Annotated in this window: 57 protein-coding genes and 2 riboswitches (1 of these 59 running past the window's edge); of the genes, 10 read left to right on the forward strand and 47 right to left on the reverse strand. The window is 59.5% G+C overall.

Features of this window, described 5'->3' with window-relative positions; translation table 11 throughout:
• Positions 1-107: 107 nt before the first annotated feature.
• From JNL86_01460 to JNL86_01490, 7 genes are all read right to left on the reverse strand, one after another.
• Positions 108-347, reverse strand: a complete 240-nt coding sequence (locus JNL86_01460) for a hypothetical protein (protein ID MBL8041570.1) — start codon at positions 345-347, stop codon at positions 108-110.
• Positions 348-356: 9 nt separating this feature from the next.
• Entirely contained in the window at positions 357-2534 is a 2178-nt protein-coding gene (locus JNL86_01465; GenBank protein MBL8041571.1) for a hypothetical protein, read from the reverse strand.
• Between the two features lie 180 nt (positions 2535-2714).
• Positions 2715-3095 (reverse strand): hypothetical protein, encoded by a 381-nt coding sequence (locus tag JNL86_01470; GenBank protein MBL8041572.1) that lies wholly within the window; start codon positions 3093-3095, stop codon positions 2715-2717.
• A gap of 197 nt (positions 3096-3292) precedes the next feature.
• Positions 3293-3634, reverse strand: coding sequence for a helix-turn-helix domain-containing protein (locus JNL86_01475; protein ID MBL8041573.1), 342 nt, complete (start codon positions 3632-3634; stop codon positions 3293-3295).
• Between the two features lie 14 nt (positions 3635-3648).
• A complete protein-coding gene (locus JNL86_01480; protein MBL8041574.1) occupies positions 3649-3885 on the reverse strand; it encodes a type II toxin-antitoxin system RelE/ParE family toxin in 237 nt (78 codons plus the stop codon).
• Positions 3886-4099: 214 nt separating this feature from the next.
• On the reverse strand, positions 4100-5113 hold the full coding sequence (locus JNL86_01485) for a hypothetical protein (GenBank protein ID MBL8041575.1): 1014 nt from the start codon (positions 5111-5113) through the stop codon (positions 4100-4102).
• A 2-nt stretch (positions 5114-5115) separates the two neighbouring features.
• Positions 5116-5862 (reverse strand): hypothetical protein, encoded by a 747-nt coding sequence (locus JNL86_01490; GenBank protein ID MBL8041576.1) that lies wholly within the window; start codon positions 5860-5862, stop codon positions 5116-5118.
• Positions 5863-6034: 172 nt separating this feature from the next.
• Between JNL86_01490 and JNL86_01495 the strand changes: the two genes are divergently transcribed.
• Entirely contained in the window at positions 6035-7216 is a 1182-nt protein-coding gene (locus JNL86_01495; GenBank protein MBL8041577.1) for a YncE family protein, read from the forward strand.
• 48 nt (positions 7217-7264) lie between these two features.
• On the opposite strand, the gene JNL86_01500 is transcribed toward JNL86_01495, so the two are convergent.
• The 6 genes from JNL86_01500 to JNL86_01525 form a co-directional block, all read right to left on the reverse strand.
• Positions 7265-8617, reverse strand: coding sequence for a dicarboxylate/amino acid:cation symporter (locus tag JNL86_01500; GenBank protein MBL8041578.1), 1353 nt, complete (start codon positions 8615-8617; stop codon positions 7265-7267).
• A gap of 132 nt (positions 8618-8749) precedes the next feature.
• Complete coding sequence (locus JNL86_01505) at positions 8750-8980, reverse strand: hypothetical protein (protein ID MBL8041579.1); 231 nt, start codon at positions 8978-8980, stop codon at positions 8750-8752.
• 24 nt (positions 8981-9004) lie between these two features.
• On the reverse strand, positions 9005-9988 hold the full coding sequence (locus JNL86_01510) for a transcriptional regulator (GenBank protein MBL8041580.1): 984 nt from the start codon (positions 9986-9988) through the stop codon (positions 9005-9007).
• A 25-nt stretch (positions 9989-10013) separates the two neighbouring features.
• On the reverse strand, positions 10014-10292 hold the full coding sequence (locus JNL86_01515) for a hypothetical protein (protein MBL8041581.1): 279 nt from the start codon (positions 10290-10292) through the stop codon (positions 10014-10016).
• 31 nt (positions 10293-10323) lie between these two features.
• On the reverse strand, positions 10324-10572 hold the full coding sequence (locus JNL86_01520) for a hypothetical protein (protein ID MBL8041582.1): 249 nt from the start codon (positions 10570-10572) through the stop codon (positions 10324-10326).
• The gene (locus tag JNL86_01525) at positions 10569-13430 is read right to left on the reverse strand and encodes an FAD-binding oxidoreductase (GenBank protein MBL8041583.1); all 2862 of its coding nucleotides are present in this window, start codon (positions 13428-13430) and stop codon (positions 10569-10571) included. The genes JNL86_01520 and JNL86_01525 overlap by 4 nt, the downstream gene beginning before the upstream one ends.
• A gap of 192 nt (positions 13431-13622) precedes the next feature.
• On the opposite strand from JNL86_01525, the gene JNL86_01530 reads away from it, so the two are divergent.
• Complete coding sequence (locus JNL86_01530) at positions 13623-14621, forward strand: D-glycerate dehydrogenase (protein MBL8041584.1); 999 nt, start codon at positions 13623-13625, stop codon at positions 14619-14621.
• A 29-nt stretch (positions 14622-14650) separates the two neighbouring features.
• Here JNL86_01530 and JNL86_01535 read toward each other — a convergent pair whose 3' ends face one another.
• Entirely contained in the window at positions 14651-16555 is a 1905-nt protein-coding gene (locus JNL86_01535; protein ID MBL8041585.1) for a tetratricopeptide repeat protein, read from the reverse strand.
• A gap of 177 nt (positions 16556-16732) precedes the next feature.
• Positions 16733-16951, reverse strand: a complete 219-nt coding sequence (locus JNL86_01540) for a cold shock domain-containing protein (GenBank protein ID MBL8041586.1) — start codon at positions 16949-16951, stop codon at positions 16733-16735.
• 314 nt (positions 16952-17265) lie between these two features.
• On the opposite strand from JNL86_01540, the gene JNL86_01545 reads away from it, so the two are divergent.
• The 5 genes from JNL86_01545 (at position 17266) to lpxD (ending at position 22335) form a co-directional block, all read left to right on the forward strand.
• Complete coding sequence (locus tag JNL86_01545; protein ID MBL8041587.1) at positions 17266-18351, forward strand: LptF/LptG family permease; 1086 nt, start codon at positions 17266-17268, stop codon at positions 18349-18351.
• A gap of 4 nt (positions 18352-18355) precedes the next feature.
• The gene (lptG, locus tag JNL86_01550; protein ID MBL8041588.1) at positions 18356-19447 is read left to right on the forward strand and encodes an LPS export ABC transporter permease LptG; all 1092 of its coding nucleotides are present in this window, start codon (positions 18356-18358) and stop codon (positions 19445-19447) included.
• A 125-nt stretch (positions 19448-19572) separates the two neighbouring features.
• A complete protein-coding gene (gene fabF / locus JNL86_01555) occupies positions 19573-20829 on the forward strand; it encodes a beta-ketoacyl-ACP synthase II (GenBank protein MBL8041589.1) in 1257 nt (418 codons plus the stop codon).
• A gap of 71 nt (positions 20830-20900) precedes the next feature.
• On the forward strand, positions 20901-21248 hold the full coding sequence (locus JNL86_01560) for a hypothetical protein (GenBank protein ID MBL8041590.1): 348 nt from the start codon (positions 20901-20903) through the stop codon (positions 21246-21248).
• Between the two features lie 4 nt (positions 21249-21252).
• Positions 21253-22335, forward strand: a complete 1083-nt coding sequence (lpxD, locus tag JNL86_01565) for a UDP-3-O-(3-hydroxymyristoyl)glucosamine N-acyltransferase (protein ID MBL8041591.1) — start codon at positions 21253-21255, stop codon at positions 22333-22335.
• 17 nt (positions 22336-22352) lie between these two features.
• On the opposite strand, the gene JNL86_01570 is transcribed toward lpxD, so the two are convergent.
• From JNL86_01570 to JNL86_01700, 27 genes are all read right to left on the reverse strand, one after another.
• Positions 22353-22877, reverse strand: a complete 525-nt coding sequence (locus JNL86_01570) for a hypothetical protein (GenBank protein ID MBL8041592.1) — start codon at positions 22875-22877, stop codon at positions 22353-22355.
• 297 nt (positions 22878-23174) lie between these two features.
• On the reverse strand, positions 23175-25250 hold the full coding sequence (locus JNL86_01575) for an HD domain-containing protein (GenBank protein ID MBL8041593.1): 2076 nt from the start codon (positions 25248-25250) through the stop codon (positions 23175-23177).
• Between the two features lie 146 nt (positions 25251-25396).
• A complete protein-coding gene (locus JNL86_01580) occupies positions 25397-26338 on the reverse strand; it encodes a hypothetical protein (GenBank protein MBL8041594.1) in 942 nt (313 codons plus the stop codon).
• Between the two features lie 65 nt (positions 26339-26403).
• The gene (locus tag JNL86_01585; protein ID MBL8041595.1) at positions 26404-27879 is read right to left on the reverse strand and encodes a response regulator; all 1476 of its coding nucleotides are present in this window, start codon (positions 27877-27879) and stop codon (positions 26404-26406) included.
• Positions 27880-27907: 28 nt separating this feature from the next.
• Complete coding sequence (locus JNL86_01590; GenBank protein MBL8041596.1) at positions 27908-28384, reverse strand: chemotaxis protein CheW; 477 nt, start codon at positions 28382-28384, stop codon at positions 27908-27910.
• A gap of 22 nt (positions 28385-28406) precedes the next feature.
• A complete protein-coding gene (locus tag JNL86_01595) occupies positions 28407-28982 on the reverse strand; it encodes a hypothetical protein (GenBank protein ID MBL8041597.1) in 576 nt (191 codons plus the stop codon).
• 47 nt (positions 28983-29029) lie between these two features.
• Positions 29030-32413, reverse strand: a complete 3384-nt coding sequence (locus tag JNL86_01600) for an Hpt domain-containing protein (protein MBL8041598.1) — start codon at positions 32411-32413, stop codon at positions 29030-29032.
• 47 nt (positions 32414-32460) lie between these two features.
• A complete protein-coding gene (locus JNL86_01605; GenBank protein MBL8041599.1) occupies positions 32461-34335 on the reverse strand; it encodes an MCP four helix bundle domain-containing protein in 1875 nt (624 codons plus the stop codon).
• Positions 34336-34431: 96 nt separating this feature from the next.
• Positions 34432-34869, reverse strand: a complete 438-nt coding sequence (locus tag JNL86_01610) for a purine-binding chemotaxis protein CheW (GenBank protein ID MBL8041600.1) — start codon at positions 34867-34869, stop codon at positions 34432-34434.
• Between the two features lie 111 nt (positions 34870-34980).
• Positions 34981-35343, reverse strand: coding sequence for a response regulator (locus tag JNL86_01615; protein MBL8041601.1), 363 nt, complete (start codon positions 35341-35343; stop codon positions 34981-34983).
• A 63-nt stretch (positions 35344-35406) separates the two neighbouring features.
• The gene (locus tag JNL86_01620; GenBank protein MBL8041602.1) at positions 35407-36141 is read right to left on the reverse strand and encodes a DUF3365 domain-containing protein; all 735 of its coding nucleotides are present in this window, start codon (positions 36139-36141) and stop codon (positions 35407-35409) included.
• 391 nt (positions 36142-36532) lie between these two features.
• Positions 36533-38104 carry a cobyric acid synthase gene (locus JNL86_01625; GenBank protein MBL8041603.1) on the reverse strand — a complete coding sequence of 524 codons (1572 nt, stop codon included), beginning with the start codon at positions 38102-38104 and terminating at the stop codon, positions 36533-36535.
• Positions 38105-38120: 16 nt separating this feature from the next.
• The gene (locus tag JNL86_01630) at positions 38121-38852 is read right to left on the reverse strand and encodes an adenosylcobinamide amidohydrolase (GenBank protein MBL8041604.1); all 732 of its coding nucleotides are present in this window, start codon (positions 38850-38852) and stop codon (positions 38121-38123) included.
• Positions 38849-39946 carry a threonine-phosphate decarboxylase gene (locus JNL86_01635; protein ID MBL8041605.1) on the reverse strand — a complete coding sequence of 366 codons (1098 nt, stop codon included), beginning with the start codon at positions 39944-39946 and terminating at the stop codon, positions 38849-38851. The genes JNL86_01630 and JNL86_01635 overlap by 4 nt, the downstream gene beginning before the upstream one ends.
• Positions 39943-40899 (reverse strand): cobalamin biosynthesis protein CobD, encoded by a 957-nt coding sequence (gene cobD / locus JNL86_01640; protein ID MBL8041606.1) that lies wholly within the window; start codon positions 40897-40899, stop codon positions 39943-39945. The genes JNL86_01635 and cobD overlap by 4 nt, the downstream gene beginning before the upstream one ends.
• Entirely contained in the window at positions 40896-41657 is a 762-nt protein-coding gene (gene cobS / locus JNL86_01645; protein MBL8041607.1) for an adenosylcobinamide-GDP ribazoletransferase, read from the reverse strand. The genes cobD and cobS overlap by 4 nt, the downstream gene beginning before the upstream one ends.
• Before the next feature lie 4 nt (positions 41658-41661).
• Complete coding sequence (cobT, locus tag JNL86_01650) at positions 41662-42714, reverse strand: nicotinate-nucleotide--dimethylbenzimidazole phosphoribosyltransferase (protein ID MBL8041608.1); 1053 nt, start codon at positions 42712-42714, stop codon at positions 41662-41664.
• Between the two features lie 16 nt (positions 42715-42730).
• Positions 42731-43288, reverse strand: a complete 558-nt coding sequence (gene cobU / locus JNL86_01655; protein ID MBL8041609.1) for a bifunctional adenosylcobinamide kinase/adenosylcobinamide-phosphate guanylyltransferase — start codon at positions 43286-43288, stop codon at positions 42731-42733.
• Positions 43272-43868 (reverse strand): cob(I)yrinic acid a,c-diamide adenosyltransferase, encoded by a 597-nt coding sequence (locus JNL86_01660; protein MBL8041610.1) that lies wholly within the window; start codon positions 43866-43868, stop codon positions 43272-43274. The genes cobU and JNL86_01660 overlap by 17 nt, the downstream gene beginning before the upstream one ends.
• Before the next feature lie 76 nt (positions 43869-43944).
• Positions 43945-44097 (reverse strand): cysteine-rich CWC family protein, encoded by a 153-nt coding sequence (locus tag JNL86_01665; GenBank protein MBL8041611.1) that lies wholly within the window; start codon positions 44095-44097, stop codon positions 43945-43947.
• Between the two features lie 50 nt (positions 44098-44147).
• Positions 44148-44747 carry a cob(I)yrinic acid a,c-diamide adenosyltransferase gene (gene cobO, locus JNL86_01670; protein ID MBL8041612.1) on the reverse strand — a complete coding sequence of 200 codons (600 nt, stop codon included), beginning with the start codon at positions 44745-44747 and terminating at the stop codon, positions 44148-44150.
• Position 44748: 1 nt separating this feature from the next.
• The gene (locus JNL86_01675; GenBank protein MBL8041613.1) at positions 44749-46149 is read right to left on the reverse strand and encodes a cobyrinate a,c-diamide synthase; all 1401 of its coding nucleotides are present in this window, start codon (positions 46147-46149) and stop codon (positions 44749-44751) included.
• A 22-nt stretch (positions 46150-46171) separates the two neighbouring features.
• Positions 46172-48154, reverse strand: a complete 1983-nt coding sequence (locus tag JNL86_01680; GenBank protein ID MBL8041614.1) for a TonB-dependent receptor — start codon at positions 48152-48154, stop codon at positions 46172-46174.
• A gap of 28 nt (positions 48155-48182) precedes the next feature.
• A riboswitch (cobalamin riboswitch) is annotated at positions 48183-48445 on the reverse strand.
• A 69-nt stretch (positions 48446-48514) separates the two neighbouring features.
• Positions 48515-49411, reverse strand: coding sequence for an ABC transporter ATP-binding protein (locus tag JNL86_01685; GenBank protein MBL8041615.1), 897 nt, complete (start codon positions 49409-49411; stop codon positions 48515-48517).
• Positions 49408-50568, reverse strand: a complete 1161-nt coding sequence (locus JNL86_01690; GenBank protein MBL8041616.1) for an iron ABC transporter permease — start codon at positions 50566-50568, stop codon at positions 49408-49410. Before JNL86_01690 ends, JNL86_01685 begins: the two co-directional genes overlap by 4 nt.
• A complete protein-coding gene (locus tag JNL86_01695; GenBank protein MBL8041617.1) occupies positions 50565-51563 on the reverse strand; it encodes a cobalamin-binding protein in 999 nt (332 codons plus the stop codon). The genes JNL86_01690 and JNL86_01695 overlap by 4 nt, the downstream gene beginning before the upstream one ends.
• A 104-nt stretch (positions 51564-51667) precedes the next feature.
• Positions 51668-51912: riboswitch (cobalamin riboswitch) on the reverse strand.
• Positions 51913-52021: 109 nt separating this feature from the next.
• Positions 52022-52279, reverse strand: a complete 258-nt coding sequence (locus JNL86_01700) for a SemiSWEET family sugar transporter (GenBank protein MBL8041618.1) — start codon at positions 52277-52279, stop codon at positions 52022-52024.
• Positions 52280-52440: 161 nt separating this feature from the next.
• On the opposite strand from JNL86_01700, the gene JNL86_01705 reads away from it, so the two are divergent.
• The 3 genes from JNL86_01705 to JNL86_01715 all read left to right on the forward strand — a co-directional run bounded on the left by JNL86_01705 (position 52441) and on the right by JNL86_01715 (position 54849).
• The gene (locus JNL86_01705) at positions 52441-52632 is read left to right on the forward strand and encodes a 50S ribosomal protein L28 (GenBank protein ID MBL8041619.1); all 192 of its coding nucleotides are present in this window, start codon (positions 52441-52443) and stop codon (positions 52630-52632) included.
• Between the two features lie 232 nt (positions 52633-52864).
• On the forward strand, positions 52865-53239 hold the full coding sequence (locus JNL86_01710) for a hypothetical protein (protein ID MBL8041620.1): 375 nt from the start codon (positions 52865-52867) through the stop codon (positions 53237-53239).
• A gap of 212 nt (positions 53240-53451) precedes the next feature.
• The gene (locus JNL86_01715) at positions 53452-54849 is read left to right on the forward strand and encodes a hypothetical protein (GenBank protein MBL8041621.1); all 1398 of its coding nucleotides are present in this window, start codon (positions 53452-53454) and stop codon (positions 54847-54849) included.
• A 56-nt stretch (positions 54850-54905) separates the two neighbouring features.
• Here JNL86_01715 and JNL86_01720 read toward each other — a convergent pair whose 3' ends face one another.
• The 5 genes from JNL86_01720 to JNL86_01740 form a co-directional block, all read right to left on the reverse strand.
• Positions 54906-55334: an NAD-dependent epimerase/dehydratase family protein gene (locus JNL86_01720; GenBank protein ID MBL8041622.1), complete on the reverse strand. Its 429-nt coding sequence runs from the start codon at positions 55332-55334 to the stop codon at positions 54906-54908.
• A gap of 60 nt (positions 55335-55394) precedes the next feature.
• Entirely contained in the window at positions 55395-55544 is a 150-nt protein-coding gene (locus tag JNL86_01725) for a hypothetical protein (GenBank protein ID MBL8041623.1), read from the reverse strand.
• A gap of 55 nt (positions 55545-55599) precedes the next feature.
• Positions 55600-55863 carry an NAD-dependent epimerase/dehydratase family protein gene (locus JNL86_01730; protein ID MBL8041624.1) on the reverse strand — a complete coding sequence of 88 codons (264 nt, stop codon included), beginning with the start codon at positions 55861-55863 and terminating at the stop codon, positions 55600-55602.
• Positions 55864-55865: 2 nt separating this feature from the next.
• The gene (gmd, locus tag JNL86_01735) at positions 55866-56873 is read right to left on the reverse strand and encodes a GDP-mannose 4,6-dehydratase (protein ID MBL8041625.1); all 1008 of its coding nucleotides are present in this window, start codon (positions 56871-56873) and stop codon (positions 55866-55868) included.
• A gap of 107 nt (positions 56874-56980) precedes the next feature.
• On the reverse strand, positions 56981-57671 hold the 3' portion of the coding sequence (locus JNL86_01740) for an NAD-dependent epimerase/dehydratase family protein (protein MBL8041626.1). Its footprint extends 323 nt past the window's final position; only the last 691 of its 1014 coding nucleotides appear in the window; its start codon lies beyond the right edge, outside the window; its stop codon occupies positions 56981-56983.

The raw sequence follows: 57671 nt of genomic DNA on the forward strand, positions 1-57671 counted from the left end.
CTGCGCCATGGTCACCCCCCGCTCTCGAACCAGGTTCACGGCCTCCAGCTTAAACTCTCGCGTAAACGTGCGTCGCGCCATGCCCACCTCCAGGTTCCTTCATACACCTAACTCGGTGTCTTTGAAACCGGCAGCAGGCCAGACTGCAGCACCGGCGGAAGGTGCGGGTTGTATTCATAGCGGATCCTCGGTACTTCACGAATCACACCATGTGACTCCAAGCCTGCAGGAGGGATATTTTTTCGTTTGGTTGGATACTTGTAGCTGGTGACTGAATCAGCCGCTATGGGTTTGACTTCAACGGCTTTCGCAGGCTTTTTCTTTGGCTCCGTGCTCTTCTTAGCCATGTCCGATCCTTAGGGTGCCGTTTCGTGAGCAAATATCGATAGCGGGATGCTCTCTTGAGCCATGATGACCGGCCAATAGAACGGTGTTCCCTTCCAACCCTGCTCCTCAGTTCCATTCTGCCGAATCATGATGAGCATTGGCATATCGATCGCTACACGGCGAGCAATGGCACCTTCACGTTGAGCCGTGTCGGGTGCATCAGAAAAATACGGTACTCCAAGTGCAGGCTGAAACCGGCTGATGTTCCTATCTTTGCGGACGAGAACCCATACCTTGCCACGATTATTGGGATTACTTGCCCGGCTACTCAAATACTCCAGCGCCGCTCGAGTAGCCTCCCAGTCAAACTCGTAGCCCATCTCTGTTTCCATAATGAGAGTCGGCTCAAGCCTTTGCAGGAGATCCAGCGCAAATGCCAGAGTCACCTCTACCGGGGCAGTTGGCTCTTGCCCTGCAATCGCTTGATCCAGAATGGCATCTACTTGGCGCACAATAGGTTGCACACGAGTTTTCACATCGGTCTGAAACCCTATCGGCAAGATGCGCTTGAAGGGTCTGAGCGTCGTGGTGTTCGAGATCAGAATCTTATTGGGACTGCAGGGGACGATCTGCCCGCGTGGATCACGCTGAATGAATACTACAGCCCGACTCGGGTTGGTTTGAATTGACTCTCGTAAGGCCACATCGCTCTCGTGCATGCGCCGCATTGCGGCATGAATGGTCGGCTCGGTATAAAACCTCGTGACAGTGAGATCTTCGATTGGTCTAAAGCCAAACATTCGTGAGTGCTGGAGGACGGTATCCTGCTGGTATATCTGGGGCCGACGCCCATAGAAAAAGCCGATCAAGTTGGCGAGCGTGATGCCCCGGTCGAGGATCTGCCCACCAATAAAGATATTGAGCGGCGTTCGAAGGCGAAGCTGTCCTTCACGATCAAGCAATTCCTCCACTTGCTGCTCAGAATTGACCTTCGTGACCATCAGCCACCCTTCCCTAAGAGCAGCAAAGGCCTGCTCAATGACCGCATCGAGAGGCGGGAGATAGCGATCGAGAACTCGCACCGAATTGGCTAGATCGTTGTAAGACTCGGTGAGCAATTGACGGAGCAATTCGGTCTGAGCACTGACCGCCTCCATAAGCTTTTGGTTTAAAGCAGCGACGACTCGCTCCTGCCAGGCATGAGCGGCTTTCGCGGCTTCCGTGTGAAACAGAAAACTAAACTTCCTTGGGGGCTGCCCTACCTGCTCATCTTGCAATCGACGCAGACAACCGCCGACCACGAAATTACAGATCGCTCTTCTTAAGGAACTCACCGCATCGCTAGTCAGACAATCCTCAATACGAAACCTTCGTCGGTCTTCCTGTCGAAGGATTTCCAGGTCGTCTAGCGTGAGCGGCCGAAAGACATATGACGCGACGGTGTTGTCTTCCTGACTTCTGTCGAAGTAGTACTCACTCCCAATGTATCGCTCATTGACAGGCACGAGTTCTGTGAACGCTGGACGGACAGGCCTAAACTCTACCCCATTCACGACCATGTCTTGGGGCTGAAGGTAGAGCGAATACGGCGTCGCCGTGACTTGCAAGAATGCCGACTTGGCGAGGAGCTGCCGCAGCTCCTCGATTTGTCGAGTGGTCTTGTTGATGACGATGCCTTCTTCTTTTGTGTTCTTGAATCCGATGCTCGCGTAGTCTGCTTCGTCGTCGATAATCAGCACTCGCTTCCGAGCAAGTTGGGGGTATGTTTCTCGAAAGAGTTTAGCCAGCCGGTCTAAATTATCCGTCTGTTTTTTCGCAACGAAGATGAGCTTCTGATTCAATTCCCAAGGAGTTAGCCCAGACGGAATGGTCATAATGTCATGGATTTGCAGTTTATCGTTTATGGTAAATCGAGCGAAGTCCCGTCGTACACGCTCCAAAGTCTGTCGGGCTAAGGCTTTCGTCCCTTTTGTGAGGATAACGGCAATATCGAAACTGTTATCAAAGACTAAGCCAATTACTCCGAGAAAGGTCTTGGTCTTTCCTGATTGGATTTTGCCGAGCAACATACCTGGCTGAGCGGCGCTGGTTTCTACCGAGAGGAGGCGCTCAGCAACCTGCTGAATGCAGGCTTTGTCGGCTTGACCGTAAATGACTGCGTTATCAGTGAAAGCGGGATAGAAATCGCCTGAAAGGTTTAGGGGCATAGTTCCTCTTGAATGCAGCGCCGTGAGAATCGGATTGCGGGCGCCCGGAGAATACCTTTTTCCAACCTTTTAATCACTCGCATTCTTACGGGGAAAATCAGCTGAGGCGTACCGGCCTGCCTTTGGAGACGTCCTCTTGTCCTACGTGAAGCGTATCGCCCTGGGATACGGGAATGACGCTCATCTCCTCTTCCCCATCCCTCCCCCACCATCCAACGGCGCAAACGGCACGGTGGGATTGAATTCATTGATCGGGTTCAATGGATTGTCCGGGCGATACCGATTCACCGGATTGAAGGGATTGTTGGGATTGAACTGGTTGATCGGATTGGCGGGGTTGCCGGAATCGAACCGGTTGATCGGATTAAACGGGTTTGCCGGATCGTAGGCGTTGATCGGATTGAGCGGATTGGTGGGCTGGTACTGGTTAATGGGGTTGAAGATATTGAAGCCGCGCTGGTACTTCTCGTCGAAACCCGGCTCGGCCCGGACCGTTCCGGTCATCGCCGCCAGGAGAAACCATCCGACGATGATTGCGCGTTGCACCTGAGTTTGTCGCATAGCCGCCTCCCTTGTACCTGTTTACTGCTGGCGGCAGCATACTTCCCTGCCGTGACATCCGGGGTCACGACAGGGCGTAAAAGGTGAACGTTAAAACGTCAAACGTACAGCGGCTCGAGAGCGTGGGTATATCTGGAGGTGTTGAGGTTGAGTCTGAGTCCGGGATCTCACTGGCCCATGGCTTGGGGAATGGACGCCTACGCTGCTCGCCCCTTCTTGCTCCGGCCTTCGCCTCGGATGGTGTTGGCCAGGTCGCTGGAACTCGCGCCGAGAAGCAGGAGCGAACTGACAAGAAGATCCATGGACACAGACGGATCTCCGGCTTCCATCTTCGCTACTCGCGATTGACTGGATTGAAGGCGTTCGGCGAGCTGGACTTGTGATAGGCCCTGTTTATTCCGCCGGTCCCGCAAGCTCCGGCTCAGGGCCAGCTTCATGTCGATGAGCGCCGCATCCGCATCTGACAGGTCCAGAAACTCCTGCACCGATCCGACGGCCCATCCGGCGGCTTCCAGCTTGGCTCGTTTTGTGTTCTTCATCGTGATGTTCCTCCCTACGAACCCATTACTCGGTCATACTCTCGAAGCCGGTGTCTGCAGGTCTCAATGATCGATTGAGGCGTCTGCTCAGTCTTCTTCTTAAACACATCGAGAATGATGATCGCATCAGCATCTGCTCTGTATATGATACTAAATGTGCCGCCCTCATCGGTGATCCGTAATTCATGACATCGTGTTCCAATAACCGGCAGGGGCCGTGAGTGAGGAAGTTCAAGAGCCTCAACAGGTATCCCGCCTCAAGTCGCGCGGCTTGGGAAAAAGGTGGCGTCTTGACTTCACCACGAAGCCAGATAAGTGGGTTATCTATCCTGCCCATCAGTCACGCGTCGACGATTTGTTCGGCGACATGACAATATGTCATATCTGACATATTGTCAAGCAAATGAATGTCCGCACGCACACAATGGGCTGCCATCACTACGTCACGGATCAGTTGCACTGTGGTTAAGGCTTCGATACTGACGACGCTGCGACGAGTTCGCTGGTGACGTTCCACGCCTCCTCGATCGTGGTGATCTGCTGGACGAGCAGCTCACGCATGGCGACGCGGACCTGGTCATTCGAGGTGGGCGGGAGCAAGGCCTCCGGATGTTCCTGGATGATGCTAGCCCAGGACTGCTGCCTCGCTTTCCTGTAGCCGTCTTCCTTCAATGTATAGCCGAAGAATTTTGCCATCCAATAGGAATAAAAGAGTCCGAATCGAGCTCGTTCCGATGGTTTCAAAACACCGAACAAGTTCGAGAGGCTGAGCAGAAACCGTTGGATGCCATAGAGCAACTGACTGAATCGCTCGGAACGGTTTATGACCCCCCCAAGCAGGTATGAGCGAAAGGCTGCCTGCTCCTCCCGGTCACGCACATAGTCGTCGAGGAATCCTAACCACGAGCGGAGCGCCGTGTCTTCCACCCAGTCGGTAAACTGGGCCAGGAAAATGGCAAACCTAGTGCTCGCTTCCGGGTTGACCGGCGGCGGATCCACGTTTCGAACCCCTGTGATACCCACCCGGCGAGCCAAATACTCAATAGTGACGTAGTCGTAGTACCGGATGAACTGCTGCGCGCCTTCCGACCAGAGCAGCATCAACAGCTCCTGCTGCGCGTCATGACGGATCACCTCCAACGGCAGATAGCCCGTCTCTACCGCCAGCTCCAGGAGCATGAGGTGTGCAAGCGCATAGTCCAGGGAATCGCGGATGGCAATTTCCTCACGATCGTCAACGTCGTGGCCTCCCCCATGCCATCTGAGAATGTGCTGCAGTTTCGTGTCACCAGACGGATCCTGCTCCCCGAACGTCAATGCAAGGGCTCGAAGGTCGATGGACGCAGCTTGATCGAAACGCGAGCGAATTCGCGGTGGCGGCGTCAAAAACGTCCGTGCTTGATCGCCCATCGCCCGCCAGGGTCCCTTGCGCAGGCTGGCGTATCGAGCGTTGTCTTCCAATTCGTGTTCTTGAGGCACGGCTATCTTGCTCTCAATCCCTGGCCGACATAATCCACGACGGCCGATTGCCAGGTCTTCGGTTTCACCATGGTGCTGTGGTCGAAGTTCGTGATGATCGACGGCTTCTCATCACCATCCCACTGGATCAATTCGTCGTACTCGTGCCCCACGACCTGGTCGTCGAGCCCCAAGATGAGACGGATCGGGGGCCATTGTTGACGGAGATAGGCGCTTGCGGACCAAGACTTTAACATTCGGAGCTGCGGATTCTTCGGCTTGAGTGCATCCCCAATAGGTCCGCCGGACCAGCCGAACCACGAGGCCAAGGAACTGCCGTTCAGCGGACTGCCGAACAGTGTGATGCTGTGGATACAGCCATGCATGGTCTTCGGTTGTTCGGCCCAGGCGCAGAGCAATTGACGAATACCGAGCGTGCCGAGCGAATGCCCGAAGAGGGCGAGCTTCTCATAGGGTTGATTGTAGGGACGCTGGCCGGTCGCGGCCTTGTTCCACTCGGTGATGATCAGTTTCGAGATATCGAGGTAGGTCTGGACGGCCGTCGTATCGTACCCCAGGAAGAGGAAATCCCAGTCGGCGAAATCCTCGTCCTTGTCGGCTTCCTTTTCGAAGAGATCAGGGAGAGTGCCCCACGTGGTGAGATAATTCCCCTTGAAGCCATGGATGAACAGGGCCAGTTTCCTATTGGCTTGATCGGTGCGCCTGAGGAGAGCCCAGGCTTCGTCATTGCGAGGAAGGAGTGTTCGCATGGCTGAACATACAGGCTCGAATGATGCGCAAGAATAGAGCAAGCAGAACGCGCTGTCAAAAGGAACCATGCGCGAAATGGTTCCATTCCTGCTGCGGTCCCTTGCGTATGTCTCATTACAGGAGTACCCTTTTTGCTACTCATCCGCCCTATTCTCGCCAAGGAGGCCGACTATGAGATGCGTTCGACTCCTCACCTGCCTTTCTCTGCTGTTTCTTTCCTGGACCTCGGTGGCCTCAGCTGAACTGCTGGCGCTGCTCAACTACGAAAGCAAGCCGAACCAGCCGGTGCGTCGCGAAGGAATCGCGATTATGGACATCGATCCCGAGTCTACCGACTTCGGCAAAATTTTGATGGAGGTGCCGCTGCCGCCCGATCTCGTCGCGCACCACATCTTCTTCAATCGCGACCGGACCAAGGCCTACATCACGGCGCTGAACAAAAGCGTGTTGCATGCCGTGGATCTGACGCGCTTTCCGTATCGCCTGCGTCCCATCGAGGTGCCGGAGTGCCAGGTGTTGGAGGACCTCGTGGTGTCGGAAGACAACCGGACCTGGTTCCTCACCTGCATGGGCTCGAGCACGGTCATCATGGGTGACGCGGTCACGGATAAGCCGACCAAGGTGGTGCGGACGAACGAAGGCGCCCCGGTCTCCGTGCGGTATCCGCACGGCATCGCGATTCACAACGGGATCAACCGCGTGTTGATCACCAGCACGGTCAAGCCCGACATGTCCGAGGCGGGTGATTCCGTTACGGTGATCGAGGCCACCACGGGCGCGGTGCTTTCGACGCATCGTGTGTCGTCCAAAGAGGCGCCGTCGAAATCTGCGCCGGTCGAGGTGATGTTTTCGCCGAACGTGACCCCGCCGGTGGTTCACATCACGAACATGATGGAAGGCACGCTCTGGGCCGGCGTGTGGGACCCGACGACCATGTCGTTCTCGTTTCACGAGATCGACGACTTCGGGCCGCGACAGCAGGGCGTGCCGTTGGAAATGCTGTACAACGCCAAGGGCGACCGCCTGTTTGTCACCACGGCGAAGCCGGGCTTCGTGAATGTGTATGACAACAGCGATCCGCGCCACCCGAAATTTCTGCAGGCCATTCCTGCCGCCAACGGCGCGCACCATTCCCTGCTCTCGCCGGATGAGCATTACCTGTTTGTGCAGAACAGCCTGCTCAACCTGGAGGGCATGAGCGACGGGTCCGTCACGGTGATCGACCTGCGCAAGGGCGGCACGGTGGTAGGCAGTATCGACACGCTGAAATCGCAAGGGTTCAATCCCAACTGTATCATGCTGCTGCCGAACCATTTTCGCGGAGAGTCGTTACGCGCGGATGTACGGCCGTGAGAGTGTGAAGAGAACGAAGGCTCGGAGAATGCTGAGCCAGATGCAGGGCTAGGAGAGCGGAGATTCGGAACGCCGGACTCGCTCCGGCTGGTACCGTGCCGGGGCTGGTTGGGCAGCAGGCGTTGCGTGCCCCGCATCCAGCAGAATCGCCACGAGCATGTCGCTCATGACGTTCACGCCGGAGCGCGCGCGGGCGATGATCCAATCCACCGTCATGATGAGCGGAATGGCCGCGGCGATGACTGTATCCGGCAGTCCGGCTGCCGACAGCACAAGGGGCAACACGATCAATCCGGCCTCGGGAATACCCGCCACGCCGGCCCCCGCAATGATCGAGGCCGCCACGATCAGGAACTGGCTCGTCAACGACAGGTCATATCCCAACGCCTGAGCGAGAAACAACGCGGCCATCGCCTCGTAGAGTGTGATGCCGTCGTTGTTGAGATTCGTGCCGACACAGGCTGCCAGGCGCGCCGATTGCGCGGAGACGTTCATACGGTGCAGGCACTGCAGCGTCACCGGCACGGTCGCCAGGCTACTGTTGCACGACATGGCCGTCATGATCGCATCGGCCCCCTCTCCGACATAGACCTTCGGCGACTTCTTCCCCACGAACCAGGCCACCAGCGGGTAATAGATGAGGGAGTGGATGGTCAGTCCGGCAAGCATAGCCACGAGAAAGATCCAGAGCACGGAAAAGACGCCCACGCCCGACTTGCCGACCACCTGCGCCACCACGCCGAACACCGCCAGCGGCACCAGATGAATGATCCAGCCGAGGATGCGCACGAGCCATTCATAGATCCATTCGACAGCACGCACGATGGCATGATCATCCGCGCCGGTTCTGGCGGCCCTCACATGCAGACGGCGCAAGCCTGTACCCAACACCAGCGCCAATAGCACGACGCCGATGATGTTGTTCGTGGAGAACGGCGACAGGATCGTGCGGGGGATATACGCGGCCAGATCTTCAATCGGCGTTTGCGAGGTCGCCACCTTGGCCGGCCCCTTGGACCCGGGCACGAGCTGTAGCAACTGATCGACATGCCCTTGCCAGGACAGGCCCGGCTGCCAGGTGTTCATGATCACCAGGCCGATCGTCATCGCCACCGTGACATTGACCAGGCAGATGACCAGCAGCCTGGTGCCCTGACTCAGCGGCAGACTGGTGCGAATGAGCGCATCGAGAATCGCAAAGAAGATCAGCGGAATGGCCAGCGTCTTGAGCAGCTGCACGACAACCATGCCGAGCTTGCCCAACTGCGCGTTCGTGATCCCGCCCAGGTAAGGCTCCTGGCCGAAGATCACCCCGAGCAGACCGCCGAATATCACGGCGATGAGCACCTGAGTGTACAGGGGCATCGGCAGGCGGTTGGCTGTGGCATTGGTCGTGGTCATAAATAGCCGAATTGTGGAGAATACCCCGTTTCACGGTCGGAATGCACCATGTAGAGCGTGAACGGTGAGACAGGAACGTGAAGAGGTCGGAAAACGCCGGAGAGGTGAATGACTATACAACTGACAGTTCGCTCAGTAACATATCAGCAGAGCCCGTCGTATAGCGCGTGCAGCCACCGGCCGTTTGGTGCGGCGGCGACTCAACAGAGAGTCGATCGCGTCACTCCGCCGTTTCAGCATGAGCTGCTCCTCGACCGCCTGCACCATCAAATCGGCGATCACACGGCTCTTGTTTCTACCGGCAAATGCCCTGTCGAATTTCTTCTTCACGTCCTCCGGGACGCTGAAATTCACCCTTGCCACCGTGGCCTCCTCATTCGAATGCAGCTATGCCCTGCTGATACGTATGGCTTCGTCAACTACGGCCTGACGCAGGCTCTCCGGCTTGAGGACCTTCACGCCGCTGCCGAAACTGAGCACCCAGCCGACCAACTCACGGGTATCGGCAACGGAGAGGGTCATACGCAGACCGCCGCCTCGCACCCGTTTCGTTCCCTGCGTGGCATGCCACACGCGATCCTTCACCCAGGCCGCCGTGGCCTTGGTGAATTCCAGTTCCACCTCGATACGCGGCCCACGCATGACGGTGAGCGCGTCCTGCACGAAGGCATCGAGATCGAAATGGAGCGGCATCTGATAGGGATGGTCCGTCGGCGTGACGGACTTGATTCGCTCCACGGCGAACAGGCGCGGCTCGCGCCGCAGGTGACAATAGGCAATGAGATAGAGACCACCCGAGGCGTACCAGAGCCGATAGGGATCCACCTCACGCCTGGTGGTACGGCCGCGCGACACCGAGTCGTACCGGATCTGCACCGTGGTGGCATTGGCGATGGCGCGGGTGAGCCGGTCGATGGTTTCGCGATGTTGGCGATAATGTTTGTGCGGGCCGAGTCCGACGCTGAACGTGCCGTCGAGCTGTTGCACCAGCGCCACGCCTTGCGGCGGCAGCGCGGCCGCGGCTTTGCCCAGGGCGGATTGGAGCGAGGTATGAAGTTCGGTGCCTTCCAGCGGAGAAATGAGGCGTCGACTGAACGTGAGCGCCATCAATTCTGATGGCGAAAAGCGCAGAGCCGGCACGTTGCGGAATCCTTCCAACAATCGCCAGCAGGTCTGCCCATTGATCCGCTCGGTCACCAGCGGATAGCCGGCTTCTTCCAACGCGGCGAGGTCGCGCCGGAGCGTGCGAGGATGGCGGGTGGAACCGGGCGCCAGCGACTCCGCCAGTTGCTCCAGCGTGAGGCCCTGCCGCGATGCCTCCAACTGCTTCAACACCACCAAAAGACGCACGGCCTGATCATTACGCGCCATCGCTGCCCTCACTCAGGCTGACGAATCAGGTGGGGATATCTGTCGTGCCGTCGTAGGAGGCTCGGGACTGATGGGCGATTTTCAACGTGTCGCCGTCTTTCACCAGCGAGTCCAGCGAGCCGACTTTGCGATTCACGGTCACGAGCAATTCGCCGCGCACCACGAACGGAGCCAGCGCGTCCATCAACTCCGCATTGCCTTCAATCAACATCTTGATGGCCGTCGGGCCCTCGACTTCCACATCCAATTCCGGCTCGGTCACCCGCTGCAGTAGCGTCGGCCCTAGAATTAACACCTTCACCATGGTCGATGACTCCTCCTCTTCACGTCACGTGTTACGTTTCGCGTCCTGCCCGCGCGTGGCAATGCAGGCAATCCTGCCGCTTGGGATGCTGCGCCGGCAAGGGGCGCACGCCTTGGGGTGCATGACAGGTCACACACTGACTTTCCACCGTGATCGCCTGGTGCACGCTGTTGGCCGGCACCTTCGGATTGCGGTCACGCGGCGACGGCAACGAGGCCACGCCCCCGACGACGAGCAGCGCCAGCACCACAAAAATCAAATCCACTTTGCGAAAGGTCATTGGCCGGCTCCTGGTCGTCTTGCTGTCTGTTGCGCTCCTGCTTGCTGATGCGCGCCCGCTTCATAGGCCTCGTTCAACACTTGCGCCACATGTTTCACCGCCGCGCGCCCGCGCAGACCGTTGTTGAGCTGAATCATACAGGCCGGGCAACTGGTGGCCACGGTGTCCGCGCCGCTCTGCTCGATGTTCCGGCGCTTCCGCTCGAATACCTTCTGCGACGTGTCGTAGTCCTTCACGAGGTACGTGCCCGCCCCACCGGCGCAGCGGTCCGCATCCGTCATCTCGACATACTCCGATCCCGGCACCTGCTTGAGCAATTGGCGCGGCTCCTTCGTGACGCCCGCCGCCCGCAGGTGGCAGGAGGAATGGTACGTCACCCGATGGCCTGCGCCTTCCGCCGTCCCCATGGGAGGATGTTCCTCCGAGCGCGCCACAAACTCCGTGATGTGTACCACCTTCTTCGCCAGCGCGTCGGCCGCCTGCCGCTCCGGCCCGCCCTCGAAGAACTTCTTGTATTCCTTGAGCATCAACGTGCAGGAAGCGCAGCCTGTGACGACCTGATCGTAGCCAGCCAGCGATTGCAGATTGAATCGCGCATTCTCCTTCACCAGGTCTACATGGCCGTAGGTTTCGATCGGCGTACCAGAACAACGCTGCGGCGGAAGCTCAGGATTCACTTTATGTTTTCTCAAGACGCCGATTACCGCATCCCCCACTCCGTCGTCAAAATAGTTCGCCGCGCAACCATGGAAGTAAGCGACGCGCGGACTAGCTGCGGTCGGGTTCGGTTGCGTAAGCTCGGGGTACCGATCGCGCAGATGCCGGGGAGCCAACTTGGGCAGTACCATGTCGGCCGGCAATTTGGCCGTGGGTGCGATGCGCTTCAACACGGGCGCTGCCAGCCGTTCGAGCAACGCGCGTGGGCCGGGACGATCCCACAGGCGTTGCGTTTTCGCCAGGAGTTTAAGTATCGATTCAAATATCGGCAGCTTGGCCTGGAGCGCAAACAGCCATCGGCTTCCTTGATTCGGTTGTTCCGCGCGCCGCTGGAGGATGAGTTCCGAGACATCGACGCCGGCCGGACAAATCGTGCGGCAGGACTTACAGTTCAGACAGGCCTCCACCACCCGCTTCGAATTCAGATAGGAGTAATCCTTGGCCGTGACGATTTCGTACCAGCCGCGCGAGCTCATATCTTCAGACTGAAACACATCGTAGACCGGGCAGACGGAATTGCACTTGGCACAGGTCGCGCAGGACTTGGACAACCGTTGGTAGTCGATATGGTCGGTGAACGGCGCGTCGCTGATCTTAATGCCGGGGTTCATCACATTCGCGGGATCGATGGTGCGTTTCACCTCCACGAAGAGTTGATAGAGGTCCTCGCCGAACATCTTGCGGACGTATTCGGCGCGCACCCGCCCGTCGCCATGCTCGCCGCAGATCGACCCGTCGAAGCGGGACAAGACGGCTTGATGGATCTCATGGTAGGCCTGCACCATCTTGTCGAAGTCCTGCCGGTCGTTCACGTCGAGCAGCGGCGTGATATGCGCATTGCCGTTGCCGATATGGCCGAAGATCGCTACCGGCACATGCTGGCCCTCAAAGAATGTTTCGAGGTAGCGAATCAGTTCGCTGATGCGTTCGGCGCGCACCACCACGTCATCGACGAAGTTGATCGGCTTCTTGCGGGGATCGAACCGGTAGAGCGTGGGATACAGCGCCTTCCTGGCTTTCCAGAGTTGGTCCCGCTGTTCCTTATCGTACGCGATCGTGAGGTCGCCGCAGAGCTGATATCGGCGGCAGATCGCGTTCATGCGGTCGGCGCGTTCGCGCAAGTCAGCCTCGCCGTCGCTGCTGTCGAGCTCGGCCAGCAACGTCGCGGCGGCATCGGCGGGAATGCCATGCGCGGCCCGGCCGATGAGGTTCAACGTGTTGGCGTCCATCACCTCGAGCGCACTCGGGCGAAGCCCCAGCAGATGCGGCACCGCCTCCCCGACTTCCTCCAGCCGCCGGAAATGAATCAACGCGGTAAGGGTGCCTTGCGGCTTGGGCACGAGCCGGAGCCGCGCCTCGCTGACGACGCCCAACGTGCCTTCGCTGCCGACGAACAGCTTGGGAAGGTCGAACAGGCCCTGCTTCAGCCCGTCGGCCAACCCGAACACATTGTACCCGCAACTGTTTTTGCTGATGGTCGGCTTCTTACTGTCGATCAAGGCGCGCTGCCGCTGCACGAGGTCGAGGATCGGCTTCAACGTGGGATGGGCCGTCAACAGATGCGCGAGCGCCGGATCGTCCAATCCCATCGGCGCGGCAGAAAGCCAGGATCCCGACGGCAGACAGACTCGCAAGGCCTGCACGTTGTCTTTCACCGAACCGTAGATCAGCGTGTGCGGGCCAGAGGAATTGTTGGCGACCATGCCGCCGAGTTTGCACATGTCTCCGCTGGAAGGGTCCGGACCGAACAACAGATTGCGCCGCCCGAGTTGCTTGTTCAGCTCCGCCAGGACAATGCCCGGCTGCACCCGAGCCCACCGCTCCTCCTCGTTCAATTCGAGGATGCGATTCATCTTGGACACGTCGAGAATGATGCCTGACCCGACTGCCGAACCGGTGAGATTGGTCCCGGCGGCGCGCGGCGTGAGGGGGATGCCCTTCGCCACGGCAAACCGGACGACGGCGTCGATATCCGCCTCGTGCTCCGCCAAGACCACGGCCTTCGGCGTCATGCGATAAATGCTCGCATCGACGGCATAGGCCGTGAGCGTCGGCACGTCGTCCTGGACCTTCGCAGATCCGAGGAGGTGCCGAAGATCGCTGGCGACAGCGGATGAGGTGTTGGGGAGAATGAGGGTCATGCTTGTGTGTTCGCTGGCGCATTCTAGCAGGATACGGAAAAAGTCCGCCAGCAGCGTTCTCGACATCCGTGAATCGTGAAACGTGTCTCGTCAGGATCCGCAACCTCCTCGTCGGTCGGGTGGTGGGAGCACAAGCCGGTTGTTGCCTGTCGCGCGATCCGCTAAGATGCTCGTCAGTTCGGCGAGGCCTCCATGGCAGCTCCACTTCTGTATATTTCCCGGTTGCTTCCAGACCCGGTGATGGCGGCTGCACGTCAGCAGTTCCGGTTACTCAACGAACCTCGCGATACGGCGCCCGCCGATGCCACCCTGGGCGCGGGGATTCGCGAAGCCGACGCCGCCATCTGCACCCTCACCGACCGCATCGATGCCTCCATGCTGGCTGCCGCATCCCGGCTTACGATCCTCGCGAACTACGCGGTCGGCTACAACAACATCGACCTCGCCGCCGCATCGGCGCGCGGGATCGTGGTGACCAATACCCCGGACGTCTTGACGGACGCCACGGCGGATCTGACCTGGGCGTTGTTGTTGGCGGTGGCGCGGCGAGTGGCGGAAGGAGACGCCTACGTACGTTCCGGGGATTGGTCCGGGTGGGCGCCGACGCAGATGCTGGGAACGGATGTGTCGGGGAAAACGTTGGGTATCGTCGGCATGGGACGCATCGGACAAGCCGTTGCGCAGCGGGCAATCGGTTTCAATATGCGGATTCGTTACACCTCCCGCGCCGGCGCGCCCCTCGAACGGTTGCCGTCCCAGTGGGAATCACGGCCGCTCCCCGATTTGTTGAAGGAAGCCGATTTCGTGAGTCTGCATGTGCCGCTAACCACCGTCACGCATCACCTGATCGGCGCGCGCCAGCTGGCCCTCATGAAACCGACGGCGTTCCTGATCAACACGTCACGCGGGCCGGTGGTCGAAGAAGCCGCGCTGGTCGACGCCCTCTTGCAACGTCGCCTGGCTGGTGCAGGGCTGGATGTGTTTGAACAGGAGCCCTTGTTTCACCCCAGCCTGCGGGAACTGCGGCAGGTCGTGCTGCTGCCCCACCTGGGTTCAGCCACGCTGGCGACGAGGGTCCGGATGGGTATGATCTGTCTGGAAAATATTGCGGCGGCCTGTGCAGGCAAACCGGCCCCGAATCAAGTCAACCAGATTGCACAACGAGACGGCAGGTCGGGGCTCACCGCCTGATCCTCAAGACTCTACACGGGTGCGACGGGTCAATGCCCGGCTAACGGAAGGGAACTCGACGGTGCGGACGCAGGCACGCCCGAATGGGCATTCCCGTTCACCAGTTGGAGGCGCAAGGCTTCGACGCGGCGGGGTACGTCGTGGAAGGACGGAATGGATTGATACATGCTGAGCGCCCGATCGCGAGCGCCGGTCGTTTCGTACAGCAACCCGAGTTCGTACCGGACGAGCTGCCCATTGCCGCCACGGCAGCGGGAGTCAGCCATCAATCGTTCCAACAATTGAATGGCCTGATCCGGATGGCCCTGTTCCTTACAACAGAGCGCCATCATCATGCAGGAATCGACGAAGAAGCCTGAATCCTTCATCGACAACAAAAACTCCTCCTTCGCTTCATCCCATAACCCCATATCCTTATAGGCCATGCCGAGGGCGTAGCGGGTTTCCACATCCACGGTCTCCACGGGCGGAGCAACGGGCTGCGCCACCGTAGGCTGGGGCTCAGGCGCGGCGTGAAGCACAGGGGCCGGGGCCTCAACGGGAGGTTCGACAGGCGACAGGACGACTGGTTCGACGACAGGGGGTGGCGCGGATGCGACCTCAACGGGAGCAGCCGAGGCATCCACCAGTCTGAACGCACTCTCCACCACCGGCTCTTCGGCCATGACCACGGGAGACGGTTCGGGCTCCGGCGTGAGCGGTTGGACCGCCGCCACGACCGAGGCGATAGGTTCCGGTTCCAGGGTCGATCCGGCATTGGGGTCGAACGCCGGTGCAAGTTTTCGCGCAATGGGGCTGCCGGGCGCCAAGGCCTGCACCTTCTCAAACAACTCGGCCGGCAAGGTCGGCATGCCCGGCTCCGGATGCTCCAACAGAATTTCGACTGCCCGGCCGAAATGCTGCGCGGCCGTCGCGGGATCGCCCTTTTCCTGATAGAGCTCGCCCAGCAGTTCCAACATGGGAACGGACGAGGGCTCCACCTTGAGATAGTCGGAGATGAGCGACTCCGCCATGACATAGTCCTGCGCACGGAGAGCACCTCCGGCTAGGAATCGATATTCCCCAAGCGCGACCACCAGGTTCCCCTGCAGGAGATGCATGCGCGCCAGGAGCTGGCAGATTTCCGGATTGCCCGGCTCGCGGCTCAGGAGTTGGGTCAACATGGCTTCGGCGCCCGCGTACTGGCCCTCTTCGATGCGGCGTGTGGCTTCGGCCATGAGATCGCCGGCGTCTCCCGACTTGGCCGAAGCGGCAACCGGTTTGGCCGCCCGCGTGGACGCGACCGACGGACCACCGCCCGTCTCCATCATGGTCGTGATTTCTTTGGCCTCGGCGTTCTCCGGATCCAACCGCAGCACCACCGTGTACATGGCCTTGGCCTGATCGTACTGTTGCGCGGCGGACCGTTCCCGTCCGAGCTGGAGATACATCCGCACCGCTTCGTCGACCAGCCCCTCCTCTACGCACAACTCCGCGACGCGAAGCTGCGCATCCATGTTCGAGGGATCCTGCGCGACGATCTTGCGATAGATCTCCAACGCCTCTGTATTGCGACCGTCTTTGGAATAGTGCTTCCCCAGCGTCAGATAATCCTGGACGGCGCTGCTGAGCAGGCCACGTTCGGCGTTCAGATCGCCGAGATGCCGATAGATCTCGATCCGGGTGGGATCGACCTTGAGAATTTTCTTATAGGCGGCGATGGCCTTGAGGACCGACCCTTCGGAACGGAAGGCGCCGGCCGCCTGGAGAAATGCAGAGACGGCATCGGGTGTGGCGTTGCGTTTGAGTTGAAGGTCACCGATGGAGTTGAAGATGGTCCCGTCGGCAGGCGTGTCCGTGGTCAGCTTTCGCCACTCGGCAATGGCCGCCTCATACTGCCCTTTGGACGCGAAGAGCTGCGCGTTTTGAAGCACTGTACGGCGGTCGACAGCCAAGAAGACTCCTCACCCGACGTTGAGAGTCCACGCTAACAGTCAACTAATTCTTTGTCAAACAAATGGACAAAAGAGAAACACCGCGAACGCGGCGTCTGGAGCGGATATGCGATGGGGGAAACCTGCGGCCCCTCGATACCGTGGAGGGGCCGCTGGACTACGTAGAGGCCCAGCCGCTTAGGGAGCCGGCGCGAGGTCCTTCAACACGTTCGCCGCCTGGGGACCTTTGGCACCCTGAACGATGTCAAACTCGACGTTCTCACCCTCTTTCAGAGTTTTGAATCCCTCGCCCTGCAACGCAGAGTAGTGCACGAAGACATCGTCTCCGCCATCGAGTCGGATAAATCCGAACCCCTTGCGATCATTGAACCACTTCACTGTGCCCTTCGTCTTCATACAGTCCTCCTTTTCTCAACACACGAACATTATGAGCGCACCAGCGTCTGCTGACCTGCTTGGCATGAGATGACTATGATGACGATAAAAAGGAGAAGGAACAGCGGCACGCGCGGCGGCTCTTGCGGGGGCGTTGAGACAATGTTCAACCCGAACCATCATAACCTGCTGAAAAGTGCGCAGCGATGTACCATGGGGTGAAATGCTTGTCAAGCGGATCTTTTGGCCCGGGCCTATCTACTCTGTTTACAACCCAGGCAGACTCTTCTATAGTGCAGCAACCAATCTTCCGATGTAGGACCCCGACCGCCCCCGTGCTGCACACCATCCTCGATCGTTACATTTTTCGCGAGCTGCTCTCCCCGTTTTGCATCAGCTTGGGCGCACTCTGCTTCGTGATGCTGACGAAGGAGTTGCTCCGCCTGGTAGAACTGCTGGTCACGAAGGGGATCGGCTTTCTGTCCGTCCTGAAGGTCTTCGCACACTTGCTCCCCTCATTCCTGGTGCTGACGCTGCCCATTGCCGGCATCATCGCGTCGATTACCGCCTTTGGCCGCCTCTCGCTCGATAAAGAGCTGGTGGCGATGCGCGCCGCCGGATTCAGCCTGTTGCGGTTGTCTCAGGCGGTGTTTCTGTTTGCGGCACTGGTCTGCGGCTTGACGCTCATCATGGCGCAATACGGTCAGCCCTGGAGCAATGTCAATCTCAAGAAGGTGGCGCTCAACCTGTTGCGTGATGAACTCGTGCTGGAACTCGATCGCGGCGTCTTCAATGAAGCCATCCCCAAGATGGTGATCTACGTACCCGACGCGCAGGAGGGACGGGACAACCGCGGGATCTTCGTGGCCGACGAACGCAATCCTGCCGACCCGCGCATCATCGTGGCACAGCAGTACCAAGTCATGACTGACCCGGCCACCAGCCAGGTGGCGCTGCGACTGATGAACGGCGTGATCCATAGCCGCCCCCAAAACGCCGAGGAGTATCAGAAAATTTCGTTTGCGGCCTACGACTTGAAGCTGAGCATCGCCGCAAGCCTGTACGGAGCCGAAGAGCGCACACCGATGGAGGTCATCCGCGCGAAGTTGGAAAGTTCCAACTGGACCGACACCAACGCCCTCCGGCGTATGATGGAATACTACAAGGACCTGGCATTTCCCGCCGCTTCACTGGTGTTTTGCATTCTGGGCGTGCCGGTCGGGATCGTCTCCAAACGCTCCGGCAGCATCGGCGGATTCGCGGTCGGCGTGCTCGTGGTCATCGCCTATTACGTCCTCAACGTCGCCTGTGAATTTCTCGTCACCACGCTCTGGATCTCTCCGTTCGCCGGCGCCTGGTTGCCCAACGTCGTCTTCACCATCGTCACGATTTTCTGGTTCTATCGGGTGAGCCGGCAGTAACACGATGACTATTCTCTTTCGCTACATGCTGCGCGAGTATGTGAAGATTTTCGGCATGTGCTTTTCCGGGCTCATGACGATCTACCTGGTCATCGACTTTTTCGAGAAGGTCCGCCGGTTCCTGCGGTATGACGCGCACGCGCTGGATGTGCTGGCCTACTTCGTGTTGAAAATGCCGGCCATCTCCTATCAGATCGCTCCGCTGGCGGTGCTGATGGCGACCCTGTTGACCATCGGCCTGCTCTCGCGCAGCCATGAAATCACGGCCATGCGCAGTTGCGGCATCAGTCTCTATTGGATTACCTCCCCGTTCATCTTCCTGGGGACCGTGCTGGCCATGGTGCTGTTCCTGTTCAGTTCCACAGTGATTCCGTTGGCCTTGGCGAAAGCCGAGCAGATCAAGACGACGCAGATCGAGAAACGCACCACTCCGGTCTCACTCAAGGCGGCGCAGCCCTGGGTGAGCCTCGGCGGCCAGACCTTGATGAACATCGATACCATCGACCCGGGCGGGGCGGTGCTGCGCAACATCCGGCTATATCGTCTGAGCCCGACGTTCCAACTCCAAGAAATCGCCGAAGCCAAACGCGCGGTCTATTCCCCACAAGGCTGGGCCCTGCACGAAGGCTTCTCCCGCGCCTTCCGCGAGGACGGCACCGTCTCGGTCACCAGTTTTCAGACGCAGCCGCTGGCACTTCCACACATTCCGGACGACTTCACCACCTGGGCGGAGTTGGACCCGGACACGATGACGCTTCGAGAGATTCGCGCGTACGTCGATCGGCTGCAATTGGGGGGAACGCTCCTGCCGCGCCTGCTGACGGATTACTATGGGCGCATCGCTTTTCCCTGCGTGACGCTTATCATGGTGATCATCGGCATCGCGTTGAGCCTTCGCCGCACCGGCGTTCGCGGCAGCGGCATGGCTATGGGTATCGGCCAGGCGATGGCCGTAGGCTTTTTCTACTGGTCCACCCACTCCGTGGCGATTGCGTTAGGTCGCGGAGGCGCACTTTCGCCGATGCTGGCCGGATGGATGGCGAATATGGTGTTTCTGACGTTCGGCCTGTATCTGCTGTTAAAGGTCCGCTACTGACAGGACACTGAAATTGTCGTCCAACAGAGATCTCGAATGCGTGCCTCCGGCATTGACTGTGACGCCACCGTGCGGTAAGTAGACAGGCCGCACACACCATTCTCACGGGGCAGCGAAAGGGTTGTATGTCGACGAGGGTTGTCATCACAGGGCTGGGGGTCGTCTCCCCCATCGGCATCGGTGTGCCGCAGTTCTGGAAAGCGGCGCTGGAAGGCCGGTCCGGGATTTCCGCCATTCCCTCCTTCGATCCTTTTCCACTGGAAGGCTACCGGTCGCGTATCGCGGGGCGCATCGTCGGCTTCTCCCCTGAGCAATACCTCCCTGCCGGCCAGGGCGATCGTGTGGATCGCTATGCCCAATTTGCGCTCGTGGCGGCCAAGGAAGCGCTTGCCGATGCCGACTTCAAAATGGAACGTGAAGACCCGCACCGGGTCGGCGTGATCGTCGGCGCGGGTATGGGCGGGATGGTGATGGGCGAGCGCGAGATCACGCAACTCTATGAACAGAAACGTCCCCACCGGGTACATCCGAATTTCATTCCGGTCATCACGCTCAATTCCGCCTCCGGCATCGTGGCGATGGCCTATGGGGCGAAGGGCCCGAACCTGACGATTTCCACCGCCTGTTCTTCGAGCGCCCATGCCCTGGGGCAAGCCATGCATGCCATTCGTGCCGGCACGGCAGACGCCGTGATCGTGGTCGGCGCTGATGCCAGCATCACTCCCCTGGTCTTCGCCGGATTTTGCTCGCTTCGGGCGCTCTCGACGAAGTATAACGATGCCCCGGAGAAAGCCTCCCGTCCCTTCGACCTTGGACGGGACGGGTTCGTGATGGGAGAAGGCGCCGGCGCACTCATCCTCGAGTCGTCGGCCCATGCCAAGAAGCGCAAGGCTCGGATCTATGCGGAAGTGGCCGGGTATGCCGCCACGAGCGAGGCGCATCATATGGTCATCCCCCGTGAAGACGGCGAGGAAGTCGCCACGACCATGCGGCTCGCACTCAAGGATGCGGGCGTCACGCCGGCGCAGGTGGATTACATCAACGCCCACGCCACGTCGACATCGGTCGGCGATGCGGTGGAGGTCAAGGCGATTCGCCTGGTGTTTAAGTCGCGGGCGGACAAACTTGCCATAAACGCCACCAAGTCGCTGGTGGGTCATACGTTGGGCGCCGCCGGATCACTCGCCGGTGTGGTGTCGGCCCTCACGCTCACGAGCGGACAGATCCACCCGACGCTCAATCTGGATGATCCCGACCCGGCTTGCGCTCTGGCGGGCCTGTCGAAGGATTCGCAAACCCGCAAGGCCAAGGTGGCCCTCATCAACGCATTTGGATTCGGCAGCAACAATGCTGCGGTCGTCTTACAAGCTGTCTCCTCCTGATCCCTGTCCGGAACGGCAGCGATCGTGGAGTGACTCACAAGACAAGGAACGAAGGAACAAGGAACCAGGGCATGGCCAACACCACAGACGTTTCCGACAAAATCATTCAAGCGCTGGCGGAGTATCTGAAGCGGGATGCGGCGTCCATCAAGCCGACGCACCACCTGCGGGAAGATCTTGGATTGGATTCGATGGCAGTCATTGAAATGTTGTACCGGATCGAAGAGGTCTTCAACCTGCAGATTCCCGACCAGGATTTGGTGGGCCTGACCACGGTCGGCCATGTCATCGGCTACGTACAAGGGCGCGTCGCACCGGCCCCGGCCAAGACCGCTGCAAAGACTCCGGCAAAGACATCAACCAAGACCGCGACCAAAAAGCCCGCCGCGAAACGCTCGACCAAGAGTAAAAAGGCCTAACAGGATGAGCACGGCACCCAGGCCCACCCCGCTGACACTCCGGGAACTTCACGAGTATGTGGGAGGCGAACTGGTCGGCTCGCCGGAGGCCACCGTCATCGGCGTGGCCAGTCTGGATCAGGCTGGACCAGGCGATCTGGCGTTTGTCACCTCAGAGCGCCATCTGAAATCTCCCCAGACGGCTACCATCGGCGCATTATTAGTTGGACGGCGGATCGCCGACTGCCCTTCGCCACAAATCGTGGTGGACAACCCGGCCTATGCCTTCGCGCGAGCCGCGCAACAGTTTTTTGCGCGACCGGCCCGGATGCGAGGGATCGCAGAAGGCATCACACGCGGTGACGGCGTGACAATCGGAGCCGACGTCTCGATTTGGCCCGGCGTGACCTTGGGCGATCGCGTGACCATCGGCGCGCGAGTGACACTGTATCCCGGCGTCTTCATCGGGGACGACAGCGTCATTGGGGACGACAGCCTCCTCTACCCCAATGTGGTCGTGCGGGAAGGATGCCGTCTGGGAGCCCGCGTCATCGTGCACAGTGGAACGGTGATCGGCAGTGACGGCTTCGGGTATGTCCAATACCAGGGCCGCCACCAGAAGATTCCTCAACTCGGCGGGGTCCTCATCGAAGACGACGTGGAACTGGGTGCCAACGTTGCCGTCGATCGCGCCACGTTCGGCGATACCATCATCAAACGGGGCAGCAAGATCGACAACCTCGTGCAGATCGCCCATAACGTCGTTGTCGGTGAACACAACATCCTGGTGGCGCAGGTCGGCATTGCCGGCAGCACCACGCTGGGACGCTACGTGATGGTGGGGGGGCAGGCAGGTTTAGCCGATCATTTGCAGATCGGCGATCAGGTGATGATCGCGGCGAAATCCGGCGTCACCCGAAGCTTGGAACCGAACCAGATCGTCTCCGGCGCACCGGTGATGCCGCACACGACCTTTCTCAAAGCACAGGCGGTCATTCCTCAGTTGCCGGAACTACGCCAACGGGTTCGCGAACTCGAGGAACGACTCGCGACACTGGAACAAGCCACCAAATCTTCCGCCAAATCCCGGAAGTCTCGCCGTACGTAGCGAACTCACCCCTATCGTCAGGGTTTCAGTAGCGACTTCCAGAAGAACAGCTTGGCCCAGAAGAATCCGGCCCACGGCAGGAAGCACGCCGGAATTGGATGGACTGCGCCGTACAACACCGCGATGGTCGATCCCGCTAACAACAAGGCCAAACCCACCATATAGGCGCCAGGAGCCCATGGGGATCCGGTGGGCGACTCCTGACTTTTTCCGCTTTCCCGTTTCGGTTTGCCGCTCTTCGAGAGCGCAGGCTGCCGCATGCGTTCGGCAAAAACCTCCGGACGATTGGCCAGGATCCAGCGATGGTACGTGGTCTGCACCCACCCCAACACTCCCCCAAGCAGCAATAACCCGGAACTTTCCAGAAACGTCGTCCAGCTATAGGTATCGGTAGCGATGAGTTGATAGCCCAAGCCGCCGACTCCGCCAAGCATGGAGATCAGGCCGAGAATGCCGGCCGGAAACAACATGTAAGCTTTGATATAGGCCGTCGCCCGCGCGTCGTGCCCTTCCTGCTGTTTGACTGAGACAAGTTTTGGCATGGCCGTGATGGTCGTACAATCGTCGTCCCAACCGCAAGAGGAAATGCACCGATCAGGAACAATTTCTCTGGCGCAGATCGGGCGGAATTTACTCGCGATGCCTTGTGCGTTGAGTCCATTGTGGGACCTGTCCACAAGAACTGTGGACGGGCTGTGCGCAACCGTGTGGATAGGCGCTCCACCGCAAGGCCAGCGTATGAGAAATCACAAACTGCTCAAGGATTGGGCGACTGAGGCATTCGAGGGCGGACACAACAGAGGGGGAGAGAGACTGTGAAAAACGAGACTCGCGATTGATTAGCCCATCGGAAGAATGTCGAAAATAGCCGCGCGCTCGACCCGGCCAACATCCACCCACTGCTGGGCCAACGGAATCAGCGTCGCCAGTCGCTCTTCCACGGCTGCCAACCGCTCACGAATCGCAGCCGGCTTGTGTTGCGCCGTGACTCGCAGGAAGGTTCGTAGCCCTTGAAGAAACAGGTTGATATTGGCCGCGCACACCTGTTCCGCCGAGCCGGACAAGTCATCGATATCCTCAAAAATCGGCTCCAGCGCCTGAGGGCGCAACGGACGTTCCTCGCCGGCACGCGTAATCCGTCGGAGCGTATCGATTACTTTGGGCACGCGTGCCTGCATGTGCTCAAGAAACCGCTCGTCCAAGGTATCCAACTCCTCCAGCATCCGTCCGATGGCCCGCGCATCGACCGGCTTCGCTCCGCCGGCGGCTTCTGCCTCCGCGCGATCAATCACCGTCTCGAGGACGTCCCGCACCGGCTCGCGCGAACGTCCACGGGCCAGATGTAACTGCCTCAATGCATCCAGGATCGAAGGCGCAGCTGGCTGTCGGGTCGCCACAGGCTCTGTCTCGGCGTGTTCGCTTGACGCCGGTGCCACTGGAGACATGGCCGGGTTGCGTGCCGCGTCATCCGCCGGTTCCTGTCCAGCTGAATCAGCAGGCGGTTCCCCCTTCTCCGTAACCGGTTCCAGCTCTCGCACGGTCTTACTAATTTCCAACAAACCTTCTCGAAGTGACGCGACATGATGTGCAGCCACGGCCCGCTCATGTCTGGCGGCCGCCTGCAGTAACGGAAACAGTCTGGTTGCCATCTCTTCTACACCGGTTAACCCGACGGTCGCGGCGGAACGCGCAAGATTACCGACGCTTTGCCACAGAATCGTCGCCAATTGTGACCGGCGTGCTTGTTCACTGGTCGTATCCAGCCGCTCCAAGGCCGTCTGAATCTGATTGAGCCACTCCCTGGCTTCCAACACGAACAGGCCAAGGATCTCGCGTCGTACCGGGATCGTGGCGTCGACCGGTTCAGACTCTGATGAAACCCTGGGCGAGACCGGTCTGATCGCAGGTTGATCCACGGCGGCCTGAATCACTCCGGCAATGGCATCGAGGCTTTCCAGCAAGGCGGCAAATTGATCTGAGACAGTCGTGGACGTGGCAAGGACCTTCGCCGCCGCATGAACAGGTTCGAAGCTGACGCGCTCCAAAGCCGGTGGTTCGACGGTATCCACCACCGACACGTGGGGCAGCAGACTCAAATCGATCAGGCGCGGCGGTTCTGACGTCGAGGCGTTCTCCGCATCCATGACGCGCAACACCGGGCGTGAGGGATATCGGGCGGTGATGCGTACCACCACCCCTTCTTCTCCGCTGCTGAGACGCACCCTGGTTCCGAGCGGATAGACCGACAATTGTTCGACCAACGCCTTCATGATTTCCCGGGGAAATGCGGTACGCTCTGTCGTGAGCAACTCACGAACGGCTTCATGCGGCAACAATCGACGACGATAGGGACGCGGGCTGACCAACGCATCGAAGATGTCGACCAAACCAATAATTTGCGCCAACTCGTTGATCTCACGCCCTTTCAGGCGATGAGGATACCCCTGTCCCCTCCCCCGCTCATGAGCCTGCAAGACAACATCCGCCAGCCACGCATGGTCTGCACCGAGTCGAGTGATGACGTCGGCTCCCATGCGCGGATGCTGTTCAATGAGGCGGCGCTCCTCAGCCGACAGCCGGCCGGTTTTGGTGAGCAGCTCTTGCGGAACCGCAAAAATGCCAATGTCGTGCAGCAGGCCTGCCAAGGCGAGCCGTCGCAACTCGGTTCCGAAATAACCAAGACCGATGCCGACCTTCGTGGCCAAGATGCCGACATTGATGAGATTGGTGACCAGTGGAGAGCCTGGGGGGCTCGACAAGGCCTCAACAACTAACTGATCGCTGGTGTGAAGTGAATCGACGAGACTAGAAGCCAGTTGGGTGACCTCGGAAAGGTCGAGGTCTTCCTGCCGTTGCACAGCGGCGGCCACCTTGGCAAGCGCTGCCTCTGCTTGCCGATACTGATGCTGGTCCATGGTCTTCGTTCCTCACCCGAATACACGTGTCCCCAGAACCTGCCCTGTCTGCCGCTTCGTTTCCTCCGACCACAGCCGCAGCACGCTCATCCGGCGATGACTAGCACGTGGGGAGACGACGACCTTCGGACCTGTGTTGAATCTGCTTAGGCAGCCGGAACGAGACGACTCATCACATCCAACTCTTTCTGCCCGTTCGCGACCCACTCGTCGACCATGCTTGCCATGGCGAGAATACGCCGTTCCACCGCTTGCAGACGAGACTCGCCGACGCTGACACGACGCTGGACGAGCAGAGAAAGGAAATTCTGAAGGCCTGAGAGGAACGTCACAAGTACCGTCGCGTTCGTCTGCTTGGCCACACCGTGAAGATGCTCGAGGCTCTGCAGAGAGGGAGCAAGGAGAGTCTCCGTCCCTGAGTCTCCAAATCCTTCGACTCTCAGCCGATTCATGTGCTGGGCAATGGCGGGTAGCTCCTGACGAAGTACCTCCAAGCACTGAGTATCCGCACTGTGGAGTTCGCGAAGGATGTGCTGAAATGCGGCGGACTGAATCTGGCCCGACCCCTGGCGCGCCTCCTGTTCAAACCGCTGAAGCACCAACGGAATGAGGCTACGTGAGACACCGGCCTCTGTGGCCTGCTGGTCCTGCAAGGCACGCAACGCATTCAAGAGGGTCAGGAAATCGATGGCCGGTTCGGGATCTGGCGCGGCTTCCCGCGCGGGCTCGATCTCGAGCACGATGCCGGTCGCGCCTTTCACGGAGGCGACCATCAACCGGAACTGCTCACGTACCGTACTGAAATCTTGCGCGGTGACCGTCGTCCGATCTTTAATGGTGTCGATAAAGGGAAGCAGCGCGAAGGTGGTCCGTTCCACATCGGGAAGATTAATCGTGGCCGCAGAGCCGCCCAAACTTGTGATGCCTCGTACGATCACATCGACCAATTGTGCGTATCGCTCCAGGTCCGGCTGGCCTTCAAGTTCGGTCAGCGCTGAATGGATCTGAACGAGCCACTCCTGCGCCTCCTGCCCAAAGAGCTCGATCAGTTCCTTTTGGAAATCGTCTTGGGTTTGTTCTGAGTCCATAGACACGGCGCTACCCTGCCCCTCGCCCCATCCACTCGCCTCTGGATACGGCGAGTGACGGTTTCCTATCGTTTCCCGGCGCCGAGTTGAGACGCGAGACCGGCAATCTCGCCCAGTTTTCTCGCCAGGTCTTCAAACCGACGGGTCGATTGATCGGCCAGCTGTTCGGCCTCGGCCGCGCGTTGCGCCAGTTCCTGCGACCGCTCCTGTTCGGCAGCCAGCGCATGTTCCATTTCTTGGACCCGCGCGGCGCCCTCTTCCAACTGTTTGACTTGTCCCAACAGCGCGGCGCCGGCTTCGCGCTCCGCCGACAGCGCGCGCTCCAGTTCCGTCATCTGAGTGCGTGCCTGTTCTCCCGCTTCTTCCAGCACCGGCACCATCGCTGCTACTTTCTCCAACTGCGCACGCTCACCGCGGTGCGTTTCGCACTCGTCGCGCACAGTCGACAGTGTCCGCTCCAATTCGCGCACACGATCTTCCACGTGTTCCAGATTGGTAATCTGCTGGACCAATTGGTTGGCGGCTTCCCGTTCTGCCTCCAGATGCGCTTCCAACTCCACGATTCTCGCGGCATGATGCGCCGCATCGGACAATTGCTGCGACAGATGCTCCACACGATGGCGTTCCTCAGCCAATGCGGATTCCACTTCTCCGACACGATGCGCCTGCCGCACCGCCACGTCCAGCTGTTGAGTCAACGCGGTCTGTTGTGTACGTTCATCGGCTACAGTCTGTTCAAGCCGTTGAATGCGAGACATCAGGGCGTCATTGTGTTCCTGTTGTTCGTTCAGCGCCGCTTGCACCTGTCGCATCTGCTCCTGCGTCAACCGCCGTTCCTCCACAAGCTGCCGTTCGAGCTCGGCGATTCGGGCATCCCGCTGAGCCAGCAGTGCCTGATGCTGTTCCTCGGCCTGGGAGGACAGAGGCGACTCAGGAGCGTGCTGTACGGGCGCTTCGTCAACAGACAGCTCGTGGCTGAGATGCGCCATTACGGGTTCCGGCACGTTCATCGTGACCGGCTCGAATGGCCGGACCTCTTCCACACTCTGAGGTTGGATCGGAGCCACGGCTTGTGTGACAGAAGGATCAGGAGCGACGACCACGGCCTGAATCTCCGGCGACTCCGGTACCACCTGCACCTGAGGTGGCTCGGGAGCCGGCGCAGGCCTATGCGGCCGCTTCATCAAAAGGTCCAACACGCGATCTTTGAGAGACGTACCCTGAAACGGTTTCTTCAACACCCCATCAGCCTTGCACGTCTCGGCTTGTCGTGACACTTCGTCGTTCACGATGCCACTGATCAGCAGGACCGGCAGATCAGCCAAATTGGCTTGCCCACGGACATAGGCACAGACTTCGTATCCACTCTTATCAGGCATGATCACGTCGGACACCACGAGGTCCGGACGATCCTTCGCCAATAACGCCAGGGCTTCCGACCCATTGGCCGCCAGGGTGACTCCCATTCCGGCCTCGGTCAACAGACGCTCGGCTACCTTGCGAACCGCAATGCTGTCGTCGGCGATCAGAATCTTTGGCATGTCATTCCTCTACGCGATGTCAGGGTCATCAAGCGTGACGACTCGATGAAACCCCGAGGGTTGCCAGGTTGATGATAGGAAGCTGCTCACCACCGGCGACACATGATCCGGCCATGTCCGGATCGTCGCCGTGCTGATACTGTAACGACGAGCGCGGCACCATCTGCAGGGAGGGCACCTCGGCATCAATGCAGATGGCCAGCGGTCCATCCACGTGCTTCACGACCAGACACAGAGATTCGCGTTCGTGCATGGTGCGTTGGAACTTTGCCGCAAGATCAAATACCGGCAGACATCTGTCCTCGTGTCTGACCAAAGAGGTCACGAACCGCGTCTCACTCGGAACCGGGATCGCGCCTGGCCAGGGCATCACCCCGCCGATCTCCTCGGTTCTGGCGGCCAACCGTTGCCCCGCAACGGAAAACACCACCAGACGGAGCATTCGGTTTTCTGCCGTGCTTCTTGCCGCTGTCTGGCCCTGTTTGCGAGATTGACTGCGAAGCATGTTCGATCCTCGAGTCCGACGATTACCCCAGGTGACCAACCGGCGCCGACGGAACAGCCTCAAGCGTGGCGGCGACAGGCAATTCTGGCCTGGTTTCGCATTCTTCAGGCCTATGTTCAGACAGCCGCAACGCAAACACATCGAGCGCGTTACTCCGAAGCGGGAGACCCAGCACCCAAAACGGATTAGCGATCAGCGCGACAGTTTCTTTATCGGCAAATAATCCCAATAATCGATCCCGCTCTGCACCGCGAAACTGGGGAGGCAATGGTTGAATCATGGTGCGTTCCACGTCGAGTAGCCCCAAGACCTTGTCTACGGGGAAGAATCGGAGGTGGTGGTCATGACCATACAGGACCAACCTCGTCTCTGAGCTCGGAGCTTGCGGCTGAAGCTTCAAGCGGCCGACGAGATCGGTGTGCTCATAGGTCACATGGGCCCAGGTTACGCGCCCATCCAGCCCTGCAGCTGCGGGCGTCACAATGCCGCGAACCCACTGGGCGGGAAATGCGATGGAAGAACGACCGATCAGCGTGACCAGAAATCTGACCGCGTGTCCGCTGACCAACGTGACTGCCTGACTTCCCCGGAGTCCCATCTGCGACCTTTATTCTGCCAGCAACGACATGAATCGCCAAAACGTTCCTATTTTTCGACCCCTGCCTCACGGCTCGTCCACTTGCGAACTTCTTGGATCAGGGCCCGCTCCTCCACCGGTTTGGCAATATAGCCTGAGGCGCCGACACTGACGGCCATCTGGCGATGCTTCTCCCCTGCGCGCGTGGTCATGACCAAAATCGGCGTGCTGTGCGTCTGGGGTCTTGCACGAAGCGCCTGGATCACTTCATACCCATTTAACTTTGGCATTTCTAGGTCGGTAATGATGAGCTGATAGGGCTGGACCATGGCTTTGCGGCAGCCTTCTTCGCCGTCGACCGCCGTTTCCACCGTATATCCGGCAGACTCCAGCATCCGACCAACAAACTTTCTAATGCTGAGCGAGTCATCGATCAACAACAGCGGCAATTGGGTCGCGCCATGCTGTGCTGACTCTAACGCAGCAGGTGGCTCCTGAATCGATGGCACCCCGTGCATATGGGATTGCGCCAGAACATCATGGTACTCGCGCGTCGTCAGGCGGCTCACATCTAAGACGAGTATGACGCGGCCTTCCGGATCAATCGTGGCACCGCCGAACACCGACCGTTCGTACGGCTTCAGGCCGCCCAGTGATTTAATGACGATTTCCTGCCGCCCCAGCAATTCATCCACTGCGCAGCCGAGCACTCCGGTGGAGGTCCGCACGATCACAACGGGGGACACTCCATCGATGATGCTTGCCTCCCGGCGAATGAGGCTGGCCAGCGGATACACCTCGATCGCTTCGTCACCGATTTGTAGCACCGAACGATCGCCCATCTGTTGCACGCTTGAGCTGACGGACATCGTGACTTCGCGCACACTCGGCAGAGGAATCGCGTACCGTTCACTGCCGACGCGCACCAGCAACGCCGTGGCAATGAGCAAGGTGAGCGGCAGATGCATCGTAAATTTCGTACCCTGCCCGTACACGGACTCCACTTCGATGTGGCCGTTCATCGTCTCAATGACACGCTTCACCACGTCCATGCCCACGCCGCGCCCCGCCTGACCTCCGACGGCATCAGCGGTAGTGAACCCCGGCAGGAAGATGAACTTGATCAGTTCGCTTTCAGGCAACGTGTCGGCGACGTCCTGCCTCACCAGCCCCAGCTTCACCGCCTTGGCCTTAATTTTGACGAGATCGAGACCGGCGCCATCGTCTTCGACTTCGATGAGCACCGAGTTCCCCCGATGAGCGGCGTGCAGATAGATGGTGCCGGCGGCCGGTTTCCCCTGTGCGACACGAGCGGCCGCGGGTTCGATTCCGTGGTACACCGCATTTCGGACCAAATGAACCAACGGATCGACCAATCGCTCGACCACACCGGTATCGATTTCCGTATGTTCACCGGACGTGATGAGGGTCACCTCTTTCCCCGTAGCCCTAGCCATTTCCCGAGCGGCACGCCGGAACCGGGTAAACGGGGTTCCGATCGGCACCATGCGAGCACGAGCAATCTCATCGCGCATGCTCAGGGTCAATTGCTGCAAGGACCCCATGTCGTCTTGCGCGCGATGGATCGACCCCGACAGTTGCGCCATCGATTCGGAGATATCGGCAGTCACTTCACTGATGCGGCGGGCCAAAATGTTGAAATCGTCGTACCGGTCGAACTCCAGGCTGCCGAAATCGTTGACGCCCGGCACATCAACAGGCATCGGACCTTCAGGAGGCACCGGAGACGGCTGGAACGAAAACGTATGTTTGTCCTCGAATGTCCGCACCGCATCGGTCAAACGGTTCTTATTGGCCAACACCTGCATCGCCAACTGATCCAGCGTGCGCAAGCGTTGTTCGAGGCGACCTCGATCAATGACCAATTCGCCGACCAGATTCAGCAGACGTTCCAAGCGGTCGCGGTTGACGCGAATGACCTCCCGCTCTTCGCCTGTCTTCCCCTCACTCGATTTCACCGACTCAACGCCGCTACTCTCGGGAGTCCCGGCCTGGGCCACCGCCTCAGCGACTGCCTGTGCGGACTCCGGCATGGGAGATTCCGTTGCCCCCCCCCCACACAACTGCTTCAGTTCCTGCAGCGCCGTAACAAACCGTTGTCTGGTGCGAGTGAGCAGGGACAGATCCCGCCGCATGAGACTACGAATCACATCGATCGCACGGAGCAACACATCTGTATGGCCAGGACGAAATTCAAGGCGTTCCTCGCGAACAGCCCCCATAAAGTCTTCGATGTGATGAGTCAGGTCGCCGATGGATTGGAATCCGACCGTATAGGCGGACCCTTTCAACGTGTGTGCCGTGCGGAACAACTGGTGGATGGTATCGGGATTGGCCGCATCCTTGTCCATTCGCAGTAAATCGGTTTCGAGACTTTCCAGGTACTCCTGAGCCTCCGGAGCGAAGTATGAAATGACGTCCGCATCAAGGGACGGCACCAAGTAGGCTTCGGTCAGTTCCTCATCCTGGTCGCCCATGAGAGCCGGCACAGGCAACGGCAGCGCAACAGCCTCTTGCGCCACGGACATCGTTGAGGAAACCCTGTCCTGAATCGCTGCTGCGCTCCCTACCTCTTCGGCACGGGGCTCGCCCTCTTGCAACTCGCGAAGCATCGCCAGGATGCACGGTACATCCTGCCGCAATTTCGACAACTGTTGTGCGTCTCTCGCTATCAACGTCCGCATAACATCTACGGCATGCCGAATCGTCGCGATCCAATTCGGCGCCATGCTGGTGGTCCCCTCGCGGACCGCCGTCATGCAGGTTTCGATGGGATAGGCGATATCGCCCACCACCTCACATCCGACGGTATAGGCTGATCCTTTCAACGTGTGTGCGACTCGATACAATTGATGAATCGTGTCGGCATCCGCCATATCTCTCTCCAAACGCCGGAGAAGAGTCTGGATAGTGTGGAGATATTCTTCCGCTTCGGGGGAAAAATACGACAAGACCTCGCCGTCGATGACCGGAATGAGATAATCGTCAGAAGGCGCAGCTGAGGACTCGGCCGGCTCAGGCACCAGCGAATCAGCGACGGCCGGCAGGAACTCGGCACAGCGACGAACGAACCCTTCAACGACAGACGCGTCCTCGCCTCCCCCACGCCCGATCGCCGCAACTTGCGTTCGAAAGGAGACGACAATCTCGCGCAGGACTTCAAGAGCAAGAGGCCATTTCGCCGGGGAAATCTCCCCGACGCGTTCCAGGGTCTCCTCGAGCAACGCACCCAATTGGCCGAGGCCGGGGAACCCGTAAAGCAGCGCCGCGCCTTTTAACTTGTGCCCGACCGTATGCAGATCGGCAACGTCGGCAGGGCCCGGAGTTCCGTGGTCCTCCGGGTGTAATGCCTGCCAAAACCGCGCCATATCATCGCCGGCTTCTGCAACGAAGATGTCCAGCAGTTGGTCGCGATCGAAATCAGCGCTCATCGTTCCACTTCACATCCGAGCGGCGACACCGCTCTTCTAGAGTTCCGCTAGGCCAACTTGAACTGCGCGACCGAGGTATTGAGCCCTTCGGCCAGTTTAGCCATATCCTCAATCGTCAAGCGCGTAGAGTCCGTTTGCTTCTGCGTCGCCACGGCGCCGCCGGTGAATTCCTTAATGGCGCGACCGACCTTTTCCGTCGAATTCGTTTGCTCGGACGCCGCACTGGCGATGTTCTGCGCCAACTCAGAGGACCGTTTCGCGATGTCTGAAATTTCAGCGAACACGTCACCGGTGCGAAGAGCGGAGGCCGATCCGGCTTCCACCGCCTGCGTTTCATGCTCCATCGCCACCACCGCATCCTGCGTTTCTGTCTGAATCACCTTCACCAGGTCGGCGATTTCTCGCGTGGCTTGGGTGGAACTTTCGGCCAATTTTCGAACCTGGTCGGCGACGACCGCGAACCGCGCGCCGGCCTCACCTGCACCTGCCGCTTCGATGGCGGCGTTCAGCGCGAGCAGGTTGGTTTGATTCGCAATATCTCGAATCGTCGACACAATCTGAGAAATTTCGAGGGAGCGGTCACCAAGACCCTTGACCTGTTTGGACATCCTTTGCACCGCCGAGCGAATACTTTGCATATCGCGCACGGTTTCCTGCACCGCGACGTTTCCGCGTTCGGTTGCGGATAACACCTGCTTTGCAGACTCGGAAGACGCGCCGGCCGTGCTGGCAACCTGACGCATACCGGCGGCCAACTGTTCGACCGCGCCCAGCGTTCGCACGGACTCTTCGGCCTGAACCCGGGCGGTTCCGGACATGTGTCCGGCCGAATCCCGCAGCGTCCCGGCCGACTTGTTCACGCGATCAGCCGCTTCACGGACCTGCTTCAACAACTGTCCGAACCTGGCGATCATGAGGTTGAAGCCGTCGGCCAGGTTTCCGAACATGTCGGCGGTCACCTCGCCTCGACGGGTCAAGTCTCCTTTACCAACCTCGGATACGAGCACCAGGAATTGCATCAGGCGCTTCTGCATGAGGTCGCGTTCTTCCTCTGTCGACACCAAGGCGGTAATACGGTCGAGCATGGAGTTGAACGCGGTAGCCATCTGCCCCAACTCATCGTGCGACTCAATTTTCGCGCGCGCCTGGAGATTTCCCCCGGCAGCCTGGGTCGCCACGTTGGCGATGTGTGTGATGTTGCGGGCCAAGAAGGTCGCCAGGAGATATCCGACGAACAACCCGAGGGCCACGGCCACCACACCACCGACGACGAGAATGAAGGTACCGTTCGTCGCGAGTGCCTGCGCATCCTCGTTCAGGTCCTTGGCAATCGCCTCAATGGTATTTACCTGCTCGTTGTGGCGCTTCACGACGCTTTCGAACGATGGCGTCAGGTTGACGGTCAGCGCCAGGACACCGAGGGCTCGCATCTGCTCGGCTTGGGAAGCAGAGAGCGTGTTGCGATCGAAGCTGTCCGCCATGGCACTCAACGCGCCGTCGGCATCTTGAAAGTATTTTTTCAGCGCCGGCTCGAACAGGGTCAGGTCTGCCTGTTCATCCCGCCCCGTGCGCGACACTCGGAGATTGGTGCTCTTGTAATGGGTGACGGCTTTCTCGATCTCGGCTTTCAATGCCGGGAGCTTGGCCACGTCCTGCGCGAAGTCCGCCTGTTTCGTCGCCGAAGCCACGTCCAACAGAATTTGATGATGTTTGGTCAGCGCGGTTCCCATCTGGGCGAAATCGGCCAGAGGCACCGTATAGTCCGCATACACGGTTTGAGAATGCGTACTGAGCTGGCGCAGGGTGAACACACCGACACTGGCCATGATCATGATAATGAGACTGACCAGGCCGAAGCCGAGGAACAGCTTCGATCGTGTCTTCATGTCCTGAAATCGATTCGTGACGCCTTGGCCGATCATGGTGCGCTCCTCCTTGTTACTGCTGTTCCAGCGGTTCGCCGGCCGGTTGATGTGCTCCCTCCCCGCGCGGCGGTCGAACCTGTATGGCTTCGTCGTTTAGATTCCCGGCAATGCCGCACTGCCTCCATCCACCTGCGCAAACACTTGCGGAACCTCCAAGACTCCCCCGAGACGCTGATCCACACGAAGTACCGCCGACACACAGGGACGCGCACCGGCAGGCCCGGCCTGCATGGCAGGCAAGAATTGCTCTCGCGCGACGGTGTGAATTTCTGGAACGTGGTCGACGAGGACACCGATCTGCTTCGCGCCATGACGGACCACCACCGCGATCGACAGTGCCGTCTGGGCCGACGGGAGGCCAAGACTTCCGCGCAAATCCACCAGGGTGATGACGGTGCCCCGCAGGTTGGTCACACCCGTCAGGTAGCTGGGCATACTCGGCACAGCCGTGACGGTCTCCACCTCGAAGACTTCACTGACATGACGAAGATCGATCGCGAAGAGTTCGCCGCCCAGCGTCAACAGACACATCCTCAGAGGACCGTCGCTCGACCCGGCGGACGATCTCGATGCACCGGTGGATACGGCAACCGGAGATGATGCGGCAGGTTGGGATGGAATGGTCGGAACGTCGCTCATGAGTTAGTTCAAAGCCCGTTTCACCGCGGCCACCAGATCTTCCGCCTTGAACGGCTTCACCACATACCCGTTGGCGCCCTGCTGTTGCCCCCAAAACTTGTCGCTCTCCTGCCCTTTGGAAGTGCACAGGACGATCGGAATCCCCTTGAAGCGGTCGTCACTCTTCAAATCACGGCACGCTTGAAATCCATTCCGACCTGGCATAACGACGTCCAACACAATCAGATCCGGTTTATCCAACGCCAATTTGTCTTCCAGTTTGTCCGCATTGGGATAGGACACCACCGTATGGTTGGCGGACTTGAGATACCCTTCGATCAATTGCAACTCAGCGTAGGAATCATCGACGACGACGATCTTGCTCATGCGTACTCCCCTTCGGACGGCTAAATGTGCGCAGCAATCATTGACCCGACTCAGCATCGGGGTCTATTTCATGGGAATGACGATACTGATGGCGCCGGCAAGATCCCCTTCATGCCATCCTTCTTTCTTGGCACCAGTGACATCGCGATCCCCTTTGGGATTGCCATGACAGCTGAGACAGGTGGTCGCGGCATATTCCGGATCCATCATGCGGAGCACCGGACGACCGTCGAGCATGGTGGCCTTGCTGTAGGGCTGCCCTTTGGGATGGCGCGTATCGGCAAACAGTCTCAACACTTCGGATTCAAATTCATCGGGACGATTGCCTGGAAAACGATAGTCCATACTCGTCAACTTCACGCGAATTCCGGTCTTGCGATAAAAGCGCTCACCGGATTTCCTCGCGAAAACGGCGGGGATCATGCCCTTAAATCCAACCCCCTGCTTATTGATCACCGGTTGCGCTTCATCGATCACTTCCTTCTCGGATTCCACCATGGCAAGGAATAAGGGCGCCTGCGGCACCGTCGCGGGGCGACTCAAGTCGATCTTGGTCGCCTTGCGGAACCGTTCGATCACCTGGTTGGCGACAAAGTCGCCCGTGAATCCTTTGTCGCCCTTGCCTGCGTCATTGATGATCGCCTGATTTTCGGACAGAACCCCGCGCCCGACCTGCACCAATTTGATGAGGAGTTCAGCTGTTTCCACTTCGGTATTGGCCGATACAGGCACGGCCACCCCGATACTTGTCGCCATCAATGCAGCCACCAGGATTCTGCTGATGTAATGGTTCGCCATGCCCCCTCCTTCTCCCTGCCTCTCGGTCACCCACAAGCCCGCACGCTGCTAAGTCCGCTGATCTGTTGTCAAAGATAGCGCAAAATTATGGGTTGACAATTTTTGCGCCCACGGGAAGCTGCGTCAGCCCCTAAGACCCCGGGCTGGCTTGTGCACAATTGGTGCCAAGCAAAACACCTACTTAGCGTTCGGGAGGCAGACTGGGGCGAATGTATGAAGTCGGCGATTTTGCGGATGATTCGGTGTGGACGACGACCAAGACACGATACGGTCCACCGAAGGACCTCGGATTGCGTGTTGTTCAAGATGTCGAGGGAAGCGCCAAAGTTTGGTCGCTTTGAAGGAAGAGCGTCAAAATGACCGTCAGGGCGCCCCAGCCCCTGCGTTCACCCTAACGACGTGTTCGAGAATGGAGAAGGCCCCAGATTGGACTGAGATCGAGATGTTGCTCGAGATGATCGGCCCAGCGATCCAATGCATGCCGTCTGGTGTGATTCACCTGCTGGGAGCGCGCAAGCTCAATTGGCTCAAGTCCCTTTCGACATCGTACCCGATTCAACCAGGCTCGTCGGAACTGCGGCTGATCGAACAGGCCGTGAATGTACGTGCCCCAGACCAATCCATCTTCCCGCACCGCTCCATCGGAACAGCGAACATCGGATGTACCCATAGAAGCGTGATCGTGAGACGACTCCATCCTGCCGTTCAGTTGGAAACAGGGCTGATGGGGACCGGGATCCGTGCGTCCCATGTGGACGAAGTAGCCACGAACCACCACCGGTCCCGCCTCTTCAAGGTGCAGCGCTGATGCCTCAACCTGTTCCGTGATTTTGTCGGACATCATGACGGTTGTCGTCTGCAACAACCCCAGACCATCAGCCTCACCGCCGGTCTCTACTGCGTCAGGGTCGGCAATCCAACGCCCTAACATTTGATAGCCTCCGCAGATCCCCACCAACTCCCGACCGCTGCGAACATGGTGCTGCACCACAGCTTCGAATCGCTGTTCACGCAGGTAGGCCAAGTCTGCCAACGTGCTCTTTGAACCGGGAATGATCACCGCATCCGCTCCGGCTGCCTCTCCAGGCGTCGCGACATACCGCAGCGCCACGTCGGCCTCTTGTGCCAGCATGTTGAAATCCGTGAAATTGCTCATGTGGGGCAGAAGCAGGACCGCAATATTGACGCGGTCCTCCGCAAACACGACCTGCCGGCGAACCTCGACATCCAAACTGTCTTCCTGGTCCAGTGCAAGTTCGCGGAGAAACGGCAGTACGCCCAGCACCGGAACCCCCGTCCGCTCGCGAAGAAACCGAACACCGTCCGCAAACAGCGTCCGGTCGCCGCGAAACTTGTTGATCACGAGCCCGCACACCCTGGCACGTTCCTCCCGTGTAATGAGATCGAGCGTGCCGATCAGTTGGGCAAACACACCGCCGCGATCGATGTCACCGACTAACACCACCCGGGCGTCTGCTAATTCCACGGTCGCCCAGTTGACCAGGTCGCGGTCGCGCAAGTTCACCTCGGCCGCGCTGCCGGCGCCCTCGATGACAATCACTTCATACTGTGCGGCGAGCCGTTCGTAGCTCTCCTGCACCGCTTGAAACAACGCCGAATTCCGGCCACGCGAAAAATAGGACTGCGCGTCCAACGTAGAATAGACACGCCCCTGCACCACCACCTGTGCCCTCGCATCGGATTCCGGCTTGAGCAAGATGGGGTTCATGTCCACGTGGGGAGCAATGCCGCAGGCTTCAGCCTGCAGGGCTTGCGCACGCCCGATCTCGCCGCCTTCCGGAGTCACGAACGAGTTCAGCGACATATTCTGCGCCTTGAACGGAGCCACGTTCAGACCCGCCCGATGCAGCGATCGACAGAGGCCCGCCGCGACCAGACTCTTTCCGACGTCGGAACCGGTCCCTAGAACGGCGATGGCTGTGGCGCGAGCGAGGAGAGACATACCACTCCACTTGGATTTACCTTCGGTGATTCGCGGCCCATTGCGCGGCGCGCGCGAGCCCGGCCGTCACACACTCTCCCACCACGAGGCCGATCATGGAACCGAGGTCCGTATGTGTGCCCGCATAGGGGTGCCATGGCCCATGCCCCCGCAAGGCGCAGGCGGCCACCACCGCATCCGTCCCCGTCCCCGTGGCGCCGGGCAAACCGGTCCAGCTCGGTACCGCATGATCCCGCAATACGCCGGTCTTACTCTCCGTGGCAACCTGTACTGCACCGACCAAGGCAGGGACCGCGAGGCAGGCATTGGTGACCACGATCAGATTGATCGTTCCTGTCTTGCCATGGCTCGCATGCCCTTCGTTCTGTCTGGGAATTTCGCCGGCCCGTACGGCATTGGTGACCCCGACGGTCGCAAAACATTCCACCCAGAGCCCATCCCGTTCCTCACGACAGGTGACGACCTGCGTCATGGGAACCGCCGTCATCAGACCGACGCAATCCGACTCAATCCCGAGCGACTCTGCGAGACGTCTCAGGTAGCGGGAAGGATTGTCCCACGTTCCCACTGCACCATTCGACATTGGATTGGAAGGCACCTGGTGATTGAGAATGTACCGGGTGGTTCGAAGCCCCCCTCCTCGTGGAGCAGAGGACAGGACGCGCATGCGAGCCCCCAGATCGACGATCAACGTCTCGCGAGCCACGCGTGATCGCGTCGAGAAGCGAGTCGAATCAGGCCTGCTCATCTCGTCACTCGCACGATGGAAGCCAAGGCCTTCAGCAGCCGATCATTCTCGTCTCTTGTTCGCACCGCCACCCGCAGCGAGCGATCGTTCAAGCCCGGCACCTGTGAACAGTCACGGAGCAGCAGGCCTTGCCGTCGCAGCGCCGACACCACCCGCGCGGCCTTGTACCCGACCGGCAGTTCCATCAGGATAAAATTGGCCTTCGTGGGAAACACCTGGACACCTGAGAGCCGTTCGAGTCCCCGCTGCAACCGTATCCGTTCTCGATCCATGAACTGCAGGCTTCGCCGACGATGCCGGTCGTCCTGCAATGCCGCCACGGCAGCACGCTGCGCCAACATGTTCACCGACCACGGAGGCTGGTGGGCGCTTAGCCGCTTCGTCACTGCGGGTGGCGCGACCACATACCCCACACGAAGCCCTGGAAGCCCGTAGAACTTTGTAAAACTCCGCAGCACGATCGTCTTGGGAGGAAGGACAGTTCCCAGAATCGATACCGATTCGCAATAGTCCGCAAACGTTTCATCAACGACGCACCAGAGTCCGAGCCGCGCCGTCTCACGAGCGAGCCTCCGCACGGTTCCTGCCTCCCACGCGACGCCGGTCGGGCTATTGGGATTGCACAGCAACACCGCATCGAGCGACCGCCCAACAGTGCTCGCCCGTCTCATGGTCTCCAACACCAACTCCGGCTGTGGTTGATACAGATCATGCCGCGCCGCCACGATCAGGCTGATCTGTCCACCGGATCGTGCCATCGCCGTCGCGTATTCGGAAAACGTCGGACCCACCACCAACAGATGTTGTATCTGCAGTGCTGCCGGAAGGAGATGGATCAATTCCGTCGATCCATTCCCGATAAGAAAGGCATCGGGGGAACGACACCAATAGGCGGCCAGTGCCTGCCGCAAGTCCCAGCACAACGGATCCGGATAGTGCCGGAGCAGTGTCGTCGCACCTTTGAGCACCCGAGACACTGCGGGAGCGGGGCCCAGCGGATTGATGCTGGCACTGAAATCGAGGAGTCGATCGGGCGCTCGCTTCAAGTCACGAGCCGCGCCGTACACATCTCCGCCGTGCCTCGCGCGCGTCATGCGACCCATAAGGACAGCAAGGCGAAGAAGAGGCCCAGCGCATAGGTGACCAGCATGATGCGCGAAGCGTGACGGATATGTTCGGGAGCGACCTCGGCCGGACCATCACCGAGCAACTCGCCATCGTGCGGAACGCCGTCGTAATAGTTTCGCCCTCCGAGCTGTACGCCCAACGCGCCGGCCATGGCGGCCTCCGGCTGTCCGCTGTTCGGACTGGGATGCTTGTCGCCGTCCCGATGCAGGATATACCAACTGTCGTGAATGCGATGCCACTGGCCGGTAGACAAGCCGGCAGACAGCGCGATGAATCCACCGGACAGTCGGGCCGGCACCCAGTTGACCACATCGTCAAGGCGAGCGGAGGCCCAGCCGAAATGTGCATATCGTTCGTCGCGATGCCCGATCATGGAGTCGAGCGTATTCACCGCCTTATACGCCAGCGCCAGCGGCGCGCCACCGAGCGACAGGTAGACCAGCGGGGCAATGATTCCGTCGGAACTGCTTTCGGCAATTGTTTCGACGGTCGCGCGTGCGATCTCTCCTTCCGACAACGTCTCACTGTCGCGGCCCACAATCATCGACACCGCCTTCCGCGCACCGGCCAAATCACCGGCCGCCAAGGCGCCGGTCACCGCCTGAACATGGTCATAGAGATCACGTCCGGCCAGCGTGGTATACGCCAGACCGATGCCGACTGCCTGCCCAAGGATCGGATTCACCGTTGCAGCCTGGGCGATCACCCAAGTCGCGGCGCCGTAGACTGCCGCAGGAAGGCCGAGCGCCAGACCGGCGCCGGCGATGTGTAGTGCCTGTTCACTGCGGCAGATGTTGCGGATACGACCATCGACCCAACCAATGACCGCGCCCATCCCTTTCACGGGATGAGGCAACCATCGCGGATCTCCCGCCGCCACATCAAGCAGCACCGCCAACAGCAAGTCGACGCCGGTCATCGAGACAGCACCAGCAGAGGAACCAGCAACAGAAACAAAATCTCGATCAGCTCATTGGTGGCACCGAGCAGATCACCGGTCACGCCGCCGAACCATGCGCGACATCCCTGCCGCACCCACAGGATCAAGAGGGCACCCAGTCCCATCGTGGCCAGGGCCGGCCATGCGCCCAAGGCTGCGGTGAGGACCACGGCCACCACCAGAGTCGAGACCAGCACATGCCGCCACGAGAGATTCGTGAGGAATGCCGCCGCCAACCCTCCGTCGCGCCGCGCGTAGGGAGAGGCGCAGGCGACGCACACCATCGCCAAACGACCCACCGCCGGCATACAGAGCAGCACGGGAACACGCCACGCTTGCGGTACCGCCAACAGTCCGGCATAGCGCAACAGGAGGGACAGAAAGAGGCCTGTCGCGCCGAGCGCCCCGACGCTCGGGTCGCGCATGATGCGCAGCCGGTCCTCTACCGTCCTGCCGCCGGCCAATCCATCGATGGTGTCCGCCAGTCCGTCTTGATGGAGTCCGCGCGTCAGCAGCACCAACAGTACGATCACCAGTACGCTCGCCACCTCGACTGTCATCCACCCGCGCAACGCCTGGTCAACAAGCGCGAGAAGCCCGCCGATCATCACCCCGACCGTCGAATACCAGGCCATCGACGCAGCCAATTCATCGGCCGTCGGATCATGATGACGACGGCTGAGCGGGATCGCCGTCAGGAAATGCCAGGCAAACACAAACGGTCTGGTCACAGCCATGGCCTCAGTCACGTTGCGAGACACCGGCTTCATCGAAGGTTGCCATCTCAGTCAGAATCTTGATCGATGCCTGCACCAACCCCATGCCGAGACAGGCCCCCGTCCCTTCACCAAGCCGCAAGTCGAGATCCAGGAGCGCCTTGAGACCCAGATGATCCAGGATCGCCTGGTGTCCTCGTTCGACCGATCGATGCGAGGCGATCAGGTAGTCGCAGCAGAGTGGCTGTATCCCCACGGCGATCAACGCGGCTGCGCCGGCAATGAACCCATCCAACACCACCGGCACTCGTGCCCTTGCCGCACCCAGGATCAGTCCGGCCAAGCCGGCGATCTCCAACCCGCCCACTTTCGCCAGGACGTCGACCGCATCGGCGCGGTCTGGACGATGTCGATCCATGGCCTCCTGAATCACCTGAATCTTATGGGCGCGACCGGCTTCGTCGATGCCGGTGCCGCGTCCGGTCACGTCGGCCACGGACCGACCTGTCATCACGGCCGTGATCGCCGCACTGGGAGTCGTATTGCCGATGCCCATCTCACCGGTACCGATGAGCCCGATGCCTTCTCGAGCGGCCTCAGTCGCCAGATCAAGACCGACCTGCATCGCTTGCACGGCGTCGGTCCGGCTCATGGCCGGTTCTCGCCGGAGATTTCCCGTCCCCTGTCGGACTTTTTTTTGAATGAGCCCCTGTACCGAGCCGAAGTCATACGCGACGCCGATATCCACCACCCGAACTTCGAGGTCGGTATGTCGCGCCAGCACATTCACGCCTGCACCGCCGCGGAGAAAATTCAGTACCATCTGAGGCGTGACCTCACTCGGGTACGCGCTCACCCCTTCCGTCGCTACTCCGTGATCGGCCGCAAACGTAACCACGACACCACGCGGCACGTTCGGTTTTAGCTCTCCCGTGATGGCAGCGTACCGTACGGCCGTTTCTTCCAGCCTCCCCAGGCTGCCGAGAGGTTTGGTCAACCCGTCCAGACGGATTTGAGCCTTCGCAGCACTCTCGCGATCCACCGGCTGAATCTGTCGCACCGCCTCATCGAGCATCATACCTTCACTCCCCTGTTCACTTCAGTCTAAGCGGTTGCCCGGCCATGACGAAATACACTTCGTCGGCTGCAGCGGCGAACTGCTGATTGACGCGACCCGCGATGTCGCGAAACGCGCGCGCGTCCCGGCTCGTGGGCACCAACCCGAACCCCAGTTCGTTGCTCACCAACACGACCCGCGCCGAAGTCCGGCGAATCGCCTGCAGCAGTTCCTCCACACGGCCAGTCATGTCCTGGCCGACCATGCGACGGCCACACAGATTGCTCAACCAGAGGGTCAGACAATCCACGACGATCGTGCGGTATCGCGAGCCATCCGATCGAAACCACTCGGCCAGCGCACGAGGAACCTCCGCCGTGCACCAGTCGGCCGAACGGGTCGCACGGTGCCGCTCGATACGCGCGGTCATTTCGCCGTCAAGTGCCTGCCCGGTCGCCACAAACGCCCGTGGTCCCCCGCGGCCGGCCTTCTCCAACGCCACCTGGCTTTTCCCAGAAGCCGCCCCTCCCAGCACGAGAATGAGACGGGAACGTGAACGTCGGCGCTGCGCCATCGACTTACTTGGCAGCGGCATCGGACTCACGCTGCCACAAAAATTCCGGTTCACCTTGGGTTTTGGCTACCCATCGCGCCATGACGAACAAGGCATCACTCAACCGGTTCAGATACTTATTGAGCTCGGCGGACACGTCCTCTTCGCGGCTCAGCTTAATACACTCTCGCTCGGCTCGCCGACAGATGGTTCGGGCCTGATGGAGCGTCGCCGAGACCATGCCCCCGCCCGGCAGAATAAACTCCTTCAGCGGAGCCAATTCCTCCTGACAACGATCGATCATCTGCTCGAGCCTGGTCACATCGTCGGCCGTGACGGTCGGCATGTTCGGAAAGGTCTGCCCTGGCGCAGTGGCGAGCAGACTCCCGACATCGAACAATTTATTCTGAACCCAGCGCAGGTCAGCCTCGAGTTGCGCCGCAGCGGCAGACGTGCCCCCGCCCTCGGCATTCATGGCTCGGACCAAGCCCACGGACGCATTCAGCTCATCGACCGTGCCGTAGGCCTCGACTCGCTGGCAATCCTTCCACACCTGCTGCCCGCCGGCCAGCCGTGTTTGGCCTGCGTCGCCCGTTCTTGTATAGACCTTGGTGATCCGCATGCCCGTATCCTTTCCCATGGGTCGCCCACAGTTCCAGGTTCACTCTCGTGGGACCTACGCATAGACGCGCGCTGTCTCAGGACATGGGCCGCATGGGCTCAGGTCCCAGCTTCCCGTCTGCCACCAGTTGAAGGCACACAGGGCAGAGACAGTCCTGATACCGCGCCGCAATCCAATCCATTTGCGCTTCAGTGATCCCGATCTTCCCGCACCAACATTGATACCCCACACACGCAAAGGGCTGCCGGCAGTGCTCACAGGTCTTGCTGACCGGCCCTCTCAAAACTCCACCCCCGCCTGTGCCTTGATCCCCTTCCGAAAGGGATGCTTCACCTGTTTCATTTCCGTGACCAGATCCGCCGCCTCGATCAGCCCCGGAGGCGCTCCTCGGCCGGTGATCACCACGTGCTGCATGGGAGGACGAGCCTGTACGCGCGGCAGCACCTGATCGAGATCCACATACCCATGCTGAAGAACAATGTTGAATTCGTCGAGAATCACCATCGCATAGGACGCGTCCGTCAGCAACTCACAGGCCTTCGCCCAGGCCTCCTGCGCACATCTCGTATCGCGCTCACGATCCTGTGTTTCCCAGGTGTACCCCTCGCCCATCCGCAGAAACGTCACGCGGTCGCCGAATGACCGGAGCATCCGCTCTTCGGCCGTGTCGATGGCACCCTTGATGAACTGCACGACCGCCACTTTCATCCCGTGGCCGAGCACACGCAGCGCCATGCCGAGCGCGGCCGTGGTCTTACCCTTCCCCGCCCCGGTATGGACGATCAACAAGCCCTTCTCCTCCTGCGCCGCTTCAATACGGCGATCCACCGACGCCTTCAGGCGCTGCATTCTGGCTGTATGGTCGTCTGGCTGCGTCATCTCATTCCGTTCGGCATGAGGTCATATCCCGGCGCGCCTGACGTGCTGCCGCAAGCAGGTGGCCGACGACCTCTGGACAACTGGCGAAGTGCTGATGACTATACAACGCCAGGGTGTTTCGCCTCACCACCCCGTCTGATCCAACCGGCTTGCCGTCGGCATCCGCGAGCGCACAGGCATAGTGCAGGTCGCCGGTGGGCTCAAGCCGCGAATAGTGGAACTCATGCCCTCGCAGCTCCGTGCCCTCCAGGCCGAGCAGACAAGAATGAGTCACCCGCACGGTTCGATACCCCAACGTCATCCCGTCGTTCCGCATCACCGCCTCGGCAGGCACGACGCCGACCATATCGTGTCGGCGCCCTGCCCCGTCACGGATTGCCTCCGTCAGATACATCAATCCACCACACTCCGCATAGATTGCCCCACCCTGCGTGCTGAATGTCCGCACGGCGGATCGCATGGCGACATTGGCCGCTAAGCTCTCCGCATACAGCTCGGGATACCCGCCACCGAGGTACAACAGATCCACATCGGGTACGACGGCATCACGCAAGGGCGAAAACCGGATGATCTCGGCCCCTGCCGCTTTCAACAACTCCAGGTTATCCTGATAGTAAAAACAGAACGCCGGATCATAGGCCACCCCGACCCGCACCGTCGGCTGTTGACTCGTCGAGGTACCCGGCACTGGCTCATCCGACAGAATAAGATCCTCAGCCGATCCTGCCAACGAGGCAACCCGGTCCAGATCAATCGTCCTTGCCGCGGACTCTGCCAACCGAGCAGAGATCCCGCGCTCCCCCTCTTCGATCGCCGTCCGAAGCCCAAGATGCCGGTCGGCGATCGTCACGGTTGAGTCCGGCTCCAGATACCCAACCACCTCCAAATCCGTGGCCGACGTGACCGCGTCCCGCAGCAACCGATAATGGCCTTCACTCTTCACCCGATTGAAGAGGACTCCGGCGACGCGCACCGCCGGATCGATTCTCGCATACCCCGCGGCCATCGCCGCAGCCGAACGGGCCATGGCGCTGCCGTCGATCACCAACAACACCGGAGCCTTCAGCTGTTTCGCCAATTCGGCGGTGCTGCCGCTGTCCTGCGTCGACGAACTTCCGTCGAAGAGCCCCATCATCCCTTCGATGATCGACAGGTCCGCATCAGCCGACGCCCGCGCGAATATCCCGCGATTCACAGCTTCGCCCAGCATCCACCCGTCCAGATTGCGTGAAGGCCGGCCGGTCGCCATTTGGTGGTGACCCGGATCGATGAAATCCGGGCCGGCCTTGAATGGCTGCACGATACGCCCCTTCCCCTTGAGCGCCGAGAGCAGCGCCAGGGTGACGGTGGTTTTGCCGACCCCGCTATGGGTGCCGGCGATGACGAGTCGAGGACGACGCATCGGTCACACGGTCAGCCTTGAATCACGACTTGCCCCCGAGCGTGACGCGGACGCCGCCGAAGATCGACCGGATCGGCACCCCTGCGCTGGCAATTTCTTCGTACTTCTCATTGAACAGATTCTCGGCTCGCAGGTACGCCTGGAGCTGTTTCGTCACATCGTAGGTCACCGCCAGCGACCAGACGTCAAAGGCCCGCATCGCCTGCTGTTCGCCGGTGGTGTTGAACCGCGATCCGACGTACCGCCCGATGACGGTAATCCACAAGGGATCGATGGGTTGATAACTCACCGAGGCGCTCCACTGGTCGGTCGGCCAACGAGGCAATCTGGTGTGCGCCTCGATATCGCGTGTGAGCGTATTCGTATACTGCGCTTGCACGACCACGCCGCGCAGGAATGGCCGCTCGCCTGCATAGGTGTAGGTCAGTCCCGCTTCCCATCCCTTGGTCGACGCCGACCCGACCTGCTGCGAACAGAACCCGAAGGTACTGAACGGCGCACAAAATCCCGGATCGAACGTCGTGACAATGAGATTGCGATAATGATTCCAGAACAAGCCGCCCGACAGCTTCAACTGTTTCGAGAGGAAATACTGGTCGATGCCCGCATCCATACTTTGATTCTTTTCCGGTCCTAAATTCGGGTTGCCGAAATTCGGAAAGTACAGTTCGTTCATGCTGGGCGCTCGGAAACCGGTGGCATAGCCGACGCGCAGCTTGGTATCGGTTTCCTTCTGGTAATACCCCCCGGTGAGCCGATAGGTGGTGGCATCGCCGAAGACGTTGTAACTGTCGTGTCGCACGCCGGCCGTCGCAAACACTCGATCCCACAAGTTGAATTGCGCCTGCGCAAAACCGGCATGGGAACTGAGTACCTTATTCGTCAGTCCGGTGTCATTCTCGCCCTGCTGTTCTCGAAATTGATAGCCCAGACTCACCAACAGCAATTTCGTGAGCTGAACATTGTGCTGCCACTCCACACGGTTGGACAGCACCCGCGTTTCATTCGGGGAGCCGAACGGCGTGCTGAAGGACCCGTCGATGAGATTGCGCTGCAGGGTCCCCGGAAGAAACAGCGAGGCTTCCTGCGCTCGCGAGAGCGTCAGCTTCTGCGACCACCACCCGGTCATAGGTTGCTCGTAACTGCCGCTGAACACATACTGCTGACTGCGCAGCTTTGAACCATACACATCGGCCGGAAACGTCGCCGAGACGTTGTCGAGTTGCGTATCGGCATTCATCCACCGCATCGTGAAATCGAGCCGTCCGTCGTGCGGCAGGTCGACGCCGATTCGTCCAGACCCCTGCCAATTGCGATAGGAATCTCGCTCGGTGGCGCCCCGGCGATAATTGACGGCGGAGAAAGACGACGTGTCCCAGCGAGAGAGGGACAGACTGTAATCAACGATGCCCTGCTTGCCCGACACCGTGCCGCCTTCGCGCAGAGACGCAAACGACCCGTATTCCATGAATCCGGTGGCGCTCAGTGGGCCCTGGCCTCGCTTCGTGACGATATTGATGACGCCCCCCATCGCATCAGATCCCCACAACATGCTTTGCGCGCCGCGCAGAATCTCGACGCGCTCGATATTGTCGGTGGTCAGGTTGGCGAAGTCGTAGCTTCCCAAGGTCGCGCTGTTGACGATCGCGCCGTCGATCAACACCAGCGTCTGGCTGGAGCTGCCGCCGCGAATTCTCGCACTCACTTCGGTCCCCGGGCCGCCGCTCGAAAACACGGCGAGCCCCTGTGCCAGTCGGAGCGCGTCGACGACACTCCTGATGTTTTGTTTTTTCATATCCTGCGCGGTGATGACCTCGACCGCACTGGTCACCTGGCTCACCGGCACCGGAGTTTTCGTGGCCGAAACCACGACTTCTTCGGTCTCGACGATGGGAATCGGATCGGGCTGGTGCTCAGCAGGAATTTCTTCCGCGCGCACCAGTAGGGCACTCACCAGACACAACAGCACACAACAGACAGACCATCTCCAGGCAATACCGAACATCCTGACATCCCCTTTCGCTCGAAGGGCTCAGTCGTACTCTCCGTCAGTTGGGTCTCCTGACTTGCGGCTCATCGTGTCTCTGCGCCTTCCCGGCTGAGCATGAAACGTGACACGTCGTGGGTGAAACGGTCGGAGGACACCTCCTGCGCTTCACGAGAGACGATTCACGAACCACGCCACTCGCCAGTGGCTCACTGCAGAGTTACTCCCCGCTTACAGTGGCGGCACCGTGATGGATTTGCACCATCTTCCCCGACGCTAACGGCGTCTTCCTGATACTCCGCTCTCCAATGGATCACTCGCCCCATCACTGGACACGAGGGGGCCGGGCGCGAACCCCTCTCGCAACACCTGACTACCTCATCGACCAACCGGCACACGCGAGCTCGGCAGCGTAATTCTCGGAAGCCCCGACTGCGGGTGCGCGTCGATCAAGACTTCGCAGCCATACACCTCCCGCAACACCTCCACCGACATGACCTCGGCAGGCGCGCCGACCCTTCGCACCTGACCCGCCCGGAGCATCGCCACACGATCACAATACTGACTGGCAAGGTTCAGATCGTGCGACACGATCACGACTGTCAGCCCACGCTCGTCACAGAGTCGACGCAGGGTCGAACAGATTTCCAGCTGGTGCGGCACATCCAGAAATGCCGTGGGCTCATCGAGCAGCAACACTCTCGGAGATTGCGTCAACGCCCGCGCGATCATCGTCCGCTGGCGTTCGCCCCCGGACACATCCGTCACGGCGCGGGCGGCGAGATGCGCGATGTCCATGGTACGCATCGACTCGGCGGCTGCCTGACAATCTTCCCGGCCCTCCCAGCCGAATCCCAGAGTCCATCCCGAACGCCGCCGATGTGGAAAGCGTCCCATCAGGACGGTTTCCGCGACCGTGAAGGGAAACATCTGCGGATTGTCCTGCGGGACGACCGCGACGGTGTCCGCGATCTGCTCCTGCGAGAGGGTGGTCAACGGCCGGCCGAACAGTGTGATCGCCCCGTCCTGCGGCACAGCCAGTTTTGCCAACAGTTTGAGCAGCGAGGTTTTTCCAGATCCGTTGGGGCCGACGATGCCGAGGATCTCTCCTTGCTCGACCTCCAGCGTGACATCCCGAAGAACCCATCGTCCGTCACTTGGCCGCGATTGTCCGTACGCAAAGTGCACCTCGCGGACGGCATAGGCACACTCAGGCTCCGTGCCCTGACCCATGGCTCCTCCCGCTGTCGAAGCCGACGCCTCCATCCACGTCATGCCAATCGATCCTTTCGCCACACCAGGAGGTAGACGAAAAATGGGCCGCCGGCTAACGCGGTAATCACCCCGACCGGTACCTCAGACGGCACGAACACCGTGCGCGCCACGGTGTCTGCCGCCATTAAAAAAGTTCCGCCGGCCAATGCCGAGGCCGGCAATAACAGGCGATGGTCGGCCCCGACCACGAGGCGGACGGCGTGGGGCACGATCATACCGATGAACCCGATCATGCCGCTGAAGGACACTACGGCCCCGGTCATGAGCGCTGACAGTAGAAAGATGAATCGTTTGACGCGTTCGGTGTCGATGCCGAGCGATCGTGCCGGCTCTTCACCCAAAGCGAGAATATTGAGTACCCGGACCTGCTTGAAGAGCAGCACCAGCCCAATCAGCAAATACGCGGCTAACGCCACCAGCACCGAGTAGGCCGGCGCAGTGAGCGAGCCCATCAGCCAGGCCATCATGCCGAAAGACCGATTCGGTTCCATGATGGAGGTGATGAACATGATGAGCGCGGAGAAGATGGCATTAAGGATGACCCCGGTGAGCAGCACCGAGTGAGTCGGAAGACGGTCATGCGTCACCGCCATTCGATACATCACTGCGAGAGCCACCAGCCCGCCGACAAACCCGCAGACCGGCAGCAAGGACAAGGCCAGCACTGTGGTCCCGATGCCGAACAACACGGCCACGGCCACTCCCAATGCGGCCCCGCTGGACACTCCCAGGACATACGGATCGGCGAGCGGATTGCGGAGCAAGGCCTGCAACGCGACGCCAACCGAGGCGAGACAACTCCCGACCAAAAAGCCGAGCACCACCCGTGGCAACCTGACCTGGAATAGAATGACGCCCGCCGTATCGACCATCTGATCGTCAACCGGTCGACTGAAAACCAGGGACGAGACGAGGCTGATGATGTGCCCCATCCCGATGTACTGCGTCCCCAATTGCAGGCACAGCATGGCGGACAGGCCTGCGATGATCGCCAGCACCGTCATCACGCTCCACCAGCGGGACGGCGTCAGGATTGCTCCTTGAAACAGGCGCTCATCTGCGACCGTCGGCGGACCGGATGGCAAAGGACCACTGGATAGCGCTTGCACGGTTACGGTGGGGGCAGGAGGCGTAGGGTGGCCGGCCGATGGCATCATGGCTGTCCGGGCGTGACTTCAGACGGAAAGGCTTCGGGGTGGATCACACGGACAAGCGATTCCAGCCCATCCATGACGCGCGGACCAGGCCGGTTGAGGGCATCGGCAGACACTTCACGAAGACGATTCTGCCGAACCGCCGTCACGGTGGTCCACCGTCTCCAGGCCTCCTGCTCGCTTCGCGGAACCGTTTCGACCGACCCTCTGGGAAACAGAAGAATTTCGGGATCTTCCTTCAACACCGTTTCCATGGTGAGGCGAGGATAGGGCGCAGTCGCCTCGGACGCGATATTCACCCCACCGGCGAGCCCGATCATCTGATGGATGTAACTTCCCGGCCCGACCGTGATGAGCGGTTCGCTGTTGATGACATACAACACCCGGACGCGCGCGAGCCGCTCCGTCCGAGCGGTGAGTTCCGCCATCCGGTTTCGCATGGCCAGCGTCATGGCATGCGCAGCCACGGAGCGATCGAAGATGCGCCCCAAGGTATGAAGGTGCGAAAAAATGCTTTCCAGCGATGTCGCGTCCAGGAGCAGCACCGGAATTTTCAATTCTTCCAGCTTGGCCAGGACATTGGCCCGGTGAAACTCGCGGGGCGCCACGATCAACTCGGGACGAAGCGCGATCAGTGATTCGAGATTGGGATTAGCGTAACCGACTTTCGATTTAGCCTTGGCCCCCGCCGGGAAATCGCAAAATTCGGTCACCCCGACGATCTGCTCATCCAGCCCCAGGGCGAACAACATTTCGGTGATGCTCGGCGCCAGCGAGACAACGCGTGCGGGCGCCTTAGCCACATAGAGTTTTCTCCCCGCATCGTCGATAAACGTGCGCGGCGTAATGTTGGCCATGAACGGCATACCCGTGAGGATGCCTTGTTGACGACGTTTCATCTCGGACTCATCCTCCGGTACCTGCGCGAAGGCAGGTAGAACACAAGCCAACACCGCATAACACAGGACTCCACATAGGACGAGAAGACATCGAGGCATGGGGAGGTATTGAGCGGCGCGCAAATAAAAAATCCCCAGGGCCAACGTGGAACCCTGAGGATTACCCGCACCATCATCCTCGCCTATTCCCCAGCCCACGAGGGAATAAAGGGTCTTCCTCGGGCAGGTCTTCTGGCTTATGGTTCATCCTACTCCCCGCGCCTTCCCAGCAGGCCCGTGATTCGCCTCTCGTGAATCGTCTCTCGCGTCATGAACCAAACGCGTCACGCTTCACGAACAATGATTCACGGCCACGCGAGTGGCATCGGCGGGTTTCGTCCCCATTTACAGCGGCGGGACCGCGAGGGTTTCACACCCTCTTCCCTTGACCCAAGGTGTCTTGAAACGAGGCAAACTCTAGGAGAGGATGGCCGATCTTGTCAAGGGGATCGATGAGCGGACGCTAATGCGCAGGCCTTCAAGACAGACCTCCGGCATGAGAATCCCGGGGAAACAGGCTAAGAACGGTAACGAAGTTTGAGGACCAGAATGGCGAGCGTCAAGACGAGTGTGATGAGGTTCGCGAGGATGATGGGAAGGGCACCGAGAAGCAGTCCATACACTAACCAGAGAAACACACCGATCGTGAAGGTCAACAACATCCCCAATGACACATCCTGTGCGGAGCGGGTGCGCCAGGTTTGTTGGAGTTGCGGAATAAAGGCAATCGTGGTGAGAGTCCCTGCAAGCAAGCCGACGAGCGTGACCATATCCATAGGTGAAGTCTCCGCGAAGGTGACGGGCCTGACACAGGAAGGAGGGTATCCACAGAGGAGAATTCACCCCGACAGCTTGTCTTAGCCCGTGGCGCTATGGTAGCATTCCGCTCCATTCACGCACTAGTCGTTGAAAGACGCCGCAACAAAGGAGTAGGGCCGTGGCATATGCCTGTGATCTCTGTGGGAAGAAGCACCAAACCGGTAATAACGTCAGCCACGCGAACAACAGAACGAAACGCGTCTTCAATCCCAACTTGCAGCGTGTGAAAGCGCTTGTCAACGGCTCCGCCTTACGCATTCGCGTGTGCACGCGTTGCCTGCGGTCCGGGCTGGTCAAGAAAGCCGTCTAACCACCTCATCCCGCTCCCCTCTTTTTTTCCGGATCTGGATTTCACACTCGTTCTCCGTCCGTTCGTCCCGGGTGAAGTTGGCCGTCCTTGCACGCCAACACTCAACCCGGCCCAAGGCCCCGCCATCGGCTTCCCAAACATCACGCCATAGGAGACGCCTCCACTGGATCGGTGTACAATCCGAATGCGTTCACGACAACACCGGAAAGCGTAGCTTCGAACCGGAAGCATCATGAGACGAATCAGCCGGGTATTGGGACTCCTGGCCGTAGCCCTCGGCATCGCTGCCTGCAGCCACCTCCAGAGCAAGGAAGCGGCCTACCTTGACTCCGCGAAAGGCCAGGCCACGCAAGCGAACGTCCGGCAGGAACTTGGCGCACCCAAGGCGGTTCGAAAAGGCGAAGCCGGCGAAGGCATCTGGGTCTACGAGTTTCGCGAGCAACAGTCCGGCAACCTCTACACGCCGCCCGGCACCTGGTGCGAGGAATACCTCCTCACCTTCGACAACAACGCCGTGCTACAGACATGGAAACACGTCTCCCACTTCCACAGCGGTGGACTCATGCCGAAGGAGTGTATTCCGGGGATCGACGCACCCAAACAGTAACCCGCCCTTTTGTCTCTCCACGTTCCCCCCTGTCAGCGAAGCGTAGGCTCCGACTGAATGGTCTAAGCCGCAACCTGTACAAGAATGTGCCAACCCAGCGAACACGCCGTAAGGAAACTGCCGCGTTTTTAAACATTTTCCGGTTTCTAGTGCCCTCATCGCATGGTATGACGCTTGCTGAGTATCCAGCCAAGATACTTGGAGGTCTCATCGTGAAAAGACACATTGCCACCATCCTCGCGCTGAGTTTTGTGACGGGCCTCTGGATCTCCTTCGACTCCGTCTCACCTGCGGAAGCCCAAACCTGGCTTTCTCGAAAGAAACGGCAAGTGCAAACACAAGCAGTTACCACTCCCACGACTCAGGCGACGACCACTCGTGACTACTCCGTACTCAAGATCGTACCTCCACCCGCAGCGGGTCTGTACATCGGCCAGTACGAATGGGTCCAGAACGATATCGCATCGTTTGAATCGGCGAGCGGACGGAAAACTGCACTCTGGTCAAAATATCGAGGCACTTGGGCTAACGGGTACGATGCAGCTGGCCAACCTCATTTCGATGTGCAAGCCGCAAATCTTGCTTGGCAAGAAGGGAAAGTGATTGTGGTTCAGGCCTACAACACCCACCCGGCCCCCGGGGAATCGGAAGCGCCGGCAGGCTTCACCGTTGATAAGCTTCTCAGCGGCGTCTACGATGCAGAACTCAAACGATTTGCCGGAGAGCTTCGCCAGTATGGCAAACCAACCTTTTTTATCTCGGGGCGAGAACCCAATGGGATCGGAGCCGATTATTTTGGCGGCTTCGGCCCGGCAGGAGATAAATCATTACAATGGGCTATTGAAAACAAGCGTGGTTTTGCGGAGTTTAATCCGGGCTCCCTCCCCTACAGTTCCCTGTACAGCGACATCGGTACGCCACAAATCTGCGATGGAGTAGAACGCCTAAAAGCCGCGCAACGCTACTATTATGATTTCTTTGTACGCCGAGAGGGGCTGAAGTTTCTGACGTTTGATTCAATGGGTTGGGCTGTGCATCAAGCGAACCAGATTGATTATGACGTCGCGGATCTTCCGGCCACCGTCGACAAGACCTACGCGAAGCAACTGCTTCAAAGCTGCCACTCATTTGCCAACTTTTATCCGGGAGACCAGTACGTCGACTGGGTCAGTCTTGATTTTTATATGATCGATTATTATGCGAAGGACTGGCCGGGGCTCACTCAGGACTATGTGGTTCCCGTTGAGAATCACTTTGCAGCGCTCGATGCCGTTCTGCAAGAGGTGAAAACGGTGGCACCTACGAAACCCGTGTTTTTCATGGAATTGGGATTCCCCGACGGTACTCAACAAAATTCGAGCTGGGCGGCGCAGAAAATCGCTGCAGCCCTGCCCCGGATTGTCTCAAACTATCCACAGATACATGGCTTTGCGATGTGGTCAGCACATCCATCATGGATGGTCCCTGGGGTCTTCCCTTACGACTGCTTGATCCGTCCCGGAACCCAGCAGGCCACGGCGCTCAAAAATGCCGTTACGACAAATGGCTCGTCGTTTCTTTCCTGCGTGTACCTCTCCGATGGGCAACTACACCCGAACTGTGTGAACTAACCGTGCCCAAGGAGCAGCGCCTCACAGTCTCAAGAGATCGGAAATCCAAGCATGGATCAGAACACGACCTCGCGAACCGTCTTTCGATTAGCTTGAAACCAGGAGACGGTTTGCCGAATCCCGTCGGCAAAGGCCACTCTCGCCTCGAATCCGAATAGGTGTTTGGCTCGACTCACCTCGAGGCACCGACGTGGCTGCCCATTCGGCTTTGACGTATCCCACACATTCCTGCCGATAAAGCCGACCACCTCAGCGATCAGACTCGAGAGGGCATGAATCGTGATCTCCTGCCCCGTGCCCACAGTGACCGGCTCACCCGCGTTGTAGTGTTCGGCCGCAAGTACAATCGCGCGTGCCGCATCATCGGCATGGAGGAACTCGCGCGATGGTGAACCATCTCCCCACAACACCACACACTCGTCGCCTCGTTCTTTTGCCTCCACGCATTTCCTAGTCAATGCGGGAATAACATGCGACGTCTCCATGTCAAAATTGTTCCCAGGGCCATAGAGGTTCACTGGGAACAGGACGACCGCGTTGAAGCCCTACTGCTGCCGATGCGCCTGGGATTGGACCAGCATCATCTTCTTTTCGAGGCCGTAGGGGGCGTTGGTCTCTTCGGGATATCCGGCCCAAAGATCCTCTTCACGAAACGGCACCGGCGTATGCTTGGGATACGAGCAAATCGTACCCATCCCCACACATTTCTCTAGGCGCGCTGACGACCGACCTCAATGAGCTGAGTCCCCATCATGAGATTGTCGTAAAAAATTGGCCGGCGTGAGTTTGATTCGCTCCGATTCCACCCACTCGAGCCGCGAGATGCAACACCAAATCAAGTGCCGTGTCTTGATACAGACTCCTAACGGCTCCCATGTCAACAAGATCGTAGTCACGACTTCGAGGGGCAACAATGGTCCGACAACCCTGCTGCTGAAGCTGAGCGACGACGACTGAACCCAGGAAACCTGTTCCACCAGCCACGAGGACTCGCTTGCTCGTCCAATACGACATGACTATCGTGCCCCTCTCGTGCCCTCGAGAATGCCACGCTCCGCTCGAAGATCAGCTTCGACCATCATCACAATCAGTTCCTCAAATGACACTTTGGGCTCCCATCCCAGTACCCGTTTTGCTTTTGACGCATCACCGATCAGCAAATCGACTTCGGTAGGCCGATAGTAGCGTGGGTCAATCTTCACAAACTGTTTCCAATCCAGATCGAGATACCCGAAGGTACGCTCGAGAAATTCGCGCACCGTGTGCGTTTCACCCGTGGCAATGACATAGTCATCAGGTTGATCTGCCTGCAGCATCATCCACATTGCGTTGACATAATCACCGGCAAATCCCCAATCTCGCTTGGCATCCAGATTGCCGAGAAATAGCTCTTGCTGAACACCCAATTTGATACGGGCGGCAGCACGTGTGATCTTCCGTGTGACGAACGTCTCGCCACGCCGCGGCGATTCATGGTTGAACAGAATGCCGCTGCACGCGAACAGGTTGTACGCCTCACGATAGTTCACCGTGATCCAATGGGCATACACTTTGGCCGCCCCATACGGACTGCGTGGGTAAAACGGCGTACTTTCTCGCTGGGGAATCTCCTGCACCATGCCAAACATTTCGCTGGATGACGCCTGATAAAATTTTGGCTGGATACCCGACTCCCGAATTGCTTCCAAGAGTCGAACCGTTCCCAATGCCGTGACCTCGGCCGTGTATTCGGGCACATCGAAGCTCACACGTACATGACTCTGTGCACCTAAATTGTAAATTTCATCCGGCTGAATCATGCGCAGAATTTTATTCAATGAGCTTGCGTCGTTTAGATCTCCGTAGACCAGTCGCAACCTCGGTTCAGCGACGTGCGGATCCTGATAGATCGCGTCGATTCGGGCGGTATTGAAGGAACTCGAGCGCCGGACAATGCCATGCACTTCATATCCCTTCGACAACAACAGCTCTGCGAGATACGATCCATCCTGTCCACTGATGCCGGTAATCAATGCCTTTTTCACGGTGTTGCCTCACTCCGTTGTTACAACCTGACTACTTCGACCGACTCGGCTGCCGGCGCCGCCACAGACGGCACGACTGTCGGCTCTGCCCGTAACCACACGCATCTTTATCTTTGTCCCGCGCTTTGAAGAATCTGTCGTTCACACCACGCGTAGGTCTGCTCGAGTCCTTCTTGAATGCTCGTTCTCGGTGCCCAATCGAGGAGGGTGCGCGCCCTACTCCAATCTGCCGCCCTATCGACATCGCCTTCGGGCTTGCTCGTATCGAAGCGAATATCGATCTGCTTCCCTGAAATCGCACAGACCCGCTCGGCAATTTCCTTGATCGACGTACTGTAGTCAGGACCGATCTGAATGACGCCCTGATTCATGCCTTTCGTGGCCACGGCCACTAGGGCATCCACAATGTCGCTCACGAAGACGAACGCCCGACGCTGTTTGCCGGACCCCCATACCACGAATTCTTCGTCAGGATACCGAATAGCCTTGCGGATGAGTGAGGGAATGACCTGAGACTTTTCAGGCGACATCTCACAATGAGGACCGTACACGTTGTGGAAGCGCAGAATGCCGATGTCGAGCAACTTTTCCTTTCGGGCCAAATCACAACCCATTTCACCCATCAGCTTGCTCCAGCCGTACGACGATTCGGGAGACGCGGGATAGGCATCTTCCTCCTTAAACGGCGGAGGGTTCAATTTGCTCTGCCGTTCGGCGGGATAACTACACGCGGTACCAACATACACGTATGAGGAGATTTTGTTGGCAACGGCCGCTCGTAACATATTTGAGTCGATG

Source organism: Nitrospira sp., assembly GCA_016788885.1.
In the GTDB taxonomy this organism is placed as follows: domain Bacteria; phylum Nitrospirota; class Nitrospiria; order Nitrospirales; family Nitrospiraceae; genus Nitrospira_A.

What these genes read in the sequence shown, in the direction of transcription:
- JNL86_01460 (MBL8041570.1), bottom strand. Translation starts at nt 347, where the DNA reads ATGGCTAAGAAGAGCACGGAGCCAAAGAAAAAGCCTGCGAAAGCCGTT.
- JNL86_01465 (MBL8041571.1), bottom strand. Translation starts at nt 2,534, where the DNA reads ATGCCCCTAAACCTTTCAGGCGATTTCTATCCCGCTTTCACTGATAAC.
- JNL86_01470 (MBL8041572.1), bottom strand. Translation starts at nt 3,095, where the DNA reads ATGCGACAAACTCAGGTGCAACGCGCAATCATCGTCGGATGGTTTCTC.
- JNL86_01475 (MBL8041573.1), bottom strand. Translation starts at nt 3,634, where the DNA reads ATGAAGAACACAAAACGAGCCAAGCTGGAAGCCGCCGGATGGGCCGTC.
- JNL86_01490 (MBL8041576.1), bottom strand. Translation starts at nt 5,862, where the DNA reads ATGCGAACACTCCTTCCTCGCAATGACGAAGCCTGGGCTCTCCTCAGG.
- JNL86_01495 (MBL8041577.1), top strand. Translation starts at nt 6,035, where the DNA reads ATGAGATGCGTTCGACTCCTCACCTGCCTTTCTCTGCTGTTTCTTTCC.
- JNL86_01500 (MBL8041578.1), bottom strand. Translation starts at nt 8,617, where the DNA reads ATGACCACGACCAATGCCACAGCCAACCGCCTGCCGATGCCCCTGTAC.
- JNL86_01510 (MBL8041580.1), bottom strand. Translation starts at nt 9,988, where the DNA reads ATGGCGCGTAATGATCAGGCCGTGCGTCTTTTGGTGGTGTTGAAGCAG.
- JNL86_01515 (MBL8041581.1), bottom strand. Translation starts at nt 10,292, where the DNA reads ATGGTGAAGGTGTTAATTCTAGGGCCGACGCTACTGCAGCGGGTGACC.
- JNL86_01520 (MBL8041582.1), bottom strand. Translation starts at nt 10,572, where the DNA reads ATGACCTTTCGCAAAGTGGATTTGATTTTTGTGGTGCTGGCGCTGCTC.
- JNL86_01525 (MBL8041583.1), bottom strand. Translation starts at nt 13,430, where the DNA reads ATGACCCTCATTCTCCCCAACACCTCATCCGCTGTCGCCAGCGATCTT.
- JNL86_01530 (MBL8041584.1), top strand. Translation starts at nt 13,623, where the DNA reads ATGGCAGCTCCACTTCTGTATATTTCCCGGTTGCTTCCAGACCCGGTG.
- JNL86_01540 (MBL8041586.1), bottom strand. Translation starts at nt 16,951, where the DNA reads ATGAAGACGAAGGGCACAGTGAAGTGGTTCAATGATCGCAAGGGGTTC.
- lptG (MBL8041588.1), top strand. Translation starts at nt 18,356, where the DNA reads ATGACTATTCTCTTTCGCTACATGCTGCGCGAGTATGTGAAGATTTTC.
- fabF (MBL8041589.1), top strand. Translation starts at nt 19,573, where the DNA reads ATGTCGACGAGGGTTGTCATCACAGGGCTGGGGGTCGTCTCCCCCATC.
- JNL86_01560 (MBL8041590.1), top strand. Translation starts at nt 20,901, where the DNA reads ATGGCCAACACCACAGACGTTTCCGACAAAATCATTCAAGCGCTGGCG.
- lpxD (MBL8041591.1), top strand. Translation starts at nt 21,253, where the DNA reads ATGAGCACGGCACCCAGGCCCACCCCGCTGACACTCCGGGAACTTCAC.
- JNL86_01570 (MBL8041592.1), bottom strand. Translation starts at nt 22,877, where the DNA reads ATGCCAAAACTTGTCTCAGTCAAACAGCAGGAAGGGCACGACGCGCGG.
- JNL86_01575 (MBL8041593.1), bottom strand. Translation starts at nt 25,250, where the DNA reads ATGGACCAGCATCAGTATCGGCAAGCAGAGGCAGCGCTTGCCAAGGTG.
- JNL86_01580 (MBL8041594.1), bottom strand. Translation starts at nt 26,338, where the DNA reads ATGGACTCAGAACAAACCCAAGACGATTTCCAAAAGGAACTGATCGAG.
- JNL86_01585 (MBL8041595.1), bottom strand. Translation starts at nt 27,879, where the DNA reads ATGCCAAAGATTCTGATCGCCGACGACAGCATTGCGGTTCGCAAGGTA.
- JNL86_01590 (MBL8041596.1), bottom strand. Translation starts at nt 28,384, where the DNA reads ATGCTTCGCAGTCAATCTCGCAAACAGGGCCAGACAGCGGCAAGAAGC.
- JNL86_01595 (MBL8041597.1), bottom strand. Translation starts at nt 28,982, where the DNA reads ATGGGACTCCGGGGAAGTCAGGCAGTCACGTTGGTCAGCGGACACGCG.
- JNL86_01600 (MBL8041598.1), bottom strand. Translation starts at nt 32,413, where the DNA reads ATGAGCGCTGATTTCGATCGCGACCAACTGCTGGACATCTTCGTTGCA.
- JNL86_01605 (MBL8041599.1), bottom strand. Translation starts at nt 34,335, where the DNA reads ATGATCGGCCAAGGCGTCACGAATCGATTTCAGGACATGAAGACACGA.
- JNL86_01610 (MBL8041600.1), bottom strand. Translation starts at nt 34,869, where the DNA reads ATGTGTCTGTTGACGCTGGGCGGCGAACTCTTCGCGATCGATCTTCGT.
- JNL86_01615 (MBL8041601.1), bottom strand. Translation starts at nt 35,343, where the DNA reads ATGAGCAAGATCGTCGTCGTCGATGATTCCTACGCTGAGTTGCAATTG.
- JNL86_01620 (MBL8041602.1), bottom strand. Translation starts at nt 36,141, where the DNA reads ATGGCGAACCATTACATCAGCAGAATCCTGGTGGCTGCATTGATGGCG.
- JNL86_01625 (MBL8041603.1), bottom strand. Translation starts at nt 38,104, where the DNA reads ATGTCTCTCCTCGCTCGCGCCACAGCCATCGCCGTTCTAGGGACCGGT.
- JNL86_01630 (MBL8041604.1), bottom strand. Translation starts at nt 38,852, where the DNA reads ATGAGCAGGCCTGATTCGACTCGCTTCTCGACGCGATCACGCGTGGCT.
- JNL86_01635 (MBL8041605.1), bottom strand. Translation starts at nt 39,946, where the DNA reads ATGACGCGCGCGAGGCACGGCGGAGATGTGTACGGCGCGGCTCGTGAC.
- cobD (MBL8041606.1), bottom strand. Translation starts at nt 40,899, where the DNA reads ATGACCGGCGTCGACTTGCTGTTGGCGGTGCTGCTTGATGTGGCGGCG.
- cobS (MBL8041607.1), bottom strand. Translation starts at nt 41,657, where the DNA reads ATGGCTGTGACCAGACCGTTTGTGTTTGCCTGGCATTTCCTGACGGCG.
- cobT (MBL8041608.1), bottom strand. Translation starts at nt 42,714, where the DNA reads ATGATGCTCGATGAGGCGGTGCGACAGATTCAGCCGGTGGATCGCGAG.
- cobU (MBL8041609.1), bottom strand. Translation starts at nt 43,288, where the DNA reads ATGCCGCTGCCAAGTAAGTCGATGGCGCAGCGCCGACGTTCACGTTCC.
- JNL86_01660 (MBL8041610.1), bottom strand. Translation starts at nt 43,868, where the DNA reads ATGCGGATCACCAAGGTCTATACAAGAACGGGCGACGCAGGCCAAACA.
- cobO (MBL8041612.1), bottom strand. Translation starts at nt 44,747, where the DNA reads ATGACGCAGCCAGACGACCATACAGCCAGAATGCAGCGCCTGAAGGCG.
- JNL86_01675 (MBL8041613.1), bottom strand. Translation starts at nt 46,149, where the DNA reads ATGCGTCGTCCTCGACTCGTCATCGCCGGCACCCATAGCGGGGTCGGC.
- JNL86_01680 (MBL8041614.1), bottom strand. Translation starts at nt 48,154, where the DNA reads ATGTTCGGTATTGCCTGGAGATGGTCTGTCTGTTGTGTGCTGTTGTGT.
- JNL86_01685 (MBL8041615.1), bottom strand. Translation starts at nt 49,411, where the DNA reads ATGACGTGGATGGAGGCGTCGGCTTCGACAGCGGGAGGAGCCATGGGT.
- JNL86_01690 (MBL8041616.1), bottom strand. Translation starts at nt 50,568, where the DNA reads ATGATGCCATCGGCCGGCCACCCTACGCCTCCTGCCCCCACCGTAACC.
- JNL86_01695 (MBL8041617.1), bottom strand. Translation starts at nt 51,563, where the DNA reads ATGCCTCGATGTCTTCTCGTCCTATGTGGAGTCCTGTGTTATGCGGTG.
- JNL86_01700 (MBL8041618.1), bottom strand. Translation starts at nt 52,279, where the DNA reads ATGGATATGGTCACGCTCGTCGGCTTGCTTGCAGGGACTCTCACCACG.
- JNL86_01710 (MBL8041620.1), top strand. Translation starts at nt 52,865, where the DNA reads ATGAGACGAATCAGCCGGGTATTGGGACTCCTGGCCGTAGCCCTCGGC.
- JNL86_01720 (MBL8041622.1), bottom strand. Translation starts at nt 55,334, where the DNA reads ATGGAGACGTCGCATGTTATTCCCGCATTGACTAGGAAATGCGTGGAG.
- JNL86_01725 (MBL8041623.1), bottom strand. Translation starts at nt 55,544, where the DNA reads ATGGGTACGATTTGCTCGTATCCCAAGCATACGCCGGTGCCGTTTCGT.
- JNL86_01730 (MBL8041624.1), bottom strand. Translation starts at nt 55,863, where the DNA reads ATGTCGTATTGGACGAGCAAGCGAGTCCTCGTGGCTGGTGGAACAGGT.